General features: G+C 63.7%; 54 protein-coding genes, 1 tRNA gene, 2 pseudogenes and 1 riboswitch (1 of these 58 only partly in view). Of the genes and pseudogenes, 23 read left to right on the top strand and 34 right to left on the bottom strand.

Features of this window, described 5'->3' with window-relative positions; translation table 11 throughout:
* The 4 genes and pseudogenes from trmB to AUR04nite_RS03985 all read left to right on the top strand — a co-directional run.
* Positions 1–562, top strand: the 3' portion of a protein-coding gene (gene trmB, locus AUR04nite_RS04000; protein ID WP_141362187.1) for a tRNA (guanosine(46)-N7)-methyltransferase TrmB. The gene continues 296 nt to the left of window position 1, outside the view; the window shows 562 of its 858 coding nt (coding positions 297–858); the start codon falls outside the window, past its left edge; its stop codon occupies positions 560–562.
* Between the two features lie 28 nt (positions 563–590).
* Positions 591–1,001 carry a hypothetical protein gene (locus AUR04nite_RS03995; protein WP_141362185.1) on the top strand — a complete coding sequence of 137 codons (411 nt, stop codon included), beginning with the start codon at positions 591–593 and terminating at the stop codon, positions 999–1,001.
* A gap of 104 nt (positions 1,002–1,105) precedes the next feature.
* A pseudogene (locus AUR04nite_RS18520) lies at positions 1,106–1,195 on the top strand (tRNA (guanosine(46)-N7)-methyltransferase TrmB); the annotation flags it as partial.
* 51 nt (positions 1,196–1,246) lie between these two features.
* On the top strand, positions 1,247–1,876 hold the full coding sequence (locus tag AUR04nite_RS03985) for a GNAT family N-acetyltransferase (RefSeq protein WP_141362183.1): 630 nt from the start codon (positions 1,247–1,249) through the stop codon (positions 1,874–1,876).
* Between the two features lie 76 nt (positions 1,877–1,952).
* Here the strand turns inward: AUR04nite_RS03985 and AUR04nite_RS03980 are convergent, their stop codons facing one another.
* The 4 genes from AUR04nite_RS03980 to dnaK form a co-directional block, all read right to left on the bottom strand.
* Positions 1,953–2,387 carry a heat shock protein transcriptional repressor HspR gene (locus AUR04nite_RS03980; RefSeq protein WP_141362181.1) on the bottom strand — a complete coding sequence of 145 codons (435 nt, stop codon included), beginning with the start codon at positions 2,385–2,387 and terminating at the stop codon, positions 1,953–1,955.
* Between the two features lie 87 nt (positions 2,388–2,474).
* Positions 2,475–3,443: a DnaJ C-terminal domain-containing protein gene (locus AUR04nite_RS03975; RefSeq protein ID WP_141362179.1), complete on the bottom strand. Its 969-nt coding sequence runs from the start codon at positions 3,441–3,443 to the stop codon at positions 2,475–2,477.
* Positions 3,444–3,528: 85 nt separating this feature from the next.
* Positions 3,529–4,101, bottom strand: coding sequence for a nucleotide exchange factor GrpE (locus tag AUR04nite_RS03970; RefSeq protein ID WP_141362177.1), 573 nt, complete (start codon positions 4,099–4,101; stop codon positions 3,529–3,531).
* A gap of 13 nt (positions 4,102–4,114) precedes the next feature.
* Positions 4,115–5,965 carry a molecular chaperone DnaK gene (gene dnaK, locus AUR04nite_RS03965; RefSeq protein ID WP_141362175.1) on the bottom strand — a complete coding sequence of 617 codons (1,851 nt, stop codon included), beginning with the start codon at positions 5,963–5,965 and terminating at the stop codon, positions 4,115–4,117.
* A gap of 474 nt (positions 5,966–6,439) precedes the next feature.
* On the opposite strand from dnaK, the gene AUR04nite_RS03960 reads away from it, so the two are divergent.
* The gene (locus AUR04nite_RS03960; RefSeq protein ID WP_141362173.1) at positions 6,440–6,667 is read left to right on the top strand and encodes a PLDc N-terminal domain-containing protein; all 228 of its coding nucleotides are present in this window, start codon (positions 6,440–6,442) and stop codon (positions 6,665–6,667) included.
* Positions 6,668–6,729: 62 nt separating this feature from the next.
* Here AUR04nite_RS03960 and AUR04nite_RS03955 read toward each other — a convergent pair whose 3' ends face one another.
* The 3 genes from AUR04nite_RS03955 to AUR04nite_RS03945 all read right to left on the bottom strand — a co-directional run bounded on the left by AUR04nite_RS03955 (position 6,730) and on the right by AUR04nite_RS03945 (position 11,337).
* Entirely contained in the window at positions 6,730–7,203 is a 474-nt protein-coding gene (locus tag AUR04nite_RS03955; protein WP_141362171.1) for a small multi-drug export protein, read from the bottom strand.
* Positions 7,204–7,411: 208 nt separating this feature from the next.
* A complete protein-coding gene (locus AUR04nite_RS03950) occupies positions 7,412–8,956 on the bottom strand; it encodes a DEAD/DEAH box helicase (RefSeq protein ID WP_141362169.1) in 1,545 nt (514 codons plus the stop codon).
* 254 nt (positions 8,957–9,210) lie between these two features.
* Positions 9,211–11,337 (bottom strand): MMPL family transporter, encoded by a 2,127-nt coding sequence (locus AUR04nite_RS03945; RefSeq protein WP_141362167.1) that lies wholly within the window; start codon positions 11,335–11,337, stop codon positions 9,211–9,213.
* A 134-nt stretch (positions 11,338–11,471) separates the two neighbouring features.
* On the opposite strand from AUR04nite_RS03945, the gene AUR04nite_RS03940 reads away from it, so the two are divergent.
* The 5 genes and pseudogenes from AUR04nite_RS03940 to AUR04nite_RS18510 all read left to right on the top strand — a co-directional run bounded on the left by AUR04nite_RS03940 (position 11,472) and on the right by AUR04nite_RS18510 (position 15,263).
* The gene (locus AUR04nite_RS03940) at positions 11,472–11,936 is read left to right on the top strand and encodes a MarR family winged helix-turn-helix transcriptional regulator (protein WP_141362165.1); all 465 of its coding nucleotides are present in this window, start codon (positions 11,472–11,474) and stop codon (positions 11,934–11,936) included.
* Between the two features lie 76 nt (positions 11,937–12,012).
* Positions 12,013–12,636: a LysE family translocator gene (locus tag AUR04nite_RS03935; protein ID WP_141362163.1), complete on the top strand. Its 624-nt coding sequence runs from the start codon at positions 12,013–12,015 to the stop codon at positions 12,634–12,636.
* Positions 12,637–12,739: 103 nt separating this feature from the next.
* Positions 12,740–13,249 (top strand): low molecular weight protein-tyrosine-phosphatase, encoded by a 510-nt coding sequence (locus AUR04nite_RS03930; protein WP_141362160.1) that lies wholly within the window; start codon positions 12,740–12,742, stop codon positions 13,247–13,249.
* Positions 13,236–14,282: pseudogene (locus tag AUR04nite_RS18515) on the top strand (aminodeoxychorismate synthase component I); the annotation flags it as partial. The gene AUR04nite_RS03930 and the pseudogene AUR04nite_RS18515, both read left to right, overlap by 14 nt.
* The gene (locus AUR04nite_RS18510) at positions 14,259–15,263 is read left to right on the top strand and encodes an anthranilate synthase component I family protein (RefSeq protein WP_407646653.1); all 1,005 of its coding nucleotides are present in this window, start codon (positions 14,259–14,261) and stop codon (positions 15,261–15,263) included. The pseudogene AUR04nite_RS18515 and the gene AUR04nite_RS18510, both read left to right, overlap by 24 nt.
* A 69-nt stretch (positions 15,264–15,332) precedes the next feature.
* On the opposite strand, the gene AUR04nite_RS03920 is transcribed toward AUR04nite_RS18510, so the two are convergent.
* The 3 genes from AUR04nite_RS03920 to cls form a co-directional block, all read right to left on the bottom strand.
* Positions 15,333–16,511, bottom strand: coding sequence for a M14 family zinc carboxypeptidase (locus tag AUR04nite_RS03920; protein WP_170184081.1), 1,179 nt, complete (start codon positions 16,509–16,511; stop codon positions 15,333–15,335).
* 387 nt (positions 16,512–16,898) lie between these two features.
* Positions 16,899–18,356 carry a hypothetical protein gene (locus AUR04nite_RS17850; protein WP_170184080.1) on the bottom strand — a complete coding sequence of 486 codons (1,458 nt, stop codon included), beginning with the start codon at positions 18,354–18,356 and terminating at the stop codon, positions 16,899–16,901.
* A gap of 239 nt (positions 18,357–18,595) precedes the next feature.
* A complete protein-coding gene (gene cls, locus AUR04nite_RS03905; RefSeq protein WP_246055355.1) occupies positions 18,596–20,116 on the bottom strand; it encodes a cardiolipin synthase in 1,521 nt (506 codons plus the stop codon).
* A gap of 160 nt (positions 20,117–20,276) precedes the next feature.
* Between cls and AUR04nite_RS03900 the strand changes: the two genes are divergently transcribed.
* A complete protein-coding gene (locus AUR04nite_RS03900; protein ID WP_141362152.1) occupies positions 20,277–21,152 on the top strand; it encodes an aminodeoxychorismate lyase in 876 nt (291 codons plus the stop codon).
* Positions 21,153–21,155: 3 nt separating this feature from the next.
* On the opposite strand, the gene AUR04nite_RS03895 is transcribed toward AUR04nite_RS03900, so the two are convergent.
* Both AUR04nite_RS03895 and AUR04nite_RS03890 read right to left on the bottom strand, forming a co-directional pair.
* Positions 21,156–23,483, bottom strand: coding sequence for an ATP-binding cassette domain-containing protein (locus AUR04nite_RS03895; protein ID WP_141362150.1), 2,328 nt, complete (start codon positions 23,481–23,483; stop codon positions 21,156–21,158).
* Positions 23,480–24,100 (bottom strand): ECF transporter S component, encoded by a 621-nt coding sequence (locus AUR04nite_RS03890; protein WP_141362148.1) that lies wholly within the window; start codon positions 24,098–24,100, stop codon positions 23,480–23,482. The genes AUR04nite_RS03895 and AUR04nite_RS03890 overlap by 4 nt, the downstream gene beginning before the upstream one ends.
* Before the next feature lie 65 nt (positions 24,101–24,165).
* Positions 24,166–24,283, bottom strand: a riboswitch (TPP riboswitch).
* 75 nt (positions 24,284–24,358) lie between these two features.
* Here AUR04nite_RS03890 and AUR04nite_RS03885 point away from each other — a divergent pair.
* Positions 24,359–24,610 carry a DUF4235 domain-containing protein gene (locus AUR04nite_RS03885; protein ID WP_141362146.1) on the top strand — a complete coding sequence of 84 codons (252 nt, stop codon included), beginning with the start codon at positions 24,359–24,361 and terminating at the stop codon, positions 24,608–24,610.
* Between the two features lie 76 nt (positions 24,611–24,686).
* On the opposite strand, the gene AUR04nite_RS03880 is transcribed toward AUR04nite_RS03885, so the two are convergent.
* The 7 genes from AUR04nite_RS03880 to AUR04nite_RS03850 are packed head-to-tail and all read right to left on the bottom strand — an operon-like array spanning position 24,687 to position 31,532.
* Entirely contained in the window at positions 24,687–25,178 is a 492-nt protein-coding gene (locus AUR04nite_RS03880) for a GNAT family N-acetyltransferase (RefSeq protein ID WP_141362144.1), read from the bottom strand.
* Positions 25,179–25,181: 3 nt separating this feature from the next.
* Complete coding sequence (mnhG, locus tag AUR04nite_RS03875) at positions 25,182–25,607, bottom strand: monovalent cation/H(+) antiporter subunit G (protein ID WP_141362142.1); 426 nt, start codon at positions 25,605–25,607, stop codon at positions 25,182–25,184.
* Positions 25,607–25,873: a monovalent cation/H+ antiporter complex subunit F gene (locus AUR04nite_RS03870; protein WP_141362140.1), complete on the bottom strand. Its 267-nt coding sequence runs from the start codon at positions 25,871–25,873 to the stop codon at positions 25,607–25,609. The genes mnhG and AUR04nite_RS03870 overlap by 1 nt, the downstream gene beginning before the upstream one ends.
* Positions 25,870–26,499 (bottom strand): Na+/H+ antiporter subunit E, encoded by a 630-nt coding sequence (locus AUR04nite_RS03865; protein WP_141362138.1) that lies wholly within the window; start codon positions 26,497–26,499, stop codon positions 25,870–25,872. Before AUR04nite_RS03865 ends, AUR04nite_RS03870 begins: the two co-directional genes overlap by 4 nt.
* A 13-nt stretch (positions 26,500–26,512) precedes the next feature.
* Entirely contained in the window at positions 26,513–28,114 is a 1,602-nt protein-coding gene (locus AUR04nite_RS03860; RefSeq protein WP_141362136.1) for a Na+/H+ antiporter subunit D, read from the bottom strand.
* The gene (locus AUR04nite_RS03855; protein ID WP_141362134.1) at positions 28,111–28,560 is read right to left on the bottom strand and encodes a Na(+)/H(+) antiporter subunit C; all 450 of its coding nucleotides are present in this window, start codon (positions 28,558–28,560) and stop codon (positions 28,111–28,113) included. Before AUR04nite_RS03855 ends, AUR04nite_RS03860 begins: the two co-directional genes overlap by 4 nt.
* Entirely contained in the window at positions 28,557–31,532 is a 2,976-nt protein-coding gene (locus AUR04nite_RS03850) for a Na+/H+ antiporter subunit A (RefSeq protein ID WP_141362133.1), read from the bottom strand. Before AUR04nite_RS03850 ends, AUR04nite_RS03855 begins: the two co-directional genes overlap by 4 nt.
* A 201-nt stretch (positions 31,533–31,733) precedes the next feature.
* Here AUR04nite_RS03850 and AUR04nite_RS03845 point away from each other — a divergent pair, with 201 nt between their 5' ends.
* Both AUR04nite_RS03845 and AUR04nite_RS03840 read left to right on the top strand, forming a co-directional pair.
* On the top strand, positions 31,734–33,062 hold the full coding sequence (locus tag AUR04nite_RS03845; protein WP_141362131.1) for an MFS transporter: 1,329 nt from the start codon (positions 31,734–31,736) through the stop codon (positions 33,060–33,062).
* A gap of 72 nt (positions 33,063–33,134) precedes the next feature.
* The gene (locus AUR04nite_RS03840; protein WP_141362129.1) at positions 33,135–33,518 is read left to right on the top strand and encodes a DUF4282 domain-containing protein; all 384 of its coding nucleotides are present in this window, start codon (positions 33,135–33,137) and stop codon (positions 33,516–33,518) included.
* Between the two features lie 56 nt (positions 33,519–33,574).
* Here the strand turns inward: AUR04nite_RS03840 and dcd are convergent, their stop codons facing one another.
* Complete coding sequence (dcd, locus tag AUR04nite_RS03835) at positions 33,575–34,156, bottom strand: dCTP deaminase (protein ID WP_141362127.1); 582 nt, start codon at positions 34,154–34,156, stop codon at positions 33,575–33,577.
* Positions 34,157–34,335: 179 nt separating this feature from the next.
* On the opposite strand from dcd, the gene AUR04nite_RS03830 reads away from it, so the two are divergent.
* On the top strand, positions 34,336–35,196 hold the full coding sequence (locus AUR04nite_RS03830; protein WP_141362125.1) for a M15 family metallopeptidase: 861 nt from the start codon (positions 34,336–34,338) through the stop codon (positions 35,194–35,196).
* On the opposite strand, the gene AUR04nite_RS03825 is transcribed toward AUR04nite_RS03830, so the two are convergent.
* The 4 genes from AUR04nite_RS03825 to AUR04nite_RS03815 form a co-directional block, all read right to left on the bottom strand.
* Complete coding sequence (locus AUR04nite_RS03825) at positions 35,197–35,535, bottom strand: hypothetical protein (RefSeq protein WP_141362123.1); 339 nt, start codon at positions 35,533–35,535, stop codon at positions 35,197–35,199. It abuts the gene before it with no gap.
* Between the two features lie 282 nt (positions 35,536–35,817).
* Positions 35,818–36,120, bottom strand: a complete 303-nt coding sequence (locus AUR04nite_RS18410; protein ID WP_281285102.1) for a GNAT family N-acetyltransferase — start codon at positions 36,118–36,120, stop codon at positions 35,818–35,820.
* Positions 36,017–36,331, bottom strand: a complete 315-nt coding sequence (locus tag AUR04nite_RS18505; protein ID WP_407646652.1) for a GNAT family N-acetyltransferase — start codon at positions 36,329–36,331, stop codon at positions 36,017–36,019. Before AUR04nite_RS18505 ends, AUR04nite_RS18410 begins: the two co-directional genes overlap by 104 nt.
* A gap of 330 nt (positions 36,332–36,661) precedes the next feature.
* The gene (locus tag AUR04nite_RS03815; RefSeq protein WP_141362121.1) at positions 36,662–38,368 is read right to left on the bottom strand and encodes a fumarate hydratase; all 1,707 of its coding nucleotides are present in this window, start codon (positions 38,366–38,368) and stop codon (positions 36,662–36,664) included.
* A gap of 112 nt (positions 38,369–38,480) precedes the next feature.
* On the opposite strand from AUR04nite_RS03815, the gene AUR04nite_RS03810 reads away from it, so the two are divergent.
* From AUR04nite_RS03810 to AUR04nite_RS03775, 8 genes are all read left to right on the top strand, one after another.
* The gene (locus AUR04nite_RS03810) at positions 38,481–38,972 is read left to right on the top strand and encodes an SseB family protein (RefSeq protein ID WP_170184079.1); all 492 of its coding nucleotides are present in this window, start codon (positions 38,481–38,483) and stop codon (positions 38,970–38,972) included.
* Positions 38,973–39,045: 73 nt separating this feature from the next.
* Positions 39,046–39,116 (top strand) — tRNA-Gly (locus AUR04nite_RS03805).
* Between the two features lie 57 nt (positions 39,117–39,173).
* Positions 39,174–40,103, top strand: a complete 930-nt coding sequence (locus AUR04nite_RS03800) for an AEC family transporter (protein WP_141362117.1) — start codon at positions 39,174–39,176, stop codon at positions 40,101–40,103.
* A gap of 166 nt (positions 40,104–40,269) precedes the next feature.
* Positions 40,270–41,082 carry an amino acid ABC transporter substrate-binding protein gene (locus AUR04nite_RS18085; RefSeq protein WP_141362115.1) on the top strand — a complete coding sequence of 271 codons (813 nt, stop codon included), beginning with the start codon at positions 40,270–40,272 and terminating at the stop codon, positions 41,080–41,082.
* A 75-nt stretch (positions 41,083–41,157) separates the two neighbouring features.
* Complete coding sequence (locus tag AUR04nite_RS18080) at positions 41,158–41,823, top strand: amino acid ABC transporter permease (protein ID WP_141362113.1); 666 nt, start codon at positions 41,158–41,160, stop codon at positions 41,821–41,823.
* Positions 41,810–42,571, top strand: coding sequence for an amino acid ABC transporter ATP-binding protein (locus tag AUR04nite_RS03785; RefSeq protein WP_141362111.1), 762 nt, complete (start codon positions 41,810–41,812; stop codon positions 42,569–42,571). The genes AUR04nite_RS18080 and AUR04nite_RS03785 overlap by 14 nt, the downstream gene beginning before the upstream one ends.
* A gap of 41 nt (positions 42,572–42,612) precedes the next feature.
* Entirely contained in the window at positions 42,613–44,289 is a 1,677-nt protein-coding gene (locus AUR04nite_RS03780) for a helicase HerA-like domain-containing protein (protein ID WP_141362109.1), read from the top strand.
* A 48-nt stretch (positions 44,290–44,337) separates the two neighbouring features.
* Positions 44,338–45,354, top strand: coding sequence for a hypothetical protein (locus tag AUR04nite_RS03775; protein WP_141362107.1), 1,017 nt, complete (start codon positions 44,338–44,340; stop codon positions 45,352–45,354).
* On the opposite strand, the gene AUR04nite_RS03770 is transcribed toward AUR04nite_RS03775, so the two are convergent.
* The 10 genes from AUR04nite_RS03770 to AUR04nite_RS03725 all read right to left on the bottom strand — a co-directional run.
* Positions 45,351–46,604 carry an MFS transporter gene (locus AUR04nite_RS03770; RefSeq protein WP_246055353.1) on the bottom strand — a complete coding sequence of 418 codons (1,254 nt, stop codon included), beginning with the start codon at positions 46,602–46,604 and terminating at the stop codon, positions 45,351–45,353. The two genes, AUR04nite_RS03775 and AUR04nite_RS03770, sit on opposite strands and share 4 nt — an antisense overlap.
* A 177-nt stretch (positions 46,605–46,781) precedes the next feature.
* Complete coding sequence (locus tag AUR04nite_RS03765; RefSeq protein ID WP_141362105.1) at positions 46,782–48,689, bottom strand: NHL domain-containing thioredoxin family protein; 1,908 nt, start codon at positions 48,687–48,689, stop codon at positions 46,782–46,784.
* A 192-nt stretch (positions 48,690–48,881) separates the two neighbouring features.
* Positions 48,882–49,625, bottom strand: a complete 744-nt coding sequence (locus AUR04nite_RS03760) for a hypothetical protein (protein ID WP_141362103.1) — start codon at positions 49,623–49,625, stop codon at positions 48,882–48,884.
* On the bottom strand, positions 49,618–51,684 hold the full coding sequence (locus tag AUR04nite_RS03755; protein ID WP_141362101.1) for a cytochrome c oxidase assembly protein: 2,067 nt from the start codon (positions 51,682–51,684) through the stop codon (positions 49,618–49,620). Before AUR04nite_RS03755 ends, AUR04nite_RS03760 begins: the two co-directional genes overlap by 8 nt.
* 107 nt (positions 51,685–51,791) lie before the next feature.
* On the bottom strand, positions 51,792–52,958 hold the full coding sequence (locus AUR04nite_RS03750; protein ID WP_141362099.1) for a Dyp-type peroxidase: 1,167 nt from the start codon (positions 52,956–52,958) through the stop codon (positions 51,792–51,794).
* Positions 52,951–53,523, bottom strand: coding sequence for a copper chaperone PCu(A)C (locus AUR04nite_RS03745; protein WP_141362097.1), 573 nt, complete (start codon positions 53,521–53,523; stop codon positions 52,951–52,953). The genes AUR04nite_RS03750 and AUR04nite_RS03745 overlap by 8 nt, the downstream gene beginning before the upstream one ends.
* Before the next feature lie 85 nt (positions 53,524–53,608).
* Positions 53,609–54,220, bottom strand: coding sequence for a copper resistance CopC family protein (locus AUR04nite_RS03740; protein WP_141362095.1), 612 nt, complete (start codon positions 54,218–54,220; stop codon positions 53,609–53,611).
* Between the two features lie 47 nt (positions 54,221–54,267).
* Positions 54,268–54,876: a hypothetical protein gene (locus AUR04nite_RS03735; protein WP_141362093.1), complete on the bottom strand. Its 609-nt coding sequence runs from the start codon at positions 54,874–54,876 to the stop codon at positions 54,268–54,270.
* 129 nt (positions 54,877–55,005) lie between these two features.
* On the bottom strand, positions 55,006–55,290 hold the full coding sequence (locus tag AUR04nite_RS03730) for an HU family DNA-binding protein (protein WP_141362091.1): 285 nt from the start codon (positions 55,288–55,290) through the stop codon (positions 55,006–55,008).
* A gap of 227 nt (positions 55,291–55,517) precedes the next feature.
* A partial coding sequence (locus AUR04nite_RS03725) for an HU family DNA-binding protein (RefSeq protein WP_174787855.1) occupies positions 55,518–55,617 on the bottom strand: 100 nt, incomplete at its 5' end.

Below are 55,617 nucleotides of genomic sequence, written 5' to 3'. Positions count from 1 at the left end.
GGACGATCCCGAGCGCAACTATCTGGCTGTCGAGGTCTACCGTCCCGGCCTGGCCCAGCTGATGCTCAAGGTCGAGTCCTTCGGCATCGAAAACGTGCGTGCCGTCCAGGCGAACGCCCCCGAGGTGCTGGATGTCATGCTGCAGGAAAACAGTGCAGATGAAATCTGGATCTTCTTCTCTGATCCATGGCACAAGCCGCGCCACCACAAGCGCCGCCTGATCAAGGCCTCGTTCCTGGACAAGGTCTCGCGGGTCCTCAAGCCGGGTGGCACGCTGCGCTTGGCCACCGACTGGTCGAACTATGCAGAGCAGATGCGCGAAGTGCTCGATGCCCATCCTGATTTTAGCAACCAGTTCCCGGGCAATCTCGCTGGCGCCGAGTCGAATCTGACTAAGGTTCGCGTCAACGGTATGGAAGGCTTCGAACCGGAACCAGACTTCGTGGACGAGCAGGGCGGCTGGGCTCCGCGCTTCGAACGCCGCATCCTGACCAGCTTTGAGGGCAAGGCGTTGAAGGCTGGACGCTTGGTCTTCGATCTGGCCTACACCCGCGCCGGCTGAGGTCCCAAAGCATGTGAAAGGTCGATCAATGACGTGGAGATTCGTTGAAGGCACCAATCCGCCTCGATACCCGCAGGGGAATGTCATGCCGAGGGTAACCGAGGAGCAGGTGCACAACGTCTACACTTCGATTGATCCAGATGTATTGGGGCACGTGAAATACATAGGACTTCGAAGCTCACTCGATGATCGTCAGGTCATTATCTACAGAAATTTCTGTGATGACCTTAGTGCTCAGTTCCTAGACGTGCTGCTTACGGACAATTCTCCGGAAAACCTTCCCATCGAGAATTCCATCCGGGCGATATTCGTCCATGAGCTTAGCGAACCTTCAGACCCCGTAGAGTTCTTTTCGGCGAGTGTTGCCAACGTCGAAGCAGAATTTCCAGGCATCAAATGGTTCGGCGGAACCGACGAAGTTCTTATCGACGGCCAGTAGGCTTTGAGAATTCTGGTGAATATGTACCCCAGCCCATTGGCGGCAGGACACTCGATGACTCGCACCAGCGCTGGCTGCCGGCGATGGCGTCGCTGCGCGGTATCTTCGAGGGCCGCATCCTGACCAGCTTCGAAGGCAAGGCGTTGAAGGCTGGACGCCTGGTCTTCGATCTGGCTTACACCCGCGCCGGCTAGATTTTGCAATAAATACTGACGATGGCTCATGAGTTCCCTACAGTGGAACCCATGAGCCATTTTTCTGTTGTCCCGGACTCCGATTTCTCCGAGGCGCCCACCATGGAATTTGCCGGTGTCCGGCTAGAACAGCTGAGCATCGAGCACTGTGCAGACCTGGCTGAAGTCGTCGAACGCGACCACCTTGTCGAGGCCTGGTTCGCCTCGACTCCGTCTTCTGAACAGATGGAAGAAAATATCAAGCAGCGGCTCGCGAATCAGCAGGCGGGCACCATGGCTCCGTTTGCGATTATCGACCTGTCCACTGGCAAGGCGGTTGGGGCCACGACCTATTTGAATATCGACGCCGCCAATCGGCGCGTGGAGATTGGCTCCACCTTCCTGGGCATCCCCTCCCAGGGCACGGGGATCAACCCCGCCGCCAAATACCTGCTGCTGCAGCGCGCCTTCCAGGAGCTCGGCTGCTATTCGGTGGCGTTTTGCACGCACTGGCACAACGAGGCCTCTCGGGCCGCGATCCTGCACCTCGGTGCAAAACAGAACGGCGTGTTGCGCAACCACAAATACGATCCGAAGACCGGGACGCTGCGCGACACAGTGGTCTTCTCGATTCTGCCCCATGAGTGGCCTACGGTCCGCACCCAGCTGGAGGCCCGGCTGCGCAAGCACGGGCGCATCTAGGCTGGACGGTTAAAGAAATCCAGCCCACTCCAGTTCGAAAACTGTGCGGGCTGAACGATTGTCTAAAGCATAGCTTCTAGCGGCCGATGGCGCGGCGAACCGGGAACAGCGTCACCGGCGGTTCGGGGCGCGAGGGGCGCATGCCGCGGGCCAAGGTGACCACGTCGCCTGCCATGGTTCCGGCGGCGAAGATGCGCGATTGTCCTTGGCGCACGAAGCTCAGTTCCTGGCGCAGCTCATTGACCTCGGTCTGCAGGTTCGCTACCTGGTCCTGCAGATCGAGAATGCGCTTGATGCCTTCCAGCGACACCCCGTCCTTGCTCAGCGACTGCACCTGGCGCAGCAGCGACACATCGCGCTGCGAGTAGCGGCGCTGCTTGCCGGACTGCCGGCTGGGCGAAACCAGCCCGATGCGGTCGTACTGCCTCAGGGTCTGCGGATGCATGTCAGCCAACTGGGCGGCAACTGAAATAACGAAGACAGGCCGCAGGTACTCCCCATTCACGCGGATTCTCCACCTTTCTGCCTCGGATAATTCGAGTCTATCGCCACCGCCAGCTTAGTGGCGGCGGCGATAGACCGTGTGGATCAGATGATCCTAGAGTTTGGCCTTGGCGGCCAGATCCTCACGGGGATCCTCGCCGGCCGTGGCGGCTGCGAAGTCTTCCACTGCCTTCTTCGCTTCCTCGCTCAGGTTCTGCGGGATCACCACGTCCAAAACGATCAGCATGTCGCCGGTTGCCTTGGAGGTCTTCACGCCGCGGCCCTTCAAGCGCAGGGTGCGCCCGGAGTTGGAGCCTGCAGGAACCTTCATGGCCACCTGTTCCCCGTCGAGCGTCGGCACGTGGATCTTCGCACCCAGCGCAGCCTCGTCGAAGGTCACCGGGATGTGCACGCGGATGTTGTTGTCTTCGCGCTTGAAGAACGGGTGCTCTGCCACCTTGACCTTGACGATCAAGTCGCCGTTGCCTGCGGCTCCAGCTTGGCCGCGGCCGCGCACGCGCACCGATTGGCCGTCCTTGATGCCGGCCGGGATGCGCACGTCGATGACTTCCCCGCTGGGCTCGCGCAGCCCGATCTTGGTGCCGTTGATGGAGCCTGCGAAGGAGATCGAGGTGTTTGCGGTGCGGTCCGCGCCCTTGCGCGGCGGGGCCTGCTGGCCGAATCCGCCAAAGCCTCCGGCGCCTCCAAACAGGTCGGAGAAGTCGGGCTGGCCGCCGCGGCCGCGCCCCGCTCCCCCGCCGCCTCCGAAGAGGTTGGAGAAGATGTCCTCAAAGCCTGCACCGCCGCCGGGAGCACCGCCAGGTCCTCCCGCGGAGAAGCGGGCCCCGGAACCCATGGCGCGGATCGCGTCATACTGCTCGCGCTCTTCCTTGTCGGAGAGCACCGAGTTGGCCTCGGTGATGTCCTTGAACTTCTGTTCGGCCGCTGGGTCTCCGGCGTTGGTGTCAGGGTGGTACTTGCGGGCCAGCTTGCGGTACGCCTTCTTGATGTCCGCATCGCTGGCATCCTTGGAGACGCCCAAAATGGCGTAAAAGTCTTTGTCTATCCAGTCCTGACTTGCCATCAGGGCCTCATCCTTTCTATACCGATTCGAAACTGCCCACTGCCGAGGTTCGACAGTGGGCAGTTTCGCTGGTGTTCTCTAGCTGCTATTCGCCGGTGGCGACCAGCACCTGGGCTGCGCGCAGGATGTTGCTTCCCTTGCGGTAGCCGGTGCGCAGCACCTGTCCGACGTGGTCAGCCGGCACCTCTGGCACCGCCTGGCGCAGCAGCGCCTCATGCACGTTCGGGTCGAATTCGACGCCAGCCTCGTTGATGCGCTCCAGCCCGTGCTGGGCGAGGATCGTATCAAGCTTGTTGGCGATCGATGCGAACGGGCCGTCGACGAGGTCGCCGTGGGCGCGGGCTGCATCGATGTCGTCAAGCACCGGCAGCAGGGTGGCGAGCACCGACTGGACAGCGTTTTCACGCACTGCCACACGGTCGCGCTCCACGCGCTTTCGGTAGTTGACGTACTCGGCCTGAAGGCGGAGCAGGTCGTTGCGCAGCTCGGCTTCCACCGCGCCTGCTTCTTCCTGCTCGCCCTCGGCGTTGGCGCCGGCCTCGTTCAGGATCGCCTCGGCCTGACCCAGGGCGTCAGCGGTCGGCTGCTGGTCAGCTGCCTCTGGCTGGTTCTCCGGCTCCTGGCCGGAGTTTTCGTTCTGGTCCTGTGCCTCGGACATTACCTAAACTCCCTTACTTCTTGTCGGCTTCGTCTTCGTCGATAACTTCGGCGTCGACGATGTCTTCATCAGCGTTCGGCGCAGCCTGGTCGCCTGCATCGGCGCCCTCAGCCTGTGCGTTGGCGTAGATTGCCTCGCCCAGCTTGGTCTGCGAAGCCTGCAGCTTCTCAAACGCGGCCTTGACCTCGTCGTCGTTGTCCTGCTTCTCCAGGGCAGACTTCAGCGAGTCGACGTCGGCCTGAACCTCGGTCTTGACCTCTTCAGGCAGCTTGTCTTCGTTGTCCTTGATCAGCTTGTCCACCGAGTAGGCGGCCTGCTCAGCAGCGTTGCGAGTTTCAGCTGCCTCGCGGCGCTTCTTGTCCTCTTCTGCGTGGGCTTCAGCTTCCTGAACCATGCGCTCGATGTCTTCCTTGGACAGCGAGGAGCCGCCGGTGATGGTCATCGACTGCTCGGTGCCGGTGCCCTTGTCCTTAGCGGAGACGTGCACGATGCCGTTGGCGTCGATGTCGAAGGTGACCTCGACCTGCGGGATGCCGCGAGGAGCCGGAGCGATGCCGGTCAGCTCGAAGGTGCCCAGCGCCTTGTTGTCGCGGGTGAACTCGCGTTCGCCCTGGAAGACCTGGATGGACACCGAAGGCTGGTTGTCTTCAGCGGTGGTGAAGGTCTCCGAACGCTTGGTCGGGATGGCGGTGTTGCGCTCGATCAGCTTGGTCATCACGCCGCCCTTGGTTTCGATGCCCAGGGACAGTGGGGTGACGTCGATGAGCAGAACGTCCTTGCGCTCGCCCTTCAGCACGCCTGCCTGCAGGGCTGCGCCGACTGCAACAACCTCGTCAGGGTTGACGCCCTTGTTGGCGTCCTTGCCTGCAAGGTCCTTGACCAGTTCAGCAACTGCTGGCATACGGGTCGAACCGCCGACCAGGATCACGTGGGCGATGTCCGAAACCTTGACGCCTGCTTCTGCGATGACGTCATTGAATGGCTTGCGGGTGCGCTCCAGCAGATCAGCGGTCAGTTCCTGGAACTTTGCACGCGAAAGGTGCTCGTCCAGGTGCACTGGGCCCTCTGGGGTGACCGACAGGTACTGCAGGGAGATGTTGGTGCTGGTAGCCGAGGACAGTTCCTTCTTGGCCTGCTCAGCAGCTTCCTTCAGGCGCTGCAGCGCAATCTTATCCTTGGACAGGTCTGCGCCCTTGGCCTTGGCCTGTGCCAGCAGCCAGTCGACAACACGCTGGTCCCAGTCATCGCCGCCCAAGCGGTTGTCGCCTGCGGTAGCGCGGACCTGAATGGTCGAGAAGCCGTCGTCGTCCTTGCCAACTTCCAGCAGGGAGACGTCGAAGGTGCCGCCGCCGAGGTCGAAGACCAAGATGAGCTCGTCTTCGTTGCCCTTCTCCAGACCGTAGGCCAGAGCAGCAGCGGTTGGCTCGTTGACGATGCGCAGCACGTTCAGGCCTGCGATCTCGCCGGCCTCCTTGGTGGCCTGGCGCTCAGCGTCGTTGAAGTACGCAGGAACGGTGATCACTGCGTCGGTGACCTTTTCACCCAGGTAGGACTCTGCATCGTTCTTCAGCTTCATCAGGGTGCGAGCCGAGATTTCCTGAGCGGTGTACTTCTTGTCGTCGATGTTGACGGTCCAGTCGGTACCCATGTGGCGCTTGACCGAAGCGATAGTGCGGTCAATGTTGTTCACTGCCTGGCGCTTGGCGATGTCGCCGACCAGTACTTCGCCGCCCTTGGAGAAAGCAACGATGGACGGGGTGGTGCGGTTGCCTTCAGCGTTAGCGATAACGGTAGGCTCACCACCTTCGAGCACGGATACGACGGAGTTGGTGGTTCCGAGGTCGATACCTACGGCACGCGACATAATGGCTCTCCTTTGCCTTGGTTGAAAATGTCTAACGCTGAGGACTTTTTGCCCCCATTGAGCGTTCTGCACTCAAGTTTACTCAGCCGCTTTTAGCTGTCAAATTAACTTGAGTGAACCTGACTCAACTTTGCGTTCTGCCTTGTTCAACGGGTGGGGCGCGCAAATAATTCCCGCACTGCCCGAAACTTTTTCAACTGGGGTCGGACTTGGCACTTTGTATTCAGCGCAGCCTGACGTCAGGCGAGCATCAGCAGAAAAATATGACGCACAACATGTAGCTCAAAAGTTGCTGGGAACCACGATTTCGACGTTTTCTGCGGTCGAACTCCAAACTGGCGGCGGCCTATGAGTGATCCTCGGCGGCTTTTTGTCCAGATCCACTGCGCAGGTGGCAGAATGACACTAAGAAGGAAATTGCCGGCAAGCTGGCTTCGCCGTCACCTGTAAGCCCCACAGCACAAAGGAAGAATTATGGCCCGCGCTAAGAAGAAGAAGTTTTCCGAGCTCCCACTTTTGGCCAAGGTCGGCATCATCACCGCTGCCACCGCGCAGATCACGCTGTTCCTGACCGCACAGGTTGACCTGCTCAAGCGCAGCTCGGACCAGGTCCGGGGACGCAAGGCAGTATGGGCCGGCATCAACTTCATCAATACCTTTGGACCGCTGAGCTACCTGATCTTCGGCCGCAAGAAGGGCTAGCATCGAGCGGAAAAGCGGCGAGGGACCGGTTCATTGAACTGGTCCCTCGCCGCTTTTCTGCCCTAGCGCGTCAGCAAAGGGATGCCGGCTGATGCCAGCAAGCCGAAGATTGTTCCCCAGAGAATGATCGAAATAATCTGCCAGAAAATAACCTTCTGCTTGTTGGCTCCAAAGGACACCAGCGCGGCCGAGGTGATCTGAGAGGGAAGCATGGTCTGCCCGATCAGGCTGACGCCGGCGATGCCGAACTTGTCGAATGCCCTATGCAGCTTTTCATGTTTGCGCTGCTCAGGTTCTTCTTTCCCTGCGCGCACCTTGCTTCGAACAGCATGCGCGCTATTGACGAAGAGCAGCATCGAGACCACGTTGCCGAGCACTGCCACAGCAATGCCCACCGCAACCGGCAGCCCCAGGACCACCCCGATCACTGCACCGAAATAGGACTCAACCAGTGGAATCGCCGAAACCAGCGCCACTGCCAGCCACTGCAGCGGCTCGGGGAAGGAAGCGGCGAATGCTTGCAGGGATTCAATCATGATCTGGTGCTCCACGTTCTGCGAAAAAGTTGGCCCTCAATGACCACTAGCCTATAAAGCACCTAGTCATTTGCGACTCAACCGGCAGGACTAAACTTTCGGACCATGGGGGGCGCACCGCCAGCCAGGAGCCTGCGCCGTGCGCCTTAAAGCTGAGATCCCCCGCCTGCACCACATGGTGAGACGAGGGATCTGCTGGGACTTAATTTTAGCGCGAGCGTGTTGCCGGGCTGGTGGCACGGCGTGGGCCGCGGCTGCGGCCGCCTGCTGCTGGTGCGGCTGCTCCGGAGTTCCGCGAACCCTGGCGTGCAGGACGTTCCGAACTTCCCGAACGTGAACCGCGGGCCGGACGCTCGGTGGCGCCACCGCGGGCCGGGCGCGAAGCGCGCTGTCCGGACTCGGACTGGCTGCGCTCCGAGCGGCCACGGGAGCCCTGGCGGCTGTTGGACTCGGTGCTCTGCTGCCCGCCGCGCGAGCCACGGCCGCCGCGGCCGCCGCGCGAAGAACCTGAACCCTGGCCTTCGCCGCTCGGGCGCTTCTTTGCAGGGTTGCGCTGCTGCTGCTTCACCGGGGCAACGTAGGCCACCGGCTCGGCAACTTCGCCCACAACATCCATCACGGCCTGCGAATCAACGCCGACCTTCTCGAAAGGAACCTTGATGCCAGCCTGCTTGAGCAGCGAGGCGACGTCGCCCTGCTGGTCCGGGGTGCAGATGGTCACGACCACGCCGCTGGAACCTGCACGCGCGGTGCGGCCCGAACGGTGCAGGTAGGCCTTGTGCTCTGCCGGCGGATCGATGTGCACTACCAATTCGACGCCGTCCACGTGGACGCCGCGGGCAGCCACGTCGGTGGCCACCAGAACCTTCGCCTCACCCGAAGAGAAGGCCGCAAGGTTGCGGTCGCGGGCATTCTGCGACAGGTTGCCGTGAAGGTCCACCGCGGGAACGCCGGCCTTCGAGAGCAGCACCGCCATCTTCTTGGCGTGGTGCTTGGTGCGCATGAACATGATGCGGCGCGAAGTGCCCTGGGCCAGCACGCGGACCAGTTCCTTCTTGTCGTCATTCGGGATCACGAAGACATGGTGCTCCATGGTGTTCACCGCGGCCTTCGGCGCATCCACCGAGTGGATGGTCGGGTTGTTCAGATAGCGCTTGACCACCTTGTCCACGCCGTTGTCCAAGGTGGCGGAGAAGAGCATGTGCTGGATGCCGGTGGGCATGCGGTCCATGATGCGGCGCACGACCGGCAGGAAGCCCATATCAGCCATGTGGTCGGCCTCGTCCAGCACAGAGATTTCCAGCTGGGACAAGTCGACGATCTTCTGGGAGATCAGGTCATCCAGGCGGCCTGGGCAGGCAATGACAATGTCGACGCCCTCGTTCATCGCCTTTTCCTGGCGGCTCTGTGCCACGCCGCCGTAGATCACGGTGGTGCGCAGGTTGTTCACCGCGGCCAGCGGATCAACGGTCTTAGCGATCTGGGTGGCAAGCTCGCGAGTCGGAGCCATGATCAGGGCACGCGGGAAACGGGCCTTGCGGCGCTGCGGGCGGGCTGCCAATCGGGCCACCAGCGGCATCGAGAAGGCCAAGGTCTTGCCGGAGCCGGTCTGGCCGCGGCCCAGAACGTCGCCGCCGGTCAAAGTCGACGGAAGGGTTGCTTCCTGGATCGGGAAGGGGCTGTCGATGCCTTTGGCAGACAGTACCTGCACCAGGTTTTCGGGCACGCCAAGGGCGCTAAAAGTAGAGGTCATGCTCAAACTTTCTCTCTGAATTCGCACGTCTCATTCAAGACGCTGGTTTTCGCCGATCCAGGAGGAAGTCCGCTGGCGCATGGTGAAAACGCCGCTAGTCCGGGGTAATCGCACAGGGAAATCAAACTCTGTCGACGAGTGCATGCCAAGGCTTCCGAAGCTCAATCCATCGGCCTTGCGCAAACATGCACGAGTATCCACTCTACCGTGGATCCCCCGCCAGCAGTTGGGCAAAGGGCGGTTGACGCCACGGATCACAGGAGATCTGCGCCACGTCGCGCAGCCCGGTGCCTGTGCTCGTGCATCAGCTTCGACGGCCACCAAACCATCGGGCCGATGTCTTCTACCAGCGCCGGCACCAGCAGGCTGCGCACCACGAAGGTATCGAGCAGGACGCCGAAGGCGACGATGAATCCCAGCTGCCCAAGGAACATGATCGGGATGACTCCCAGGGCGGCGAAGGTCGCCGCCAAAACGATGCCTGCCGAGGTAATCACCCCGCCTGTCACGCTCAGCCCCCGCCGCATGCCTTCGCGCGTCCCGTGCACCAGCGATTCTTCTCGGACCCGGGTCATCAAGAAGATGTTGTAGTCCACGCCCAAGGCCACGAGGAAAACGAACCCGAACAGCGGAACCGCCGGATCAGCGCCCACATAATCAAAGACATGATTGAAGACCAGCGCGCTGACACCCATGGCGGCGCCATAGGAAAGAACTGTCGAGGCAATGAGCAGCAGCGGCGCGAGGATCGATCGCAGCAGCAGCATCAAGATCAACGAAATGGACACCAGGATCAGCGGAATAATCTTCCACAGATCCGACGTGGCGGTGGCATTCTTGTCCATTTGGGTAGCGGTCGTCCCGCCGACCAGCGACCCAGGATCGATCTGGTGGGCTGCGCTGCGCAGATCCGCCACGGTGGAGGCGGCCTGGTCAGAATCGGCGGCGTCTTCCAGCGTCACCGACAGCAGCACCTTGCCGTCGACGACATAGGGCTCGATGCCGCGCTGTTCAATCGCCGGCCCGCCGTCTTCTGCCTGGGCATAGGCCGAGGCCACTCCGTCGAGGCCGGCGAGCGCTTCCAGCATCTGATCTGCATCAGCCTGCGCGGTGATCACGGTGGCAGGCGAGCCGCTGCCTCCCGGGAAATGCCGGCCTAGGACTTCCTGCCCGCTGCGGGCTTCCGATGCGCCGATCACCAGTGCGCTTTGAGGCACGCCGCTGGCTTTGAGCTGCAGGGTTCCGGCAGCGGCCGCGGCAAGCACGATGGCGGTGACCACCCAGATGGGGCGTGGATGTTTTGCCACCCATGCCGCGATGCGGAACCAGAGCCCGCGGTGTGGAACTTCGTGCTGGTGCTGCTGCCGGTGCCTGGGCATAAACGGCCAATATGCCGCCCTTCCCAGCAGCCCCAGAACCGCCGGGAGAAAGCTCAGGGCGGCGATGACGGAAAAGACGATGCCCGTCGCGGCGATCGGACCCAGCGCCTTGTTCGAATTCAGGTCGGAGAACAGCAGGCACAGCAGGCCCACCGCCACGGTTCCTCCCGAGGCGATGATCGGCTCCAGCGAACGTTTCCACGCTGTGCCCACGGCAGAGAAGCGGTTCTGGCCCGAGGTCAAGGCCTCCTTATGCCGCGCGACGAAGAGCAGCGAGTAGTCGGTGGCTGCGCCAATCACCAGAATCGACAAGATGCCCTGGGCTTGCCCGTCCAAGCGGATCACGTCGTTTTTGGCGAGCAGGAACACCACCAGCACTGCCGCGCACAGAGCCACCATGGATGTGCTGAGCACTGCGATCGGCAGCAGCGCCGAGCGGTAGACAATCAGCAAAATCACCAGCACGGCGCCCAGTGCCACAGACAGCAGGACTCCATCGATGCCGGAGAATGCCTCGACCAGGTCTGCGCTGAACCCAGCAGGGCCGGTGACATAGACGTCGATGCCCGGTGCAAGGCTGCTGGCGAGCTCGCCGCGCAGCGCCTCGACGCTGACATCTGCTTTGGCATCGCCCTTCAGCGGGACGATCAGTTCAGCCGCATGGCCGTCCTCGGACATGAATGGCCCGGTCACTGCCCCGTCCAGATACTCAAAACCCTTCAGATCCCTGGCAAGCTGGGCCGCAGCTTCAGGATCCAGCGGGCCGGGGTCGGCAATGACGACTACCGCAGGTATCGCATCGCTCGTGCGGAATTTCTGCTGCCATTCCAGCGCCTGGGTCGCTTCCGCGCTGGTTGGAAGGAAGGCCGTTTGGTCATTGGTCTGCACCGTGGACAACTTCCCAAAGGTTGGTCCGCCGATCGCAGCTGCCCCCAGCCAGCCCAGGATCAATATCGCGTAGATGAGAATTCGCAGTCCTGTACCCACACGATGTCTTGCCATCAGAAAATCCCCATTCCCCTTGTGCCTTGTAGATCAGCCAATCCGATTTTTCGGCGTCTGAGGCGAAACACTACAGAAAATGGCGTCAAGGTAATTCCATTATGGAAATATCCTGTGAGTATTAGGATGATCAAATGACGTCGAGCGCTCGCTACACTTTGGTCCAACTTCTGCAGGACTTCACGCAGGCATCCGATCGATATGTTGAATCCACCGCTTCTGAGAATGGGATGCACCGCCGCGACCTCAGCGCACTGAGCGCACTGATGAAAAACGAACGCAGCGGCCGCAAGCTCTCCCCGTCGCAGCTCAGTGCCCTGCTGCAGCTCAGCGCGCCAGCCACCACGGCAATGCTGGACAGGTTGGAGCGCCTTGGCTACATCCAGCGCCAACGCCGGCCGGAGGATCGCCGGGGAACAATCATCAATCTCACCGAAAAGGCCTTCATTGAAGGGCGCAGAATGTTCCTGCCGCTGAGCCAAAGCCTCTCGCGCGTGATAGAAGCCTATGACGACCAGCTCATCGGCCAGATCAATGAATTTTTGCACGAGGCAGTCGCAGCGGTCGATACCGCCCGAGGCCAAGGCGACCGGCCATAAACCCTGCGAAATGGGGCTGCGCGTAACGAGGCTGCTCAATTGTCGAAAGACCCCTTGCAGCTACTAGCCTAGGTGGGTGGAACTTTCACTCTGGCTCTCCCTTCTGGGCGCATGCGTCGTCATCAGCTTCACCCCGGGCGCCGGGGCAATCAACACCATGAGCAATTCGATGCGCCAAGGGTGGCGCACGTCGATTTGGGGCGTGATCGGCCAGCAGATTGCGCTGCTGATCCATGTAATCATCGTTGCCGCCGGCGTGGGAATCCTCGTGGCAAGCTCCCCGCTGCTCTTTGCAATCATCCGCTATGCTGGCGCCGCCTATCTGGTGTACCTGGGCATCAGAATGATCCTGTCCAAGCCAAATGTCGCCTCCGACGGCAAGAGCACCGGAAAGATCATGACCCCGTGGGCCATGATGCGCCAGGGAATTCTCGTCAACCTGCTCAACCCGAAGGCGATCGTCTTTTTCCTTGCCTTCACTCCGCAGTTCATCCGCACCGACCAGCCGCTGCTTCTCCAATACCTGATCTACATCGGCACCGTCGTGGTGGTTGATGTGCTGGTCATGTTCTTTTTCTTCGCCGGCACCGCGCGCAGCTTCCAGCGCTTCACCGCCACAACCCGCGGGGCAAAGATCCTCAACATCGTTTTCGGCGTGCTGTTCATCTTGGTAGCCGGCATGCTCCTGCTAATCCACTGATCACCCGCGGTTTTCTGAGCCGATCCAGATAGTTGCCGATTCGTTGCAGATAATCTGGCGCGTGCCTCTCGATCTGCACGGTGATCTGTGTTTAGACTGATGCATGTTCCGGATAATGATCGTATGCACGGGGAATATCTGCCGTTCCCCCATGGCGGAGTACATGCTGAAAAATGCATTGGCCGACGCCGAAGTCACTGCCGTTGAAGTGCGTTCCAGGGCTGTCACCGACGGCGAGGTCGGCAACGGCATCGACCCGCGTGCCGCAAGTACGCTGCGCGCCCATGGGCTGGATGCTTCGGCGCACGTTGCCACGCAGCTGACCGCCGACGAGCTGGCCGACATGGATCTGGTGCTGGCCATGGACACCGACCATTTTGAGGACCTGGTTCCGGTGTTGGCTGACATCGACCCCAGCGAGCGCCCCATGCTGCGCATGTTCAGGTCTTTCGACCAAGTGGCGGCCAGTGAACCCCATGAAAACCAGGGCGTCTACGACCCCTGGTACGGCGATGCGGGCGACTTTCGGGAAACCTGGAAGCTGGTCGCGGCATCCCTGCCTGCACTAGTTGACTATGTGCGGAGTAATATAGCCTCTCGTGGAAACCGCTAGACCCTTCATCATCGCTCTTGACGGACGCTCCGGCTCGGGCAAGAGCAATTTCGCCTCGGCGCTGGCCCAAAACCTGGCGGACAATGCCAGCGTTGCGGTACTTCACCTGGAAGATGCCTATCATGGCTGGGACGGGCTGCTTGATGCCTGCCAGCGCTACAGCCAGCTGCTGCCGCAGCTTGCTGGGGGCGATACCGTGGTGCTTCCGACCTGGAACTGGGATGAGCACCGGATCGATTCAAGCATCAGCTTCACCCCCGCCCAGGTGGTGATCGTCGAAGGCGTCGGTGCTGCAAACAGCGCTGCCTCGGCCTGGCTGGATTTCAGCATCTGGCTCGAAGCCCCCGAAGAGCTGCGCAAACAACGCGCGCTGGCCAGGGACGGGGAAACCTACGCCCCGCACTGGCAGCGCTGGGCGGCCCAGGAAGAGTCCTATCTGGGCAGCGATGCGCCGGACCAGCATGCGGATCTGGTGCTGTCTACCGCGGCTGGAACCTCCGCATTGGAACAGCTCATCGACTTTGCCCCCTATCTGCCGCAGAAGCTGCGCGAGCTGCTCGGCTCTGGCCATCAGGCGGCGCCTCAGCTGGTTCCTTCGGGAGTCTACCCGGCTCCTGCAGATGCGGCCGCGCTGTTCGAGCAGCTGGCCCAGGGCCTGGAACATGCAGCCCTGCTGGAATCCACCAGCCATCAGCTCGTCGACCCCCTGGACCGCAACCAGTACACCGTAATTGCCCTGGCCTTGGGGGAACACTATCCACTGCTGCGCACCGGCAACGCCGAAACCTGCCTGCAGATCCGGGACAGCACACTGCGCATGGGCTCAAGCTTTTTCAGCGCCCTGGGCCATATCTGGCCTGCGGCCCAGAGCGAGCCGTCTGCGCATCCGCTGCCGGCCTGGGTGGGATATCTGGGCTACGAGCTCAAGCGGGAAGTCGGCGCCGGGGACATTCGCGCGGTGCTCGAGCCCGGAGTGCAGCGCGATGATGCGCTCTTCTTCGCGCCGAACGTGGTGCTGGTCATCGACCACCGGGCCGGAAACCTGAGCGTGCACGCACAGGCTGAGTATGCCCACTGGGTCGGCCAGGCGTTGCGTGCGCCGCTGACTGGACGGCGCCAAGCAGCGCAGCTGGTGCCGCCGGTCTTCACCTGCACAGATACCGAGGAAGGCTATAAGCGCAAGATCGCCAGGGCGCAGCACGAAATCTACGAAGGCAACACCTATGAGGTCTGCCTGACCACAGTGCTTGAGGCCCGCACCCAGACCTTCGACCCGTTCCAGGCCTATTGCCTCATGCGCGTGGCAAGCCCCGCGCCCTTTGCCCACTATCTCAAGCTGGGGTCCACGGAAGTTGCAAGCATCTCCCCCGAACGCTTCGTGAGCCTGTCCGCCTCCGGGCTGCTGCGGGCCGAGCCAATCAAGGGCACCCGTCCGCGCGGCGCCACTGCCTCCGCAGACCAGGCGTTGAAGGACGACTTGGCGACCAGCGCCAAGGACCGCGCGGAGAACATCATGATCGTGGATTTGCTGCGCAACGACCTCTCGCACCATGCGCATCCGGGTTCGGTGCGGGTGACCAGGCTGTGCGCCATTGAAAGCTACGCGACGGTGCACCAGATGGTCTCCACCATCGATGCGCAGCTGCGCGACAGGGCGCTCTCCGCCCAGGCGCTGCACGAAGCCTTCCCTCCCGGTTCAATGACCGGGGCTCCAAAGCTGTCCACCATGAACATCCTCGACGAGCTTGAAGACTCGCGCGCCCGCGGGCTGTACTCCGGCGCTGTGGGCTACCTCGGCGTCGACGGCTCCGCTGACTTTTCCGTGGTGATCCGCACCCTGGTCTGCGACCGGCTAGTGGATGGCAGCTGGGCGCTGAGCCTGGGGCTGGGCGGCGCGATCACCGCAGATTCCAACCCACAGGATGAATGGGACGAAGTCATCACCAAGTCGGTGGGTGTGCTCAGCGCGATCGGCTCCAGCTTCCCCGTCCACACCGGGGTCAACGCTAAATAGCCCGCAAAACACAGACTGCTAGGTGCGCTCCCGGAGCGGGAGCACACCTAGCAGTTGTTGTTTCTGCGGCTACTTCTGGATGATGCCTGCGTAGTCGGTCTGGTATCCGGTCACCGGCTGGTGGGGAATCTCTTCCCAGCGGTCGGCATCGACCTTCTGCACCGAACCGTCGGCCATGCCGAGCAGCAGCTCCTTCAGGGCCAGAACGTTCTGGCGGACCAGTGCGCCGCGGGACTTCTGCCCCAGGCTGCCTTCACTGGTGTTGCCGCTGGTCTCGAAGAAGACCACCGGGTTGCTGTGCCCCTCGGGGTTCATGCCCTGGTAGTTCAGGCCCAGCATCATTGCAGAGACGACGCCGCCCTTAATGTCGATCTCCTGGCCATTGCCCACCTGGTAGCGGTCGATGTTGATGTTGCCGTACTTCGAGAGCTGATCGTAGACGTGGACCTGCATCTGGCGGGTCAGCACGTCGTACTCGCCGTTCTTGATGCCCGGCAGGGTCGGGCCGCCCGGGGCCAGCGAGATGCCCAGAGACAGGGTCACATCGTTGTCGGTGCCCCACTGCTTCTTGAGTCCCTGGTGGTGGACGTCGACGCCGAAGTCGGGGTCGACCATGGTCCAGTACTCGTAGTAGGCCAGCGATTCGTTGGCCACGAATCCGGTTTCGGTCCAGTCGCGGTTCAGGTCGACGCGCTGTTCCTTGTTGTTGGCGCCGAGTTCAGGCTCCCCGGTGACCGGGTCGCGCAGAATGGTGTGGCGGATGTTCGCCTCGGAACCGTCCGGGTTGTACATCGGGATGATGTGGAAGGTGAACTTCTCGCGCAGCAGCTGGTACTCGGGTGAACCGTTCGTGCCAAGGTCCTTGAGCAGGGTGAGCAGCGAATCCGAGCCATAGGGTTCGTTGCCATGGATGCGGCCCTGAAGCCAGACGTCCTCCGGCCCATCGCCTACGGTTGCAACATACAGATCGCGTCCTTGTTCGGACTTGTTGACCTTGGTGCCGGCTTCTTCCAGCGTGAAGGCATCAACCCCGAAGCGGGACGTCTTCTCCAGCTTTTTCAGTTCCTTCACTACATCGTCGTAGCTGAGGATACTGGAAATATTGGTCTGGCCATTCGTGGATGGCGAGTTTGCATCCGCCGCGGCTGGAGCTGCAACTGCCAGCGGAGCTGACAGCGCCAGGGCTGCGGTAGCTGCAAGTGCCAGGCTGCGCTGGGTCAGTGATGATTTTCGAGTCTGAAGGGACAAAATGTGCTCCTTGAATTGGGGTACACGGCTCGGAAATGTCTAGTCAGACACCGTTCTATGGGGAAACGGTGTCATTGCCACCACAGTATGTGGCATGGCTCACGAAGCAAACATTGTTACGGCCTCTCTGGATTCTTCTTTGCACCAAGTCGCCGCCTCTGAACAAAGATCCATGGATCATCCACTTACTTGCCAGTACGTCCATGCCATCGAAAGAGTGTTGCCTTCTCAGGATTTCGAGGCTAGCCCTCAGGAGTAATCGAACCAAGCTACATGTGGCGGAACACGAAAAGCTCCCCGAAATCCACACTGAACTATCAAGTCGGATTTCGAGGAGCAATTCATCCTCACCAGCTGATCATTGACCTGCTGATACTCAAGGTCAGGTTAGCTGTGCTTTCCGCGGCGCAAACGAAGTAAGATGCCACCTGCGATGAAGGCAACTCCGACCAGGCCTGCGAGCATCAAGGCGTTGCTTGCTCCGGTATCAGCCAATTTGTCCTCAGGTTTCTGGCTCTGCTGCGTGGTCGCTGAGCTATGAGGCTGGGTAGGCGTCTGCGATTCATCTGCCGACGGTTCTACATCCGAGGATTCGGTAGGCAGCTGCGAATCCGATTCAGACGGTTCGACGCTGGGATCTTCTGATTCATCGGTGCTGGACGTCGGTGATGCCGATTCGGTCTCGGGTGGAGAAGCCGACTCCGTTGCCGTTGGCGAGGCCGACTCAGTCTCGGTCGCTGTCGGTGTCGCGGACTCAGTTTCTGACGCGGTAGGCGACGCGGATTCGGTCGCTGTCGGAGAAGCAGTCTCAGTCGCAGTCGGAGATGCCGTTTCAGTCGCAGTCGCCGTTGGAGAAGCCGTCTCGGTCGCTGTCGGAGAAGCCGTCTCAGTCGCAGTCGCCGTTGGCGAAGCGGTTTCGGTCGCTGTTGGCGATGCGGTTGGAGTCTGCGTCGGCTTCTCCGCGTCATACACGCCAAAGAAAATCGAACCCCGGTCCTTGAGGACTGGTTCCGCATCATCACTGTAGTCGAAAAGATGAATCAGATAATTGTCGCCTACAGTCAGCTCCGGGAAAGCAGGATGCTTCAAGGTCAATGTGTTTCCGGAGATCGAATAATCTGTGATCTGAAGTTCCACAAATGGCGACCCTACTGGATTTTCGTCAGCGTACTCTTCCGAATAGTACTCAAGTACGATTTTGTCGATCGGGTGGTAGCCGTCAGGCAGAGTAATTTTCATGTTGGTGAATCCGGATTCGATCATGTCCGCACCGATTTCCCCGCTCGTTGCGTTTGCCTTCAAACGCGCAGCATCCTCACCGAAATTGATAAAGGTTCCAATATCTGTACCGGTGGAATTCTGCGGATCGCTTGGATCATCAAGGATCCAGAAAGAGAACATCCATTGATTGTCGGTGAGGAAGTTGGCGTAAGTCATTCCTTCCGGAAGGACAAGTGAAATCTGCCCTTTCGCATATGTAGCTTCAGCAGTTGTGCCAGCGTTGTACCTGTTGCTGAACGCTACGCCAAGAACGTCCCCATCCTTGAGCTTGTACTTTGCGACTGTCTCTTCCGGGACATCGAAAATCACCGAACCAGGAGTATTTGCCGTGTCCTCCGCGTTGACAGAGAAATTCTGCTGACCATACGGCACGACAACAGGAACTTCGTCGGTGATCGGGTAAACCTTAGCTGGGGTTTCGGACGCCGCAGGGCTTGAAGTCGCTGCGATGGCCGGTGCTATGACTGCAGCAGAGGTGGCTCCGCCAAATACCAGCGCGCCCACTGCCACCACCGCAAACGGCAAACGCTTCTTACGACCTAAATTATTTGAAGGCTCGCTCATAATGCCTACTTTTCCCCGGATCTGAAAGACGAAGTGATGATTGGGCTCGAATTGGAGCTTAAACGCCCTCTTTTTAGTAGATCACAACTACTTATTGCCGACAAGGAAAATGAGAAAGTTTGCTTCGAAGCATTAATCTGACATGGGAATCTATGCTGAAGCTAGTTGAATTTTCAACAGTAGATTGTTCTATCTTATGGAAATTAAGCCCAGAAGATTTTTGTGATCGATCAAGTCGGCTACTGAAGAGTGGCGGTCAGACGCGCAACATTGTCAATCCACCGCTGCATGCGAGGGCGGCGGCGCCACTGCGCCGAGGTGATTTCACTGGAAATAGCGCGGTAGTCGTTCTGCACCTTGTTCACCGCATCGACCATGTCCTGCCCCAGAAGCATCACTGAAATTTCCATGTTCAGGCTAAAGGAACGCATGTCCATGTTGGATGAACCAACCACAGCAACCTCGTTGTCCACGGTGAAGCACTTGGTATGCAGCACCATGGGCGCCGGATAGCAGTAGATCCGCACGCCTGCGTCCAGCAGGGCCTGATAGTAGGACTGCTGTGCGTGATGGACCAAAAACTGGTCGCCCTCTTCGCAGACAAAAAGATCTACCTCAACGCCGCGCTGCGCAGCGGTGGTAATCGCGTAGAGCAGCGAGTCGTCCGGTACGAAATAGGGGCTGGTGATCATCAGCCGTTCAGAGGCCGAATAGATCAGCGTATTGAACAGGCGCAGATTATTTTCCACGCCGAACCCGGGACCGCTGGGCAGCACCTGGGCCATTGTCGTACCCGGCCGCTCATCCTGGGGCAGCGGGTGCCGTGCCTCGGTAATGTCCAGGAGCACTTCCTGGTTGTCATCCTCCTGCCACCAGTCGGTGGCGAAAGTGACGTCCAAACTGCGCACCAGCGGGCCTTCAACGCGCAGCATCATCTCCACCCACTCGCGTCCCACCTTGTGGGCGGCCTTGCGCTTGTAGCCTGGCTCGATCAGGTTCTGGCTGCCGGTAAACGCAACGGCACCGTCCACCACCAGAATCTTGCGGTGGTTGCGGAGGTCCGGCCTGCGCCAACGGCGTCCGACAAGATCGATGGGCAGCATTGGACGCCAGTTGATTCCGGAACGCTTCAACCTCTTTTTGAAATCCCGATAGCCGCTAACGCGCAGGGTGCCTAGATGGTCGAAGAGCAAGCGGACATTGACGCCGCGCTTGACCGCGGCTTCCAAGGAATCCAGCACCGGATCGACATAATCCGGATCGTCGCCCATGATGTAGAACTGGATGTGCACATAGCGCTTGGCCTTGTCGATTTCCTTGACCATGGCCTGCATCGAACCGCGGTAGTCGGAAATCACCTCAATGGTGTTCCCACCTTCCAACGGCATGGCGCCCAGGTTGCGGTTGAGAATGACTGCCGATTCGACCCATTCCTCCTTCGAATGGAACTCGTCGGGCAGGCGCATATGGGCTGTGCCGCGCATGATTTCATCGTGGGCGCGCTTCTGCTTTTCCAGCCGGCGGCGGGACAGCCGCGGGTTGGCAAAAAGCCAGTAGGCCACAAGTCCAACCACCGGGATGAAGAAGATCGCCAGCAGCCACGCCATCGCGGTCGTGGGGCGACGGTTGCCCGGGACGATGCCGATCATGAAATAGCGGATGACCAGCTCGGCGGTGACCAGTGTGCTCCAAACGATGCCGCCGATCTGCAGCAGAATGTCATTGCTCGGCCACATGGCGACACCCCCTCGATAGCTCATCCCAGGCCACTTGCGGTCCAGACACAGACCAGCCGCACGGCAGCCGGGCAGATGATCTGTGCTTAGCCTATCGAATCCTGCAGGACATCTGCGGCAACAAGAGTCGGGTTTCAACCGGCTTTGGACACGTCAGGGGCGCCGGATTCGATAATCTTGTGTCATGAGCTCACTAGTTTTCCTTGATCCCGCCTACCCCGCAGGCCGGGTCGCCGACATCGCCGCAGCCCACCTGCCAGTCACCCTGCAGGGCGTCAACCGCGGCGACGGCGTTTTCGAATCCATGCTGTACACCCAGCAGACCGTGCGCAAGATCGATGCGCACCTAGCCCGCCTGGCAGTCTCTGCGCAGGCCTGCGACCTGGTGATCCCGGAGGAAATCAGCTGGCGTTCGGCCATCGATACCGCAGTGGCGGACTTCGACGCCACCGGCGGCGCGGAAGAAGCAGTGGTCAAGCTCGTTGCCATGCGCGGCGAACACGATGAAGATCCGGCAGTCTGCTGGGTCACCGTCACCCCGGCGCCAAGCCTGGGACGCCAGCAGCGCGACAGCGGCGTGGATGTGCTGCTGCTCGACCGCGGCTACGATTCAAAGCTTGCCGAACGCGCTCCGTGGCTGTTGATGGGCGCCAAGACCCTGTCCTATGCGGTGAATATGGCGGCCCTGCGCTACGCCCGCAAGCACGGCGCCCAGGAAGTCATCTTCACCTCGGCAGACGGCGTGCTGCTTGAGGCGCCGACCGCCACCGTGCTGCTGGCCCAGCGGGACGGCGACACCAAGCGCCTGCTCACCCCGATGCTTGAAACCGGAATCCTGCCCGGCACCACCCAGGGCGCCATTTTCGACGCCGCCAAGCAGGCCGGCTGGGAACTGGGCTACGGCCCGCTGCGCCCCGAGGACCTCTACCAGGCCGACGGCGTCTGGCTGGTCTCCTCCATCCGGCTGCTCACTCCGGTGCGCACCCTGGATGCCAAGCCGATACGGATGGACGCCGAGCTGCATGCACAGCTCAGCGCCCTGACCGATTCAATCCGGTAGCTGCTACCAGACCAGGTTGTAGGTTCCCGCCCACATCGCGATGCCCAAAGCTGCGACGCCGAGCAGGATCCCTGCAGCCAGGACCGCGCCGTCGCGGAAGGTGAAGCTGACGGTGCGGATCCAGGTCCGCTCCCCGGTGCCGAAGCCCTTGGCCTCCATGGTGGTGGCCAAGCGCCCGGCCCGGCGGATGCCTTGCACCAGCAGCGCCAGCAGCTGGCCCGCCTTGGCCTTGACCCGCTGCCGCATGGTGCCCAGGTTGCCCACGCCGCGCGCTCTGCGGGCCAGGGTCAAGGTGGTGAACTCCTCCACCATCAGTCCCAGCAGGCGCATGCCCGCCAGTGCGCCAAGCACGAAGCGGTGCGGAACCTTCAGCTGCTGGGACAGCGCACCGCCCAGGTCGCTCGGGTTGGTGGTGGACAGCAGGAGCACCATCGGGACAGCCATCGCCAAGGCGCGCAGGCCGGTGGCCACGCCTCCTGCTACCGAGCCTTCGGTGATCTGGAAAATCCCGATGTTCAGCAGCACGGCGCCGGAGTCCTCGCCGACCAGCGCGATGCCCCAGGCAGCCATCAAGCCCGCTGCCAGAAGCGGCCAGCCGCGCTTGAAGAACGCGCCGATGCCCAGCCCTGCCAACGGCAGCGCACACAGCGCGGCGGCAATGACCACCGTGGCCGACACCCAATCCATGGTGCTGATCAAGGGCAGCGTAGCCCCTGCGATGGCGCCCAGCTTGGCCAGCGGATTGATCTTCGCCAGCCAGCTGTCGGCCACCGGGGCGTCGAGCATCGGCCCGGCGGAGCCGCGCACGCCCGAGATGCCTGTGGCCGGAGCCAACTCAATCTGTTGCGCACCCAGCGCCTTGGCGAAATCCTCGTCATGGGTCACTGCCACCACGGCGGTGGATGACTCCAGCTCCTCAATGAGCAGCTGGGCCAGCTCCCGCCAGGTATTCGCATCCTGGCCGAAGGTCGGCTCGTCCAAGATCACCACATCCGGCGAGGCCGCCAACACCGTGGCCACCGACAACCGGCGCTTCTCGCCACCGGAGAGCGTGAACGGATTGGCTTCGGCCAGATCCTGCAGCCGCAGGCGTGTGAGCAGCTCATCCACCCGGGCATCGACCTGGGCCGGATCGTATTTCAGTTCATCGCCGGAACCGCGCTTGGCGCGCAGCGGCGCAAAGGCAAGCTCCTCACGCACGGACTGGGTGACGAACTGGTGCTCGGGTTCCTGGAACACCGAACCGATGCGCGCCACTAGGGCGCCGGCCTTCCAGCTGAACGGTCCCGCGGCAAGCCCGTCGGCCAGCTCGGAGCTGGCCTGCAGCTCTCCTGCCACCGGTTCAAGCAGGCCGCCCAGGGTCAGCGCGAGCGTGGATTTTCCCGCCCCGTTCTCTCCGCGGATCACCACTGCCGCTCCTGAGGCCACTGTCAGGCTGGCCGGCGCGGTGCGCACAGCATGTTCGCCGCGCGCGCAGACCAAATCCTTGGCAGTAAGCTTGGCGGCCCCCGGCGTGCGCAGTTGCGACCTGGTGCGCGGAACATAGCCCGGCACCCAGACACCGGCCTGAGCCAGCTCGGCGCGGATCTGCTCGTCGTCGAACAATGCCTGCGGCGTGAGGTCGTGGGCCAGGCCGCCGCCAGGTTCAAGCACCAGCACCCGGTCCACATGCTTGGCCCAGGCTTCCAGCCGGTGCTCAACCACGATCAGCGTCGCCCCGCTGCTCTGCGCGGCGTTGATGACAGCATCGCGCAGCGGCGGAATGCTCTGCGGGTCGATGTTGGCTGTGGGCTCGTCAAGTAGCATCAGCCCCGGGCCCATGGCCATGATGCCGGCCAGGGCCAGGCGCTGCTTCTGCCCGCCGGACAGCTCCTGGGTGCGGTGCTCGTAGTCCAGCGCCCCCAGCCCGACAGCTTCCAGCGCCCGCGGGATGCGTTCGCGGATCAGCTGCGGGTCGACGCCCAGGTTCTCTGCGCCGAAGGCCACGTCGTCTCCCACGCGGCTCTGCACGATCTGCGTTTCAGGGTCCTGCTGCATCAGCCCGACGGGGAATGACCTGTCGAAGGCGTTCTTTCCGCCCACCAGCAGCTCGCCGCTGGGCGCCGCCTCTTCATCGATTTCCAGCACGCCGGCCAGCGCGTAGAGCAGCGTGGACTTCCCGGCTCCCGAAGGGCCCAGAACCAGCACCTTTTGCCCCGCCGGAATCTCGACGTTCAGCCCGCTGATGGCGGGAACTGCGCGTTCGGCATGCTGCCAGCCGAAGTTCTTCGCGCTGATGCTCAGGCCCTGGCGGGTCCTCGCCTCGGTGCGCGGTTCAAGCGCCGAACTCATTTGGTCCCCGCAACCGCCGGCTCCAGGTGCGCCCGGCGGCTGGCCAGCTTGCCCAGCGCACCGGTCTTGGCCAGGCCTCGAACCGCCCACCAGGACAGCAGGCCGGCAACGACCAGGCCGGAGAACGCGGTGGCTGCCACGTGGAAGACCTTCATGGCCTCGGTGTATTCGGTGAGGTTGGCGACGATGTAGGCTTCGCTGATGCCTGCGAACAATCCGGAGCCCAGGCCTGCCAGCAGCGCCACCGGCAGGTTCCACTTCCGGTAGAGGAACATCGCGAAGACCACCTCAGCGCCCAGGCCCTGGACCAGGCCGGAAATCAGCACGCCCATGCCCCAGTGCGAGCCGAGCAGCGCTTCGATGACCGCAGCCAGGATTTCGCAGAACAGCGCGGCTCCGGGCTTGCGGATGATCAGCGCGCCGAGCACGGCCGGGAACAGCCAGCCGCCGGTGAGCAGCGCGGTGGCTGGCGGGAAGGCGACGAAGGCCAGGGAGAACAGGCCGTAGCCTGCGGACCAGGCCCAGAAGAAAACGCCCGAAGCCACTGCGACGACCGATGCGATCACAATGTCGACGACACGCCAGCTCGATTGCTTCTTGGCAAGTTGTTCAGTCATGAGTTGTCCTCCTTAACAAGGAGGGGGGATGCACACTTTCAACGGCGCTGACAATCGCCTGGTGGCATCCGAGATGCTCGACTTCCTTCGCCGGTACTAGCCGGAGCAGGTTCGAGGGTCTGCGATTTATCGCACTCTCAGCGCTTTCACCGCGGACGGTACAGCGCTCCCCTGTCGGAATATTTTCTGCCCACCCACCATACCGCAGGTAAGCTGGCCTTCTAAACGTTAAGTCTTAACCATGAACGTGAGGTCCACATGAACGCAGTGCAGAAACTCGTCGCAACGGGAATTTCCATTGGCGCCGGCTTCGTCGGCAGCAAGCTGGTGGATCAGGTATGGAAGGGCTTTACCGGCAGCGCCGCCCCGCGCAAGGGCAGCGAAGAAGCGGCGGAAGCCACCTTGCGCCAGGCGCTGGGCTTCGCGATCTTCTCTGCGGTGGTCGCCGCGGTGATCCAGGTGCTGGCAGACCGCGGCACCAACAAGGCGCTGTCTAAATTCAGCAAGTAGCAACAGGACGAAAAACCCGGCGCAGCTCCCAAGAGCTGCGCCGGGTTTCTGCTTTGACCTGCGCTTATAGCGGCTGTCAGGCGGTCGGGGCCGCATAGATGCGCATCATCGGATGGCGCCCCGAGCGGTCAATCCAGTCGGCTTGCTGCAGCCGCAGATACTGCCATCCTTCGCGCTCATAGAGGTTCACCGCGGGCGTCGAGGTCTGCACGACGTCCAGCTGCAGTTCCAGGTGCTGCTCCTTGGCCCAGCGCTGTGTTGCGCGCAGTAGCTCCGCGCCCAGGCCAAGACCCTGCCCGCGCACCTGCGGGTCGACAAAAAGTCTTGTCACCATCGCAATTTTTGGATCTTCCCGGTGTTCATACACCGCAATATGACCGAGTATTTCGCCATTTTGCCCGCCCGCGACCCAGGCGGCGCGGATGCCGTCGGGGTTCAGCCACGCCACGGGGTCCTGCGGCCACCGGCTTGGATAGTCGCTGGTGGCGAACACCGCGCGCAGCACCCTTGTGCATCCGTCGTAGTCTTCCGCCGCGCGCCGCCTGATGGTCGCCTGCACCTGCTCCACGCCCTAGTCCGCTTCCCCAGGCGCGCCCTGGCGGCGTTCGGCACGGGACGGCTTGGCCACGGGAATCGGCCCGGTGGCCGGCGCCGCCGAGACCTCGTCGAGCACCTGGTGCAGCTCGTCGGAAAACAGCGTCTCCTTCTTGGCGTGCTTGGTGCGGTAGCCGGAGCGGCCGATCATATGCGCTGAGACCGGCGCGGTGAGCAGCTGCATGGCCCAGGCGACAATCAGCGCCGGCACGATCAGCCAAGAGCGCAGGTGGATTGCCAGCCCGGCGAAGATCAGCAGGAAGCCGAGCACCTGCGGCTTGGTGGCCGCGTGCATGCGGGTGAGCAGGTCAGGGAAGGTCAGCAGGCCGATGCCTGCAATCAGCGACATCAGGCATCCCAGGACCAGCAGCACCGCGACGAGGATGTCCAAAAACATGTCCATCAGGCGTTCCTCTTATCCGAGACATAGCGCGAGACGGTCACCGAGCCGACGAAGCCGATGGTGCAGGCCGCCACCACGAACAACAGGTAGTCGGTGTGCCGGTTCACGGCCATGTCCACGCACAGCCCGGCGGAGATGATCAGCAGCAGGACATCCAGCCCCAGCACCCGGTCGAGGATGGACGGGCCCTTGATCACGCGGATGACGCAGGCAATCGCCCCGAGGGACAGCATGATGCCGCAGATCCAGGCAACAATCTCAATCATTTGACCGCCTTCTTTCCTTTAAGCGGTAGGCATTCGCTCTTGATGGCCTCGTACTCGTCGTGGCTGCCGATGGCCATGATCAGCCGGCGCTCGATCTGCCGGATGCCCTCGCGGGCCTTCTCCATCTGCTGCACATTCTCGATGTCGATGTAGTGCAGGTACAAGGTGGAGGAGCTGCGGTCCACGTCCAGCACGAAGGAGCCGGGGATCAGGGTGAGCACATGGCCCACGGTCATCACGATCAAGTCCGAGTTGGTGCGCAGCGGCACCGCGATCACTGCGCTGTGAGTGTTCTTGCCCCGGGCGATGGCCAGCCAGGCCACGTGCACGCTGGCGGCGATCACCTGGCCCAGGAACCAGATGAACAGCTTGATGCAGTACCAGATGTTGATGCGCCCGGAGAGCACCACCGGCGGCAGCGGGAACAGCGTCACCACGAACAGCGCGATGATGGCCCCGAAGAGCAGGTTCCCGGCGGAGAAGTCCTGCCACATGGCGGCCCAGACGAAGACCAGCAGCAGCAACAGCGGCCATTCCTGTTTGAGCGTGGCGCGGTGGCGGACGCCGGAGGTGTCCAGCGCGTCGTCAATGCGCTGGTCGCGCGGGCTCAGGTCCTTGGTAGGCATCGTTCTCCCCCGTTCAGTAGTTCAGGATCGCTGTGATGTATGGTTCGCAGGCAATGAGCTCCACGGCCACGCGCTGGCAGAAGTCGAAGATCGGCCCGGCGAAAACCGTCAGCGCGATGCCGGCTGCCACCAGGGAGCCGGTGGCGTAGCGCATGCCCCAGGGCAGCGCCTCGGCTTCCATTTCCCTGGCCAGCTTCAGCCCCAGGTGCGGGTTCTTGGCGCCGCCGGCGGTGGTCTGCTCGGTGACCTTGGTCCACTGGTCCACCAGCATCGGGTTGGGGATCTCGGCATCCGCCGCGCGGCGCCAGAACATGCGGGCCCACACGCGGATGATCGCCAGCAGGGTCAGCAGGCTGGTGAGCAGGCCGGCGCCGATGACCACCCAGGTCAGCGCGTCGGCTTCCTGGGCCGCGGCGTGCAGCAGGCCGAATTTGCCCAGGAATCCGGAGAACGGCGGAATGCCGCCCAGGTTGATCGCCGGGATGAAGAACAGCAGCGCCAGCGCCGGGGAGAGCTTGGCCAGCGAGCCGAGCCTTGTCACGTTCGCGCTGCCGGCCCTGCGTTCGATCAGGCCGGCCACCATGAACAGCGAGGTCTGCACGATGATGTGGTGGCCTACATAGTAGATGGTCGCGGCGATGGCCAGCGGCCCGCCCACCGCCACGCCGAAGATCAGGTAGCCGATGTGGCTGGTCAGTGTGAAGGAGAGCATGCGCTTGAAGTCGGTCTGCGCCAGCGCGCCGAGGATACCGATGACCATGGTCAGGGCCGCGACCACCAGCAGCCCGGCGTTGACCGAACCGCCGGGGAAGAGCAGGGTTTCGGTGCGCACGATCGCATACACGCCCACCTTGGTCAGCAGGCCCGCGAACACCGCGGTGACCGGGGCCGGGGCCGTCGGGTAGGAGTCGGGCAGCCACAGCGAGAGCGGGAAAACCGCCGCCTTGATGCCGAACCCGATCAGCAGCAGCACGTGCAGGATCAGCTGCGGGCCCTGGTCCAGCTGCGGCAGCTTCACCGCAAGGTCTGCCATGTTCACCGTGCCGGTGGCGGCGTAGGTCATGGCGATGCCCATCAGGAAGATCACCGAGGAGACCACTGAGACCACCACGTAGGTGGTGCCGGCGCGGATGCGTTCGGCGGTGGCGCCCAGGGTCAACAGCACGTAGCTGGCGGTGAGCAGGATCTCGAAGCCCACATAGAGGTTGAACAGGTCGGCTGCCAGGAAGGCGTTGGACACGCCCGCGAGCAGAATCAGGTAGGCGGGGTGGAACACGGAGACCGGCCCCGGCTCGTCCCCGTCGGCCAGGCCCTGGCTGGTGGCGTAGAAGAGCACCGCCAGGGAGACCAGGGTGGAGATCAGCAGCATGAAGGAGCTGAAGCCGTCCACCATCAGGGCGATGCCCCAGGGCGACTGCCAGCCGCCAATGTGGATCGCATAGGACTGCCCGCCCCATACGGCGGCGACCATGCCTGCCTCCAGCAGCAGGGTCAGGCACAGGATGCCGATGGTGATCAGGCGCTGCAGCCGGATGTTGCGCCGGGCCAGGAAGGCGGCGCCGGCGCCGAAGATCGGCAGCACGACTGCCAGCGGAGCCAGGTCTAGAAAATTCACTCTTCCCCCTCGCGCACCGGGCGGCCTTCTTCGTCGACGAATTCTGTGGTGTCTTCCGCCACCGGCGAGTCCTCTTCCTCGTCGTAGGCGGAGGACAGTGAAACCTTGACGTCTTCGGTGTCATCAGCCAGCACATCGGCGCTGGTCAGCGTCCAGGAGCGGTAGATCATGGCGAGCAGGAACGCGGTGACGGCGAAGGTGATCACGATCGCTGTCAGGATCAGCGCCTGCGGCAGCGGGTCGGAGTATTCCTCCGCCGGCAGCTGCGCCTGGAACAGCGGGGCCGCGCCGCGGCGCCCGCCGGTGGTCAGAATCAGCAGGTTGATGCCGTTGCCGATCAGCATGATGCCCAGCAGCACCCGGGTCAGCGTGCGCTCGAGCACTAGGTAGAACCCGGTGGCCAGCAGCACCCCGGTGATGACCAGGAAGGTGATGTTGACGCTCATCGGCCGACTCCCGTCGTTGAGGCGTGGATTGGGTCGTGTTGTTCGATCGGGCTGCGGCCCTCGGAGAGCAGGTCGATCTCGCTGCCCAGCGAGCGCAGCACGTCCTGCACCAGCCCCAGCACCACCAGGTACACGCCGATGTCGAAGATCGTGGAGGTGACGAACTTGTGCTCGCCGAAGACCGGCAGCCAGAACTCCCAGGCGTACATGGTGAAGATTTCATCCCCCACGAACAATGGGACGATGCCTGCCACGCCCGCCAGCGCGATGCCGCCGCCGATCAGCATGCCCGGGGCGATGCGCATCGACTCGGACAGCTCGATGCGCCCGCCGGCCAGGTAGCGGATCGTCAGCGCCAGGCCTGCGATCAGGCCGCCGGCAAAGCCGCCGCCGGGGGTGTTGTGCCCGGCCAGCAGCGTGTAGACCGAAAGGATCAGCACCGAGTGGAACATCAGGCGGGTGACCACCTCGAAGATGATGGAGCGGCGCTCTGCCACCAGGGTGTTGCCGGCCATCAGCCAGTCTTGGTTGGAGCTGGCGGCGAAGCGGCGCGCCATGCGCAGCTCCACCTCCTTCTCCTCCTTGGTGCCCATGGCCTCCGAGCCGGAGTCGATGCTGCCCGGTGCCACGTCGGTGGCGCGCACCCGGGCTCCGAAGCCGCGCCCGGCGAAGATCAGCGAGGCCACGCCGGTGGCCGCCGCGGCCAGCACGGTGATTTCGCCGAAGGTGTCCCAGACGCGCAAGTCCACCAGCGCCACGTTAACGATGTTCTTGCCATAGCCCTCGTAGTAGGCCAAATCCGGCCACTGCAGCGAGATGCTCGCCTGGCCACGCGCCGCCAGCATCGCGATGGCGATGTAGATGACCATCACCGCCAGCGCGATGGCAAGCAGGGCCCTGCCCCACTTGATCGTGGTCAGGCCCACCCACAGCCGCTTGGGCAGCGCGCGCAGCGCCAGCACGAAGGACACCAGCACGATGGTTTCCACGAGCAGCTGGGTCAGCGCCAGGTCCGGGGCGCCCTGCAGCGCAAAGATCGCCACCATGCCGTAGCCGGTGACCGAGACCATCAGCACCGCCATGAAGCGCTTGGGCGCGATGATGGAGATCACCGCCCCGGCGATGATGATCACGCCGATCACGATCTGCGCCGGATGGTCGGCGAGCACCCAGTTGCTCGGCCACGGGGTCTGCACCGACAGGGCGATGCCCAGCGGCACCACCAGCACCACGGCCAGGATCACGCCCAGGTAGAAGGAGAGCGAACCGCGCTGGGTGCGGCCGGTGATCCAGATGGCGGCGATGTCCAGCGCGTTCACGCTCATGCGGTAGAGCTCTTCGGCGGAGATGACCATGCGGCGCAGCGGGGCGCCGGTGTCGGTGGCGCGGCGGATCAGGTAGAAGACGACGCCCAGCGTGATGGAGGCCGCGCTCAGGCCCAGCGCCGCATTGAAGCCCGCGAAGGCCGCCAGATGCATGCCCGCGGGCCCGCCCTGGGCTGCGGACCAGTGCTTGGCCAGCAGCTCCACCGGGTGCGGGTAGATGCCCAACAGCAGCGTCAGCGCGCTGAGCACCAGCAGCGGGGCCAGGAAGATCAGCGTCGGCGGCTTGCAGCTGCGCGGCTCCACCTTGTACTTCTTCACGCCGAACGCGCCGAAGAAGAAGCGCAGCGAATAGGCAAGGGTCAGGCCGGCGCCGAGCACAATGCCTGCCAGCGCGGCAGTCCCCCACCAGGAATCCAGGTGCAGGGCCGACTCGTACACGCCCTCCTTGGCTACGAAGCCCAGGGTCAGCGGGATGCCGGCCATCGAGGCCGCGGCAATGCCGGTGGTGGTGGCCAGGATCGGCATGGCCCGGCGCAGCCCGGTGAGCTTGCGGATATCGCGCGTTCCGGTGTTGTGGTCGATGATGCCTACCGAGAGGAACAACGTCGCCTTGAACAGGCCGTGGGCCAGGGTCATGGCCAGCGCGGCGAAGGACGCCTCGGGGGTGCCGAAGCCGAAGACCGCGATGATGAAGCCCAGCTGGGAGACGGTGCCGAAGGCGAGGATCAGCTTCAGGTCATACTGCTTCAGCGCCCTGAACCCGCCGATCAACATGGTGGTGATGCCGATGCCCACGGTCATCGGCACCCAGAACGCGGTGTCGGCAAAACCGGGTGCCAGCCGGGCGATCAGGTACACGCCGGCCTTCACCATCGCCGCGGCGTGCAGGTAGGCGGAGACCGGAGTCGGGGCGGCCATGGCGCCGGGCAGCCAGAAGTGGAAGGGAACCAGCGCCGACTTGGACAGGGCGCCGACGATGACCAGCGCGATCGCCACATCCGTGTACGTCCCCATCGCCTTCAGCTGCTCGGCAGACGCGAGGATTTCGGAGAGCTGGTAGCTGCCGGAGGCGGCGCCAAGCATCAGGATGCCCGCCAGCATCACCAGGCCGCCCAGGGTGGTGACGATCAGCGCGTTCATCGCCGAGCGGCGCGCGGTGATCAGCGCCTGACTGAAGCCGATGAGCAGGTAGGAAAGCACGCTGGTGATTTCCCAGAAGATGAACATGATGATGATGTCGTCCGCGGTGACCAGTCCGGTCATCGCGCCGGCGAAGGCGACCATCTTGGCCGCGAAGCTGCCGATCTGCGGGTCGTCGTTCTTGAAATACCTGGCGCAGTAGAAGAGCACCAGCGCGCCGACGCCCAGGATCAGCAGCAGGATCGTCGCCGACAGGGTGTCCATGCGGAAGTTCAGCCCGATGTTCAGCCCGCTGATCCAGTCGATCTGCAGCGAGGGCGGTGCGTTCGGGGCGCCGGAGGCCAGGGTCTGGTCGGAGGAGAGCACTGTCGGCAGCTGGAACAGCAGCCAGATGAATCCCACCGCTGGAACCACGGCGACAATGTAGAAGGCATTGCGCTTGAAGGCCCTGAACAAGATCGGGCACAGCGCAGCCGTGGCAAAGAGTGCACTGAGAATAGTTAGCACGCGTCTCCTCTGTCGACTGAAAATGGGGCAGAGTCCGACGACCAAAAATAGCCGGCACCTGTAATTTTATCAGCCGGGGTGCTCAATCTGTTCATGTCAGAGCGCCTGTCGTGTAATATTCCCCCGCCCTCCACGGCGCAGTATTCCCCAAGCTGTTGGGCAATTCATCTCTTGATTACCGCAAACGGGTACTATGCCAGCATGGGAATCAATCAGCTGCCGGCGACCGAGCCGACACGTGAGAAATGGCTCAACAAATACACTTGGGCGTGGGCCAGCTGGGACTGGGGGCAGGCGGCGATCAACGCCGTGATGATCACCTTCGTGTTCACCGTCTACCTGACCAGCGAGCTGTTCGGCGACAAGGACCATGCATCCCTGGTACTGTCCCAGGCGCTGGCCATTGCCGGGGTGTGCATCGCCCTGCTGGTTCCCGTGACCGGCCTGCGCTCGGATGCCGCCGGGCGGCGCAAGCTGTGGATCATGGTCAACACGCTGCTGCTGGTGCTCATCTGCGCCGCTTGCTTCTTCGTCTTCCCCGATCCCTCGTACCTGTGGTTCGGCGCGCTGCTGATCGCCGCCATGAGCGTTGCCAGCGAATTCGCCGGGGTCAACTACAACGCGGTGCTCAACCAGATCTCCACCCCCGCCACCGTGGGCAAGGTGTCGGGATTCGGCTGGGGCATGGGCTATGTGGGCGGGATCCTGGCGCTGGCGCTGGTGCTGTTCGGATTTGTCCAGCCGATCGTCGACTGGCCCGGCGCCTCGACCGAGAACGGGCTGAACATCCGGCTTGTCGCGCTCTTCTCCGCCGCCTGGTGCCTGATCTTTGCGCTGCCTCTGTTCTTCGTCATCCCCGAAACTCCTGCCGCGAGCTCCGAGAAGATTCCACTGAAGAGCTCCTATGTTGTGCTGTTCAGGCGCATCCGGGATCTGTGGAACGAAGACCGCAACCTAATCTTCTTCCTGCTCTCCTCGGCGGTCTTCCGCGACGGTCTGGCAGCGATCTTCACCTTCGGCGGGGTGATCGCGGCCGGCACCTTCGGATTCAAGCTGAGCGAAGTGATCATCTTTGCCATTGTCGGCAATGTGGTCGCGGCCCTGGGCGCCGTCGTCGGCGGAAGGATCGACGACTGGCTCGGGCCCAAGGCGGTCATCCTCGGCTCGCTGGTGGGCCTGTTGATCGCGGGGGCCGGGGTGTTCTTCTCCCCCGAAGCCTCCGGATTCTGGATCTTCGGTCTGCTGCTGTGCTTGTTCGTCGGACCTGCCCAGGCCGCTGCCCGCTCCTACCTCTCGCGGCTGATTCCCGCCGGGCGCGAAGGCGAGCTCTTCGGGCTCTATGCGACCACCGGCCGCGCGGTGTCGTTCCTGGCGCCCGCGCTCTTCTCCCTGGCCATTGCCATTGCCACCCCGCTGGTCGCCAGCGGCCAGGCGCAGCGCTACGGCATCCTGGGAATCCTGCTGGTGCTGCTCATGGGCCTGCTGCTGCTCTTGCCGATCCGCACGCCGAAACAGGTTAATGCATCCTAGACTCGGCTTTAAACAAGCTATTAGGGTAATGTCGAAGAAATCATCACCGCATCAACAGAAAGCGAACCTGCCATGAAGGCACTTTTCGACATTAGCTTTACCAAGTTCGTCACGCCCTCGATCCTCAAGGTCCTCTATATCCTGTTCATGATCGGCCTGGGCATCATGTACATCGTCATCGTCGTTGCTGCGTTCTACGAGAGCACCGGCATGGGACTTGCCACCATGTTCATCTTCGGCCCGCTGGTCGTGCTGGTGTACCTGGCGCTGATCCGCGCAAGTCTCGAATCGCTGATTGCACAGATCCGCACCGCAGAGAACACCGCCGAATTGGTCCGCCTCTCCGGCGGCTCCGCCTCCGGTTTTGACCAGCCGGGTCCCGGCTCATACCCTGGCCCTCAGGCCGGCCCGAACCCAGGCCCGAATTCCGGTCCACAGAATCCTTACCAGCACTAATACCTGGCATAAAAAATGACGGCACCGAGGTGCCGTCATTTTTTATGCCCGCTGCATCAGCTCTCGATGATGGTGCGGTGGAAGTTGAGGTGGCTGCGCGAGGCGGTCGGCCCTCGCTGACCCTGGTAGCGGTTCCCGTAGGGTCCCGAACCATAGGGGTGCTCTGTTTCGCTGGTCAGCTTGAAGAAGCACAGCTGGCCGATCTTCGAGCCCGGCCACAGCTTGATCGGCAAGGTGGCCATATTCGACAGTTCCAAGGTCACGTGGCCGGAGAAGCCCGGGTCAATGAAGCCTGCTGTGGAGTGTGTGAGCAGGCCAAGGCGGCCCAGCGAGCTCTTGCCTTCAAGCCTGGCGGCTACGCCGTTGCCCAGGGTAACCACTTCATAGGTTGAGCCCAGCACGAACTCGCCCGGGTGCAGGATGAACGGCTCATCGGGATCCACCTCGACCAGACGGGTCAGCTCGTCCTGCTCCAGAGAGGGGTCGATATGTGCGTACTTGTGGTTGTCGAACAACCGGAAGAAGCGGTCGATTCTTACGTCCACCGAAGCGGGCTGGACCATCTCTGGATCAAAGGGGCTCAGCCCGATCTGACCGGAGGCAATTTCACGACGAATGTCACCATCTGAATACAACACGCCTTTCAATTTAGCGCGGATGGCGGCCAATCCGCTAACCCGCGCGCGGCACAACGGATTGGACAATGGCATAAAACCGCCGACATGTGACCAAAATTCCCCTCCTGCGCGCAGCAGATCCAGATATCCTTGAAGCGGGGACAGTTCAGCACACACCGCACCATCAAGGACTTTCATTCATGCGTTTGGCCCATGCCATCACCAGCAGCGTCATTGCAGGCCTGCTGGTCTTCTCAACCGCAGCGCCAGGCACTGCGGCGCCCAATGATCTGCCGACGGTGCAAGCCGATGAACTGGGCAAGGCATCAAGCATGCTCGCACTGATCAACCCCAGCACCAAGCTCTCTCCAGAGGACTACACTCCAAAAGACCTGGTGAACGTCGCCGGAACCTCCGTCACGCTGCGCCCAGAGGCCGCCGAAGCCGTCGAGGCGCTGGTCGCCGACGCCCGCAAGGCGGGCCACAGCATCAAGGTGCTCAGCGCCTTCCGCTCCTACCAACGCCAGAGCGCCCTGTTCAACCAGTACCAGTCCAAGTACGGCACCGCCTACGCCGAACGCATCTCCGCCCGTCCCGGAACCAGCGAACACCAGCTGGGCCTGGCTGCTGACCTCGGCTACACCAACAGCTATGCAGAGCTCAAGGAAGCCTTCGGCCAAACCCCTGCGGGCCAGTGGATCGCCAAGCATGCGGTGGACTACGGCCTGATCATTCGCTATCCGGTCGGTATGGAAAGCATTACCGGCTACAAATACGAGCCGTGGCATGTGCGCTATATCGGCGAAGATCAGGCCAAGGCGATGGCCGCCAGCGGCGCCAAGACCTACGAAGAGTACTACTCGATGCTCAAGAAGCAGGCCCAGAAGGAAGCCAAGGCAACGGACAAGGCCAAAGTTCCCGAGGTCGAGCAGAAGAAGCCCGAGTCGAAATCCACCGAGGGAACTGCCAAGCCTGGTTCAGGGGTCCTGCAGAAGGATGATCTGATTGTGCTTCGATTCCTGCCGCCTTACCGCGACTGGTCCTTCGGCTTCATCCCCTAGTTAGACGAGGGCCGCGGCGCTGAACAGCACGGCGGGCAGCAGCGTCGAGGCGAATGCGGTGACCCAGTGCGCGGTCTTGCCGCTGGCGTTCTGGCAGTCGCCGTTGCGCTTGCGGCGGTTGACCAGATAGACGTTTACGAGAACCCAGATGATTGCACCGATGGCCAGAGGCGGGCCCAGCACCTGGTTTGAGGAGAAGTAGGATTCCATCCGCTGTCCCAGGCCGGCCGAACTGAGGCCGGAGAACAGCACACCTCCGGTGAAGTAGGTGTAAAGCAGCCAGTAGTAGATGATTCCTGGAATTCCCAGCAGGACGTTAACGACAAACAGTCGTGTCATTCCTTAGCCTCCTGGCAGTACGGCACCTTGGCGGCGCATCGGGCGCCAACACGGATTTTTTCAAAAGTCTACTCCCCCGCCCACCGCGGGACGGCCACCGGCGCAGTTGAACACGCGGGGTGCTGAAGGAAAACTTCCGTCCAACCAAGCGCAAACCATCGTTGTCGATGTCCTGTCGGGAGACCTGTTCATGGAGCATTTCCACGATGCAAGTTTTTCCGCGTGCCTTGCTGCCATCTCGTTTTCAGGGCGCGACTTCAGAACAGCGTCCGTGCCGCAAGATTACTGCGCGCTTCTCAACTTCTCCCACTCTTGCCGGGTGATGATGTAATCGACGTTCCCCTGATCCGACCCAGGGATTGAACTAATTTGCCCAACATCGCGCGTCCGCAGATGGCTCATGCCCAAGCGGCTCATCACGGCTCTAGAACCTTCATTGACGGTCATCGTCTCGGCAAAGATTTGTGCAAGACCCAATTCGTCAAAACCATAAGAAAGCAGCGCTTTGGCCCCCCTCAGAGGCAAGGCCTTGACGCCAGAAATCGGGAGACAGACGGTATCCGATCTCGGCTTGCCCGCGTTCATCTTCGCTCGCTGGCGCTAGGAGCCACCATCCAACGAATTGAGTTCCAACGAATCCCGTCCAGTATCCGAGGCCGTCGCGTGCAGAACTAAGCCGCCCGCAGTGGTGCTTTTCCACTTCAGCACGTTCTCTTGCGACTCCGTTTCCGAGATAACGCATAACTTCGGGCCTGGCGTCCAGTGCAATTTCGTGTTCAAGGTGGTCATCGTTCATCGGCACGAGAGTTAGCCTCGGTGTCCGAATTGTCCGCTGCTTCATGCCCTGACTATTTCAAAAGGTGCCCTCGATGCCAAATACTGTCCGGACGCATGCATCTAATTTCAGCCGTGGAGTGCCAGATGCCAGCGAGCGACTCTGATTCTTCGCGGTTGCCCCACAGAAGTTTCCCCTATGCCGAGGGTGCAGTGTCGATGACTATGGCCGCCAAAACGATGGCAACACCTAGCAGGCAGATGAAAACACGCTAAATCAAAACTGAACTAATTGAACTTAAATGAAAACTCGCCGCTGTGGCCCACAGCGGCGAGTTTTATGGCGCGAATGCTACTTGGCGCGGACCGGGATGCCGGTGAAGGTCGGCTTCATGGTCGATGCGAAGAAGTCGTTGCCCTTGTCGTCCACGACGATGAAGGCTGGGAAGTCCTCAACCTCGATACGCCAGATGGCTTCCATGCCGAGCTCTTCGTATTCGATGACCTCGACCTTCTTGATGCAGTCCTGGGCCAGGCGGGCGGCAGGGCCGCCGATCGAGCCCAGGTAGAAGCCGCCGTGCGAGTTGCAGGCGTCCGTGACCTGCTGGGAGCGGTTGCCCTTGGCCAACATGACCATCGAGCCGCCGGCTGCCTGGAACTGGTCCACATAGGAGTCCATGCGTCCTGCAGTGGTCGGGCCGAAGGAACCCGAAGGCATGCCCTCAGGGGTCTTGGCAGGACCTGCGTAGTAGACCGGGTGATCCTTGAGGTACTTCGGCATCTCTTCGCCGGCGTCGAGGCGTTCCTTGATCTTGGCGTGGGCGATGTCGCGGGCCACCACCAGCGGGCCGGTCAGCGACAGGCGGGTCTTGACCGGGAACTTGCTCAGTTCGGCCAAGATCTCATCCATCGGCTTGTTCAGGTCGATCTTCACCACGGAGGAGCCTCCGGTGCCGGTGACGCCGTCGGTCTCATCGTCGTGGGCTGCGATGGCCGGGTGGTTCTCATCCGGCATGAAGCGGGCTGGATCGGTTTCCAGCTGCTCGACGAACAGGCCTTCTTCGGTGATCTTTGCCAGCATCTGGCGGTCGGCCGAGCAGGAGACGGCGATGGCTACCGGCAGCGAGGCGCCGTGGCGCGGCAGGCGGACTACGCGCACGTCGTGGCAGAAGTACTTGCCGCCGAACTGTGCGCCGATGCCGAAGTGGCGGGTCAGCTCCAGGACCTTCTCTTCAAGTTCGGTGTCGCGGAAGCCGCGGCCGGTCATTGCGCCCTCGGTAGGCAGCGAATCCAGGTACTTGGCCGAACCGTACTTGGCGGTCTTCAGCGCCATCTCCGCGGAGGTGCCGCCGATGACGATGGACAGGTGGTACGGAGGGCAGGCTGCGGTGCCCAGCGAGCGCAGCTTCTCGTCCAGGAACTTCAGCATGGCGTTCTCGTTGAGGATCGCCTTGGTCTCCTGGTACAGGAATGACTTGTTGGCAGATCCGCCGCCCTTGGCCATAAACAGGAACTTGTAGCTGGTGTCGGCCCCGTCCTTGGTGTTCGCGTAGATGTCGATCTGCGCTGGCAGGTTGTTGCCGGTGGCCTTCTCCTCCCAGGTGGTGATCGGAGCCAGCTGCGAGTAGCGCAGGTTCAGCGTGGTGTAGGCGTTGTAGATGCCGCGCGACAGCGAAATCTCGTCCTGTACCTCGGTCAGCACGCGCTGGCCGCGCTTGCCCATCACGATCGCGGTGCCGGTGTCCTGGCACATCGGCAGGATGCCGCCGGCGGCGATGTTGGCGTTCTTCAGCAGGTCCAGCGCCACGAACTTGTCGTTCGGGCTGGCTTCCTCGTCGTCGAGGATGTTGCGCAGCTGCTGCAGGTGCGCTGGGCGCAGGTAGTGCGAGATGTCGTGCAGCGCGGTCTCAGCCAGCTGCTCGAGTGCTTCCGGGGCTACCTTGAGGAAGTTCTTGCCGTCCGGGCCGGCGACAACTTCGACGCCTTCGGAGGAAATCTTGCGATAAGGGGTGGTGTCTTCGCCAATGGGAAGAATGTCCTCATAACGGAATTCAGGCATGCTCGTTCCTTGATTCTCTTTGTGGTTGCTCAAAGCCAGTTTAGGCCTTGTAACCGAATTTGGCTTCTTCGGGCGTTTGCGCGCAGGGCTGGATCACGACATGCTTGGGTGTATGAGCACCGAAAACAACGACGCTTCCCGCGAAGGCCAGGAGCAGGCCGACGCACCGGACATGATCGTCGAAACCCCGATGGATCAAGAGCGCGCAAAGCCCAAAACCCACTTTGAATTGATGCTTCAGGCGGCCATGAACAAGCCGGAGCTGGCAGGTTCGCTGATGGGAGCGTTCATGAGCGCCGAGGTCTTCTTCCTCTCCCGCGAAGAGGTGACCGGCGCGAACAAGAACGCGCAGCCGCTGCTGCTGACAAATCCCGCCGGCGCGCCAATGGTTGCGGTGTTCACCTCCCTGGAGCGCATCCCCTCCAGCTACATCGACCAGGCTGGCTACGGCGTAAAGGTGCAGGGCGCTTCGATCGTGCGCGCGCTGGAAGGCACCGGCTTTGTGGTGAACCCGGGCGATGACCTGAGCTTCGAGATCCCGGCCGACGGCGTGGCGATCCTCAAGGAGCAGCTGCTGAACCAGAAGCCGACCTCCGAAGCGTAGCCGCGGCAATTTGGCGTATGCGCCGCTGCTGGTCTACTGTTTCATTCGTGGCTTGATGAAAATCCGGCCAACTGCGGGCGTAGCTCAATGGTAGAGCGCTAGCTTCCCAAGCTCGATACGCGGGTTCGATTCCCGTCGCCCGCTCGCACCAAGCCGGGGCACCACAAGGTGCCCCGGCTTTTTTCATCGGCAAGGAGGACTATGGGCGGGGTGTTGGAAGGCTTCTCCATCATCTGGGTAGTCATCACCGTGGGCTATTTCGTCGGGCGCACCGGCGTGCTGGGCGACCAGGCCCGCCACGTGCTCAACCGCACCACCTTCTTCGTCGCCAGCCCGGCGCTGCTGTTCACCACCCTGGCTGAATCCGACCCGGTCTCCGTGCTCGGCCCGCTGCTGTGGGTGGCGGCGATCTCCGCTTTCCTCACCGCCGGCGCCTACAACCTGGCCACCGCCCGCTGGCTCAAGCGGGAGCCGGCCGAGCGGATCATGGCCGCCATGGCCGCCTCCACGGTGAACTCCGCCAACCTGGGCCTGCCGATCGCCCTCTACGTGCTGGGCGACATGTCCTATGCCGCGCCGATCATCCTGTTCCAGCTGGCCCTCTACCAGCCGGTGAACCTGGCGATGCTTGACGCCACCACCTCCAAGCACCGCACCACCTTCTTCGCGATGGTCCTTGCCACGCTGAAGAACCCGATGATCATCGGCTCGCTGCTGGGCCTTGTCGTCGCGCTGACCGGGTTCGAGGTGCCCAAGCTGGCGATGGAGCCGATCAACCTGATAGCCGGGGCCTCGATCCCGGCCATGCTGCTGGCCTTCGGCATCTCGCTGGTCGGCTCCAAGCCGCTGGACTCTGCCTCCGGGCGGCGCGCCGATGTGCTGATCGGCACCGCCGCCAAGCTGGTGCTCCATCCGCTGCTCGCTTGGGTGCTCGGCTATTTCGCCTTTGGCCTGGGCGGGCAGATGCTCGCCGCCTGCGTGATCATGGCCGGGCTGCCCACCGCGCAGAACATCTTCGTCACCGCCTCGCGCTATGAGCGCGGCGTCGTCGTCGCCAAGGACACGGTGCTGATGACGACGATCTGCGCCATCCCGCTGATGATGGGCATCGCGTTCCTGCTGGGCATCTAAGCGGTGGCATGCGACACAAGTGTTTCCTTGGATGACATGAAGAGCCCTCCCTGTGGGGCCGCGGACTAAAATTGGGGCAATCCGCTGGAATACCTGGGGCGCCCTGCCGGTTGCACCTTGTACATCCGCGAAGTACAACCATCGAAGTTCATCAAAAGAGGTCACCGTGAAGCGCACCATCTCCCTGCTGGCAACCACCGCCGTCCTAGCCCTGAGCCTCAGCGCCTGCGGCGGCTCGGGCAGCGGCACCGACGCCTCCGCCAAGAGCTCCGAGGGAACCTCGGCGCTGGCCAAGGTCAAGGACTCCGGCGTGCTGACCGTAGGCACCGAGGGCACCTACCGCCCGTTCTCCTACCACGAGGGCTCCGAGCTGACCGGCTACGACGTCGACGTCGTCAAGGCAGTGGGCCAGAAGATGGGCGTGGAGGTCAAGTTCCAGGAAACCCAGTGGGATGCCATCTTTGCGGGCCTGGACGCGGGCCGCTTCGACGTGATCGCCAACGAGGTGGGCATCAACCCGCAGCGCGAAGAGAAGTACCTGTTCTCCGAGCCCTACTCCGTGTCCACCGGCGTGGTGGTGACCAAGAGCGACAACACCGACATCACCTCCTTCGATTCGCTCAAGGGCAAGACCACCGCGCAGTCGCAGACCAGCAACTACTACGAGGAAGCCAAGAAGGCCGGAGCGAACGTCGAGCCTGTCGAGGGCTGGGCCCAGGCTGTCACGCTGCTCAAGCAGGGCCGCGTGGATGCCACCATCAACGACAAGCTGACCTTCCTGGACTCGCAGAAGACCAACCCTGATGACAGCATCAAGATCGCCGCAGAGGCCTCCGAGAAGAGCGAATCGGGCATCGCGATGCGCAAGGACGCCACCGACCTGCAGAAGGCGATCAACGACGCACTTGAGCAGCTGCGCGCCGACGGCGAACTGGCGAAGATCTCCGAGAAGTACTTCGGCGACGACATTTCCAAGTAGCGCACCGCTACTGCGTAGACTGGCACCACACGTGAAACGCGTGGTGCCAGTTTCATTTTGTGCACGAAGGTAGTTATGGATTCGAATTGGCAGTTATTTCTTGATTCGCTCTGGCCGCTGGCCAAGGGCGCAATCACCGCGACCATCCCGCTCTCGCTGATCAGCTTCGCCATCGGCCTGGCGATCGCCTTGCTCATGGCGCTGATGCGCATGAGCGGGAACAAGCTGGTCTCTTCGATCGCGCGGGTCTACATCTCGATCATCCGCGGCACGCCCCTGCTGGTGCAGCTGTTCGTGATCTTCTACGGCATGCCCTCGATCGGCATCACCATCGACCCCTGGCCCAGCGCGATCATCGCCTTCAGCCTGAACATCGGCGGCTACGCGGCGGAGATCATCCGCGCCGCGATCCTCTCGGTGCCCGCCGGGCAGTGGGAGGCCGGCTACACCGTGGGCATGTCGCGAACCCGCACGCTGTTCCGCATCATCCTGCCGCAGGCGGCCCGGGTGTCGGTGCCGCCGCTGTCCAACTCCTTCATCTCCCTGGTGAAGGACACCTCGCTGGCATCGCTGATCCTGGTCACCGAAATGTTCCGCAAGGCCCAGGAGATCACCGCGAGTACCTACGAATTCATGCTGCTCTACCTCACCGCCGCCGGCCTGTACTGGATCATCTGCCTGGTCCTCTCCGGCCTGCAGAACCTCCTTGAAGGAAGGCTTGAAAAATATGTCGCCAAGTAACCTGCTATCGGTCACCGGGCTGCACAAATCCTTCGGCGAGAACCAGGTGCTCAAGGGCATCGACTTCACCGTGCATGCAGGCGAAGTGGTGGCGCTGATCGGGCCTTCGGGCTCCGGCAAGACCACGGCGCTGCGCTGCCTGAACGGGCTGGAAGTCCCGCAGGCAGGCACCGTGGCCTTCAACGGCGGGCCGGAAGTCTCTTTCTCCGCGAAGACCACCGCCAAGCAGGCCCAGGTGCTGCGCCGGCGCTCTGCCATGGTGTTCCAGGGCCACCACCTGTTCCCGCATTTGACAGTGCTGCAGAACGTGACCGTTGGGCCGTTGGAAGTCCAGAAGCGCGAACGCGGCGAGGTCATGGAGCAGGCGGCGAAGCTGCTGGAGCGGGTGGGCCTTTCCGCCAAGGCGGACGCCTACCCCAATTCCCTGTCCGGCGGTCAGCAGCAGCGCGTGGGTATCGTGCGCGCCCTGATGCTCAAGCCCGATCTGCTGCTCTTCGACGAGCCGACCAGCGCTCTGGACCCGGAACTGGTGGGCGAAGTGCTGGTGGTCATCAAGGAACTGGCCCAGGAGGGCTGGTCCATGGTGCTGGTGACCCACGAGCTAGCCTTCGCCCGCGACGTGGCGGACACCGTGGTGTTCATGGACGGCGGCGTGGTGGTGGAGACCGGACCGGCGGCCAAGGTGCTCGGCGCCCCGAGCAACCCACGCACCCAGGGATTTGTGCAGCGGCTGCTGCATCCCTTCTAGACCCCTACCGCGAACCCGGGTGCCGAGCTTAGGCTAGTGCCATGGAATCTGCCCTGCTCACCAGCCTGATTGCTGGATACTCCTTTTCCACGCCCTGCCTTGAGATGGGCGCGGGCATCGTCGACGGGCAGGTCTGCCCCGAAGCGCAGATCCGCGTGCCGCTGGCGATGCTCAACCGCCACGGGCTGGTCGCTGGCGCCACCGGCACCGGCAAGACCGTGACCCTGCAGGTGATGGCCGAACAGCTGGCAGCCGCCGGGGTGCCGGTGTTCCTTGCAGACATCAAGGGCGATTTGTCCGGCCTGGCCCAGCCGGCGGAGCCCAGCGCGAAGCTGGACGAGCGGCTGGCGGCGATCGGGCACACCTTCGCCCCGCGCAGCAACACCGTCGAATTCCTCACCCTGGGCGATGGCAAGGACGGGATCCCGGTGCGCGCCACCGTCGACTCCTTCGGCCCGATCCTGCTCTCCAGGGTCCTTGAGCTGAACGACACCCAGGAGCAGGTGCTGCAGCTGGTCTTCCACTACGCCAACACCCGCAAGCTGCCGCTGGATGACCTGGGCGACCTGAAAGCCGTCTTCGAATTCCTGCTGGACGATGCGGGCAAGGAGGACCTGAAGAACCTGGGCGGGGTGTCCTCCGCCAGCGCCTCGGTGATCCTGCGCGGCATCACGGTGCTGCAGTCCCAGGGCATGGACCCGTTCTTCGGGGTGCCCGAGTTCGACACCGCCGACCTGCTGCGCACCGGGAACGGCGGGGTCATTTCCATCCTGGAGCTGCCGAGCCTGAACCGCCAGCCGCTGCTGTTCTCCACCTTCCTGATGTGGCTGCTGGCCGACCTGTTTGAGGAGCTACCCGAGGCCGGCGACCTAGACAAGCCCAAGCTGGTGTTCTTCCTGGACGAGGCGCACCTGCTGTTCAAGGGCGCTTCCAAGGCCTTCACCGAGGCCATCATCTCCACCGTGCGGCTGATCCGATCCAAGGGCGTGGGCCTGTTCTTCATCTCCCAGTCCCCCGCCGACCTGCCCAACGAGGTGCTGGCCCAGCTGGGCACCCGCATCCAGCATGCGGTGCGCGTGTTCACCCCCAAGGACGCGGCGGCGCTGAAGGACGTGATCGGCACCTTCCCTGCCGGCGAGCTGGACCTGAAAGCGGCGCTGACCGGGGCCGGGGTGGGAGAGGCGGTCATCACCGTGCTCGGCGAAAAGGGCGTGCCCACCCCCGCGGCCTGGACCAGGCTGACCTCGCCGGGGTCGCGGATCGGGCCTGCCGACGCGGAAGTGAGCGCCGGCATCATCGCCGCCTCGCCGCTGGCGGCGCGCTACGGCACCGCGGCGGACAGGGAATCGGCCCGCGAGCTGCTCGCAGCCGCTGACCTGCCCCAAGAGCAAACGGCGGTCTCAGCGCCGGGCGGTGCCGGTGAGACTGCCGGTTCTGCTGGTCCCGCCAGCTCTACTGGTTCAGCGGCCGATGTCGACGAGGAGGCGCGGCGCATCGCCGAGTCGATCCTGGGCAAGCCCACCACGGTGCCCGCCAGCGACTTCCCCACCAACCCGGCTCCCGCCGAGACCCGGGAGGCGCCGCGCCAGGACCCCGCCCCGGCGCCGTCCTCCGCCGGCGGAAATGAGCTGATGGACATGGCGCTGCAGGCGGCGAACATGCTCGGGCGGGAAATGCTGCGCGGCATGTTCGGAACCAGGCGCCGCCGGCGCCGCTAAGCGCCCCGGTTTCAAACTCGGCGCCGAAAACCGCTAGCCTAGAGGGTAATGAACACTGATCGCCACACTCCCGTTCCGCGCCTTGCCCTGCGCTGGGGCCTTGCCGCCGTTCTGCTCATCGCGCTGCTCATCGGCGGCGCCCTAGCCGCGAACCGCGTCCTGTTCTCCCCTGCGCACCTGGTCGTCGACCTGCAGAAGCAGCTGGCCGCGGGCCATGGCGGGCAGGCGCTGGGCCTGCTGCAGGCGCAGGTCCCCAAGGGCGACGCGGTGGCGCTGGACGGCGAGGTGCTGGCCCGCACTCAGGAGGGCATCACCGACTTCACCGCCGATGACACCCAGGTGGACCCGAACGATCCGGACCTGCGTGTGGTGACCGCCCGCTACAAGGCCGGCGGGGTGGACAAGCAGTCGCAGTACACGCTGCGCCACACCGGCAAAACCTGGCTGTTCTTCGACACCTGGGCCTTCGAACCGAGCACCCTGCCCACCGTGCGGATCAAGGCGAACACCGTCAACGAGGTCAGCGTAAACGGCCAGCAGATCCCGCTCAAGGCCGGCGTGAGCACCCTTCCGGTGTTCTACCCCTCGGTGCTCGACGCCAGCTTCAGCACCAAGAACTTCGCCGCCGACACCCGCGGCGTGGTCGTCACCGGCCCCTCTGCGGACCCGGTGCGCATCGCGCTGAAGACCCAGCCCACCAAGGCCTTCATCGCGGCGATCAATTCCAAGGTGAAGAAGTACCTGGACGGCTGTGCCAAACAGCAGGTGCTGATGCCTTCGGGCTGCCCCTTCGCCTACAACACCACCGCGCGCGTTGACTCCTCCAGCATCAGCTGGTCCATCGACAAGTACCCCACCATCGACGTCAGCTACTACAACGGCGCCTGGGTGCTGGCCCCGCTGCAGGTCACCGCGAGCGTGGACCTGGTGGAGCAGGACCTGCGCACCGGCGCCAAGGAAGCCAAGAAGGTCACCGACGAGTTCTCCTTCACCGCGCAGCTGACCACCAGCACCACCGAGGTCTCAGTGGTTCCGGTCTCCGGCGGCGAACAGGTGGCCCACTAGCGCAGGTGCAGCATTTCGCGCATCTGCTCGCGCAGCGGCACCGCGTCATGCCTGAATTTCTGCCAGGCCACCAGCGCGGCGATGCTCGCGCCGAGCGAAAGCAGCGCGCCGATGGACACCGCCACCCGCACCCCCAGCACCTCGGCCAGCCAGCCGATCAGCGGAGAGCCGATCGGGGTGCCGCCCATGACCACCATCAGGTAGAGCGCCAGCACGCGCGCCCGGTACTGCGGCGGCACAGAGGTCTGCACCATGGTGTTGCAGCTGTTCAGGAAGGTCAGCGAGGCCAGGCCCACCGGGATCAGCATGAAGCCGAAGGCCACATAGTTCGGCATCCAGGCGCTGGCCAGCGCTGCAATGCCAAACGCGATGCCGCCGCCGATCACATAGCGCCAGCGCGGGCTTGAGCGCCGCGCGGCCAGCAGCGCGCCGCCAAAGGTGCCCACCGCCATGATGCTGCCCAGGATGCCGAATTCGCCGGGCCCCACCCCGAAGGCCTCGGTGGCCATGATCGCGTTGGTCATCTGGAAGTTCAGCCCGAAGGTGCCGATCACGAAGGCCAGGAAGAAGATCAGCAGCAGATCCCGCCGGTTCTTCACATATCTGATGCCTTCGCGCACCTGGCCGCGTTCGCGCTGGACCGGCTTGGCCGGCTGCAGCTGGTCCTTATGCATGAACACCAGCGAGGAGATCACCGCGATGAATGAGGCGCCGTTGATCAAGAACGCCGGGCCGGTGCCGAAGGCGGCGATCACCGCGCCTGCCACGCCCGGGCCTGCAAGCCGCGCCAGGTTGAAGTTCGCGCTGTTCAGCGCCACCGCATTGGTCAGGTGGGTTCCGGGGACCACCTCGGAGACGAAGGCCTGGCGCGCGGGGGCGTCGAAGGCCGCGCCGCAGCCCAGCAGGGCCGCCAGCACGTACACGTGCCAGAGTTCTGCGGTGCCGGTCACCACCAGCACGCCGAGCAGGATCGCGCACAGCCCCATGAAGCCCTGGGTGAAGATCAGCAGCCGGCGCTTGTTGAAGCGGTCGGCGATCAGCCCCGCATAGGGCCCGAGCAGCAGGATCGGCAGGAACTGCAGGCCGGTGGTGATGCCGGTGGCGGTGCCGTCGTTGTCGGTCAGCACGGTGAGCACCAGCCAGTCCTGGGCCACGCGCTGCATCCAGGTTCCGATATTGGAAACCAGCGCCCCCACCAGCCAGAGTCGGTAGTTTGGTATTTCCAGTGCCCGGAACATTTTCGATGCCATCACTCATTTGCCGGATCCCTCCGGCGCCTCCCGCAACCCAGTCTAGCCCGATGGCTGCAGATTTTGCTGAGGTTTCCTCATATTTCGGCGCACGATGCGGTGCGGGAAGGCGGAGAGGGCGGCGGCGGGGACGGCAAAGGCGCGCCGGAATCATCCGGCGCGCCTTGCTGGCTAGCGCTAGTTCACGCCGCGCAAATCGAGCTGCAGCTCGTCCTCGCCCTCGGCGTCCAGCAGCACCGGGATGCCCCAGTCCTGCTGGTACAGGTGGCAGGCCGCGTGGTCCGGGATCTCGCCGCCCGGCTCCCCGTCGCAGGCAGCGGCGCGCGCGGTAATATGCAGCACGCCCTCGGCGATCTGAGGGTTCAGCTCAAGGGTGCGGGCCAGGCCCGTGGAGGTGCCGCCGCCGGAGAGGATCAGCTCCTCGGGGCTCGCGGAGATCTTCAGCTGGGTCGGATCTCCCCAGCGGTCATCGAGCTTCTGCCCCTTGGGAGCGGCGAAGCGCACCAGGATCTGGTGGCCGCCGGCCTTCACGCGGGTCTTGGGGCGCTGGGTCTGGCTGGCGCCCTCGTCCACCACGAGCGCCTCGGCGGGGATCGGGATGCGCACCAACTGGTGGGTGTTGGTCTCCACCACCAGCAGCACCGGGTCCCCCTCGCCGCTGGCGTCGATGAGCACGTCGGCCGGCTCCTTCAGGCCCTTGGCCAGGGTGGAGACGGTGTTGCTCGACGGATCGAAGCGGCGCACGGCCCCGTTGTAGGAGTCAGCAATTGCGATGGAGCCGTCGGGCAGCACCGCAACGCCCAGCGGGTGCTGCAGGCGCGCCTGGGCGGCATCGCCGTCGCGGAAGCCGAAGTCGAACAAGCCCTCGCCCACCGCGGTGTGCACGGCGACTGCCTGGCCGTCGGCGATCTCGATCCGGCGCAGCGCGCTGGTCTCCGAGTCCGCCACCCACACGTCGTCGCCATCCAGCGCCAGGCCGGAGGGCTGGGCGAACCAGGCGTCCTGCGGCTTGCCGTCGGCCAGGCCCTCCAAGCCGGAGCCTGCGAAGATTTCTACCTCGGTGCTCGCCGGGTCGAACGCGAAGATCTGGTGGGTGCCGGCCATCGCGATGATGACCTTGCCCGAAGGGTGGTAGAGCACATCCCACGGGGAGGAGAGCGAAATGTTCAGCGCGTCGTTCCCCAGCTGGGTCGGCGCGTCGGAGCTGCGGGCGGTGTCGGCATCCAGCAGGCGCTGCACGCCGTTGCCGGCGACGGTGCCGACCTGCCCGGTGGACAGGTTCACCGAGCGCAGGCGGTGGTTCACGGTGTCGGCGACGATCACGTCGTACCCCACCTTGGCCACCAGTTCTTCGGGCAGCAGCGCCAGGCCCTGCAGCTCGTTGAACTGTGCGGTGTCCGCGTCCCCGTCGGCATAGCCCTTCACGCCGGCGCCGATGGTGCGCACCAGTGTGAGATCGGCGGCGAGCTCCACCAGGCGGTGGTGGCCGGAATCGCCGACCAGGAAGTTGCCGTTGGCCAGCGCGATCGCCTTGCCCGGGAAGCGCAGGTCTCCCTCGCGCGGCTCGGGGGCCACATAGGGGCCGTCGCCGCGGTGCAGGGTGCCCTTGGCCTCGTGCTCTGCGACCAGTTCCTCGATCAGCGAGCCCAGGCCCTGGGCGTGGCCCTCGCCGGAGAGGTGGGCGACGATGTAGCCCTCGGGATCCAGCACCACCAAGGTCGGCCAGGCGCGCGCGCCATAGGCTTGCCAGGTCACCAGCTCCGGGTCGTCCAGCACCGGGTGGTGGATTTCGTAGCGCTCCACCGCCGCGGCCAGCGCCTCCGGGTCCGCCTCGTGCTCGAACTTCGGCGAATGCACGCCCACGGTGACCAGCACATCGGAGTACTGCTGCTCCAGCGGGCGCAGCTCGTCGAGCACGTGCAGGCAGTTGATGCAGCAGAAGGTCCAAAAATCGAGGATGACAATCTTGCCGCGCAGCGCTTCAAGATCCAGCTGCTGCCCGCCGGTATTCAGCCAGTTGCGGCCCAGCAGCTCGCTGGCGCGCACCTTGTAGTTGGCTCGCAGGGAATCGGACGTGGCGCTCATGGGCATCCTTTCGCAGGTGGTTCACGTTAATTATCCGCCACCGCGGCGGCAGGGGTTCAAGCGTGTTAAGCAAGGTTGAGCCGTTGCGGGCGAGATCCTTCTCACCTGTGCAACCAGCCGCGGCGCCGGGCTATTCCGCCGGGCTCGCCTACCGGGCTGGTCCACCGCACTGAACGCCGACTACATAGCCCGCTACTTCACCTGCGTCAAGGCCGCATCAAGGATGCTGGTGGCCACCTGATTGAACTTGGCGTCGTTGATCGGCGCGGCGGAGACGAAGGAGACCATGGCCGCGTAGTCCTTGGTGGAGCTGATCAGCACCAGCGAATCCTGCGGGTACTGCCCGTTGCGGGTGTAGTAGAGCGAGGAGTCAGCCTTCTCCACCGCGGGGTCGGAGAACTTCAGGTCCTCGGAGTAGTCCAGCCCGTTGATCTTCACGCCGGAGCAGTCGGACAGGATCTTTGCCACGTTCTTGTTGTGCGCGGCCACCGCGGCGCGGTCGGCGTCGCTATCCAGTTTGGCCACCTCGATGGAGCCGGTGATGTTCTGCGCCTCATTGGTGAAGTCGGTGCGGGCCGCCTGCGTGCCAAGCTGCACCGGCGACCAGTTCAGGTCGTCGATCGTCCCCTGGCAGGCGCCGGGCAGAACCACGATGTCCTTCAGCGCGTCGGGCTTTTTGGCCAGGTCCTTCAGGTCCTGCCCGGTGATCCGCGCGGAGTTCGGGAAGCCGAGCTTGGCGGCCATCACTGCCCCGGCGGTGGTAGCCACCTCGGCAGGGCTCATGTCCGCCGGGTCGGTTTCCTGCGCGCTGGGCGAGGCGCTGGCGGCCTTCTGGTGGGTGGAGTCCTGCGGCATCTGCCCGGAATCCCCGGCGGCGGAGCAGGAGGCCAGGGCGAGGACCGAAAGCAGGGCGAAGGCTGCGATTTTCTTAGGCACGGTCGTCCATTTTCTTGTAGCGGGCGAACATTTCGTTGTAGGCGGCCAGTTCGGCGTCGTTGTCGCGCTCGGCCTGGCGGTCGTAGCGCTTGGTGTCCTTCTTGTCCTGGCGCAGCCAGGAGACGGCCACGCCGATGGCCAGCGCCAGGGTCGGCACCTCGCCGATGGCCCACATGATGCCGGCGCCCACCTCCTGGTCTTCGATGGCCGAACCGCCCCAGGTGCGGCCCATGTTGCCGAAGTAGTCCGGGGCCAGCAGCACCGTGGTGCTCATCAGCGCCACGCCGAAGAAGGCGTGGAAGGCGACGGTGGCCAGCAGCACCAGCAGCCGCATCGGGTACGGGTAGCGCTTGGGGACCGGGTCCGCGTCGATCAGCGAGAGCGCGAAGAGGTAGCCGGTGAGCAGGAAGTGCAGGTTCATCAGCTCGTGGCCCGCGTGGTAGAGCATCGCCGGTTCAAGCACCGGGGTGAAGTAGAAGATGACGATGGAGCCGGCGAAGTTCAGCGCGGCGAAGATCGGGTGCGTGATGACCTTCGAGTAGCGCGAATGCACCAGGTAGAGGATCCATTCGCGCGGGCCGCGAGTGCCGTCGGCGCGCGATGGCAGCACCTGCAGCAGCAGCGTCACCGGGGTGCCGAGCACCAGGAACAGCGGCACGATCATGGTCAGCGACATGTGGTCGACCATGTGCGTGGAGAACTGCACCTTGCCGTAGACCGCCACCGCGCCGCTGGTCACGTAGAACAGCGCAATGAGGCCGATGATCCAGCTGGCCAGGCGCAGCCCGCTGGGCTTGTCCCCGCGGCGGCGCAGCGTGATGAACGCCCACAGGTAGAAGGCCAGGCCCAGCAGGCACACCGCCACCCAGATCCAGTCCATCCGCCACACGGTGAACCAGCTGGAGGCAGTGGGGGCTTCAGGCAGCTCGTAGCCGGTGAGCAGGCGGGCCGGGGTGGCGGTGGCAGGGGCCTCGTCGGAGGTCGGCGGCGCGGTGCGGGCCAGCACCACCGCCAGGGACATCACCGCGCCCATCAGCATGATTTCGCCGACGACCACGCGCCAGGCGGCCTTCAGCGCGGAGTACTGCCCCGCCAGCAGCTTCGGGATCACCCAGCGGCGGTGCGCCAGGCCCAGGGCGCCAAGGCCCAGTGTCAGCACCGCCTTGGCGATCACCAGCGCGCCGTAGGGCGAGAGCAGCTGGCCCCATTCGGTCACGCGGATCACCGCGCTGGCCACGCCGGAGCCGATCATCAGGAACACCGCCACGGTGGCCAGGGCGGAGAAGCGCTTGAGCACCACGCCGGCCAGCACCTGGCCGCGTTGCCGCCCCGGCGCCTCGACGCCCAGCTTCGGCGCCAGCAGGGCGAGCATCAGGATGCCGCCGAACCAGATCACCACCGCCAGCAGGTGCAGGGCGATGGAGTTCACCGCGGCGAAGTGGTCATCGCCCCCCGAAGCGTGGCCGATGAATGCCAGCGGCACAATGCCGAAGAAGGAGAAGAACGCGGTCAGGCCCACCGCGGTCTTCCCGCGCACCGCCAGCGCCAGCGAAGCGGTGATCGCGGCGATGGCCACCATCCAGGCCCAGGCCCGTCCGGTGGTGATCCCGATGATGTAGTCCAGGATCGCCACGGAGTATTCGGGCTTGAGGTTGATCGGGGTGCCTGCCAGGTCCCAGAAGGTCAGCAGCAGCACCGCGGCGGCGGCCAACGTCCACACCACGCCGGCGGCCGCGGCGATGTTCATGCTCCGGGTGAACACCGGGTGGTCGGCGGCCTCGTTGTCCCCGGCGTGCCGCGTCACCTTGGAGGCGCGCGGCACGATCACCGCGGCGAAGAGCAGCGCGGCGATGGTCAGCGACATCGCTGTGTGGTGGATGGCCCGGGAGATCGGCAGCGCCCAGCGCACGAACGCGCCGGGATCGGCCAACAGGGTCGGCGCGGTGATCCCGGTGAACAGGACCGCGCCGAGGAATGCAAGCACCATGGTGAAGATTCCGGGCAGGATGAATCGGGTGACTGGGGGCGCTAGCTCGCGCGGTGCAGTTTCTGTGGCCATAGCCCTTCCATCTTCTCACTTGCCTGCCCGGCGGTTCCTGCCGGCGCGTGGTTGGTGTGCGGTTTTAGGCAGGTTCGGCGGTGCATCTCACACCGCCGAACCCGCTTCTAGTCCAGCAGCTGCTGGCCCAGGTACATGCCCGGCTCGATCCCCGGCAGCACCGCGTAGAGCGCGGAGCCGACGGGCGTCAGCCACTGGTTCAGCGCATCGGCCGCCGCCAGCCGCCGCTGCACCGGGATGAAGCTGGTGCGCGCATCGCGCTGGTAGCTGGCGAACAGCAGTCCGGATCGCTCCCCGTCGACGAAGTTGTAGCCGCGCCGGTGGATCACCTCGTCCCCGCTGCCCGGCCGGGCCAGCGCCACATGGGCGTTCGCACCGATCTTCGGCAGCCCCAGCTCGTTGGCCGCGTCCAGGTCCACCGGGTCTGCGACGCTGGTCCCGGACAGCGGCGAGCCGTCCTTCTGCCGGCGGCCCAGGGCGAAGTCGCGCCCGGAGACCGCCAGCTCGTCCCAGGCGTCCAGGTCCATCTCGAAGCGGCGCAGCGCCAGGGTGGTGCCGTTGCTGATCCAGCTCGGGTTCTCCTGCGTGCCGAACACCGCCAGCTCACGGGTATCGCCGGCAGGGTTGTTGATCCCGTCCAGCTGGCCGAACAGGTTGCGGAAGGCCCCCGACGCCGGCTGGATGAACCCGCGCTGGGTGAACACGTGCTTGGCCAGCCCGCGCAGGTTCTTGCCCACCGCGCGCACCGCGTGGGCCAGCACCGTGGGGTCGTTCGAGCAGAACTGCACCAGCAGGTCGCTCTGCCCGTAGCGCTCATCCAGCTTGTCGCCGGCGAACTCGGGCATGCTCCCCACAGCATTCTTGCCCGCCCCGACCTGGTCGAGCAGGCGCTGGCCCAGCCCCACCGTCAGCGTCAGCTGCGCCGGGTCCGCGGCCATTTCAGCTTCGGTGTCAGCCAGCACGCCGCGCCCGGAGGCCAGGCGCTGCGCGTCGTCGGTGAGCATCCGCAGCAGCGCGCGCAGCTGCTCCTTCTTGCCGCCCTCGCCCCAGATGACATCCCAGCCGACGAACTGCGCGTGCAGCTGCGCCTCGTCCAGGATGCCTGCCTGGTAGCGGCCGTAGAACTGCCGGGTTCCGCCCTGCTGTCCCTCCGGCTGCCCGGTCTGGCCCGCATCTGCTGCAGCGGGAGCCGCACCGAAGCCGGCGAGCATCCCGCCCAGGGCCGCCATGGCCGAACCGCCGATGACGCTGCGCCGGCTCGGTGCGCTACCCATCGTGCTTCATCTTCGAGTGGTCCATTTTCGAGTGGTCCATCGTGTGCTCCGGCTTCTGCCCGCCATGCTCGTAATTCTCGTTGGCGCCGCTGAAGTTGCGGATCTCGAAGTCCGCCGCGGCGCTGGAGCCGTCGGCGAAGGTGAAGGTCAGGCTCGTGCGCTGGGCCGCGGCCAAGGGCTGCTTCAGGTCCATGAACATCAGGTGCGATCCCCCGGGTTCAAGCACCGCGTCCTGCCCTGGCTCGATCGTCAGCCCGCCGTCCATCTGTTTCATGCTCGCCTGCGCGCCGGTGCCGACGGTTTCGTGCAGCTGGATCTCGTTGCCTGCGGCGTCGCTGACGCCGGTGATCTCGATGGCCTGGCTTCCGGCGTTGTGCAGCGTGCCGAAGCCCGCGCTCATCCCGTCCTTGGCCGCCTTGGCCCAGGTGTCGCTGGCCTGCAGGGCCTGTGCCTGGGTTTCATGCTGCGCGGCAGGCGTTTGGGCCGCCGGATCCGGTGTGGCGGAGCAGCCGGCCAGCAGCAGTCCCAGTCCCAGCAGCGCGGCAGTGGTTTTCGTGGTTTTCATTGGTTACTCAAGCTTTCACGTGGCATGTGCCGATGCCAGTTTTTGGGCGCGCGGATGCACCCAAGGCATCGGCGGGAAGGGGAATCTACTTCTTGTTGTTGCGGGCGAAGTTCACCAGCACGGCCACCAGGCCGCCGGCTACCACCACGGCGATGATGATCCACACGATCGGGTTCACGCCGGCGCCCAGATTCTGCACTGGTGCCTGCGCGGGCGCCTCGGAAGGCGCATCTGACGGCGTTTCGGACGCGGCATCGCTTGCTGCCGGGCTTGAGACCGGCGTTTGGCTGGCCTCGGCGCTCGGCGAGGCGGCCGGGGCGTCCACGGTGAAGGCGATGGAGTCCTCCACCGGGTGCCCGTCGGAGGAGATCACGCGCACGGCCAGGGTGTAGTCGCCGTTGGCGAGTTTTTCCTCCGGCACGACGGTGACGGTGTTGCCCTTGGTGGTGGCGGTGGCGTCCAGCTTCTTGCCCTCGCTGCTCAGCGCCGCCACGGTGGAATCGGCGCCTGGCAGCTTCTGCAGCTCGGCGGAGAAGGTCATCGTCAGCTCCTTCGGCGAGGTGGCGACGGTGGCCCCGTTCTTCGGCGAGGAGCCGGTGAGCACGTCGTGGGCGTTGGCGGCCACGGCGCCGAAGCTTGCCAGCAGTGCGATGCTTGCCCCGGCGGCCAGGCGCTGGGTCATGGTGCGGATGTTCATGGTGTTTCCTTGTCTACGCCGGTCCCGGCGTCGTTCTTCAAATATTTCTAGGCGGGAAGAACGAAAGAGGGCGGCCCGCGCAGCACCGGGAGGCGTTCAAGCTGCGCCAGCTTGAGTTGAAAACGCAGCGGGAAGTACCCGGGAAGCTCGCGCACCGCCGGAGCGGGAACACGCAGGAACAGGAGAATGGCGCGGGCCGCGCCCACGGTGATGATCGACCGTAGCAGCGCCAGAAGCCTTTCGGCCCCGTAGAGGACGACGACGCTGGCGGCTGCCGCCACCACGTGCGCCCAGAGCATGGATTCGCTTTGCACATTCGCGTACTGCGAGTTGATCTGCCCCGACAGGTCCACCGGAGGGTTGTGCCCGGCGTGCTCCATCGAGCTGATCGCCCCGCTGCCGCCGTGGCCCATGACTGACATCGACAGGTGGTACAGCCCCTGGCTGATCAGCACCACCACGCTGGTGGCCCACAGCGAAAACTTGCGGCCCAGCATCGCCATGGCAATCACCGCAGAAACACAGGTGATCAGCGCCATGACAACAAGGGACATCGTCGTCGGCGCCGCATGCGCGTGCGCGGCGAAGGCCGTCCAGGTGCACACCAAGGCCGCGAGCCAACCGCGCATGACGCGGATTGCCGGGTTCTTATGCACGAAAGTTCCTTTGCCGATGACGACGGGCGTGCAAGCGCACGGCCACGCCTGATTCTACGCGAAGTAGAAGAAACGCTCAAAAAACAAGGGCCCGGTCCACAATGGACCAGGCCCCTGAATCAAGCAAGCTTACTTCTTGGCGACAGCGGCCTTCAGCTTCGAACCAGCGGTCAGCTTCACCGAGTGGCCAGCAGGAATCTGGATAGCTTCGCCGGTCTGCGGGTTGCGGCCGGTGCGGGCAGCACGATCGGTGCGCTCAACAGCCAACCAGCCTGGGATCGAAACCTTCTCGCCCTGCGAGATGTTCTCGACGAACACGTCGAACAGCGCATCCAGAACACCGTTGACGGCAACCTGGGAGTTTTCGGTCTTCGCTGCAACGGCAGCAACAAGTTCGCTACGGTTCATAGCCAATGTTTGTCCTCCTGGACTAGAGATCCAAGGCCCACAACAGACCCCGAACGCCGCACGGTCGCGCGGACTTATCAGTGACGAACATATCAAACCTTGAGACGCTAAAAGCCCAAAAACAGCGGAATCTCCGGGAATTTTTCAACAATTCTCAAATTTCTGCGCCCAAAGGTAGTGATTTTGGGGTTAAAACAGCCCGCCGCCCGTTCCCAGGCGGCGGGCTGGAAAGCCTACTTCTTGGCGACAGCGGCCTTCAGCTTCGAACCAGCGGTCAGCTTCACCGAGTGGCCAGCAGGAATCTGGATAGCTTCGCCGGTCTGCGGGTTGCGG

The organism is Glutamicibacter uratoxydans (assembly GCF_006539925.1).
Classification (GTDB): domain Bacteria; phylum Actinomycetota; class Actinomycetes; order Actinomycetales; family Micrococcaceae; genus Glutamicibacter; species Glutamicibacter uratoxydans.
Note: the sequence above shows the minus strand (reverse complement) of the source record. Positions and strands in the feature narration are given on the sequence as shown.

Coding starts and splice junctions, on each gene's coding strand:
- AUR04nite_RS03995 (WP_141362185.1), top strand. CDS start 591: ATGACGTGGAGATTCGTTGAAGGCACCAATCCGCCTCGATACCCGCAG.
- AUR04nite_RS03985 (WP_141362183.1), top strand. CDS start 1,247: ATGAGCCATTTTTCTGTTGTCCCGGACTCCGATTTCTCCGAGGCGCCC.
- AUR04nite_RS03975 (WP_141362179.1), bottom strand. CDS start 3,443: ATGGCAAGTCAGGACTGGATAGACAAAGACTTTTACGCCATTTTGGGC.
- AUR04nite_RS03970 (WP_141362177.1), bottom strand. CDS start 4,101: ATGTCCGAGGCACAGGACCAGAACGAAAACTCCGGCCAGGAGCCGGAG.
- dnaK (WP_141362175.1), bottom strand. CDS start 5,965: ATGTCGCGTGCCGTAGGTATCGACCTCGGAACCACCAACTCCGTCGTA.
- AUR04nite_RS03960 (WP_141362173.1), top strand. CDS start 6,440: ATGGCCCGCGCTAAGAAGAAGAAGTTTTCCGAGCTCCCACTTTTGGCC.
- AUR04nite_RS03955 (WP_141362171.1), bottom strand. CDS start 7,203: ATGATTGAATCCCTGCAAGCATTCGCCGCTTCCTTCCCCGAGCCGCTG.
- AUR04nite_RS03950 (WP_141362169.1), bottom strand. CDS start 8,956: ATGACCTCTACTTTTAGCGCCCTTGGCGTGCCCGAAAACCTGGTGCAG.
- AUR04nite_RS03945 (WP_141362167.1), bottom strand. CDS start 11,337: ATGGCAAGACATCGTGTGGGTACAGGACTGCGAATTCTCATCTACGCG.
- AUR04nite_RS03940 (WP_141362165.1), top strand. CDS start 11,472: ATGACGTCGAGCGCTCGCTACACTTTGGTCCAACTTCTGCAGGACTTC.
- AUR04nite_RS03930 (WP_141362160.1), top strand. CDS start 12,740: ATGTTCCGGATAATGATCGTATGCACGGGGAATATCTGCCGTTCCCCC.
- AUR04nite_RS17850 (WP_170184080.1), bottom strand. CDS start 18,356: ATGAGCGAGCCTTCAAATAATTTAGGTCGTAAGAAGCGTTTGCCGTTT.
- cls (WP_246055355.1), bottom strand. CDS start 20,116: ATGAGCTATCGAGGGGGTGTCGCCATGTGGCCGAGCAATGACATTCTG.
- AUR04nite_RS03900 (WP_141362152.1), top strand. CDS start 20,277: ATGAGCTCACTAGTTTTCCTTGATCCCGCCTACCCCGCAGGCCGGGTC.
- AUR04nite_RS03895 (WP_141362150.1), bottom strand. CDS start 23,483: ATGAGTTCGGCGCTTGAACCGCGCACCGAGGCGAGGACCCGCCAGGGC.
- AUR04nite_RS03890 (WP_141362148.1), bottom strand. CDS start 24,100: ATGACTGAACAACTTGCCAAGAAGCAATCGAGCTGGCGTGTCGTCGAC.
- AUR04nite_RS03885 (WP_141362146.1), top strand. CDS start 24,359: ATGAACGCAGTGCAGAAACTCGTCGCAACGGGAATTTCCATTGGCGCC.
- mnhG (WP_141362142.1), bottom strand. CDS start 25,607: ATGGACATGTTTTTGGACATCCTCGTCGCGGTGCTGCTGGTCCTGGGA.
- AUR04nite_RS03870 (WP_141362140.1), bottom strand. CDS start 25,873: ATGATTGAGATTGTTGCCTGGATCTGCGGCATCATGCTGTCCCTCGGG.
- AUR04nite_RS03865 (WP_141362138.1), bottom strand. CDS start 26,499: ATGCCTACCAAGGACCTGAGCCCGCGCGACCAGCGCATTGACGACGCG.
- AUR04nite_RS03855 (WP_141362134.1), bottom strand. CDS start 28,560: ATGAGCGTCAACATCACCTTCCTGGTCATCACCGGGGTGCTGCTGGCC.
- AUR04nite_RS03845 (WP_141362131.1), top strand. CDS start 31,734: ATGGGAATCAATCAGCTGCCGGCGACCGAGCCGACACGTGAGAAATGG.
- AUR04nite_RS03840 (WP_141362129.1), top strand. CDS start 33,135: ATGAAGGCACTTTTCGACATTAGCTTTACCAAGTTCGTCACGCCCTCG.
- AUR04nite_RS03830 (WP_141362125.1), top strand. CDS start 34,336: ATGCGTTTGGCCCATGCCATCACCAGCAGCGTCATTGCAGGCCTGCTG.
- AUR04nite_RS03825 (WP_141362123.1), bottom strand. CDS start 35,535: ATGACACGACTGTTTGTCGTTAACGTCCTGCTGGGAATTCCAGGAATC.
- AUR04nite_RS18410 (WP_281285102.1), bottom strand. CDS start 36,120: ATGAACGCGGGCAAGCCGAGATCGGATACCGTCTGTCTCCCGATTTCT.
- AUR04nite_RS18505 (WP_407646652.1), bottom strand. CDS start 36,331: ATGAACGATGACCACCTTGAACACGAAATTGCACTGGACGCCAGGCCC.
- AUR04nite_RS03815 (WP_141362121.1), bottom strand. CDS start 38,368: ATGCCTGAATTCCGTTATGAGGACATTCTTCCCATTGGCGAAGACACC.
- AUR04nite_RS03810 (WP_170184079.1), top strand. CDS start 38,481: ATGAGCACCGAAAACAACGACGCTTCCCGCGAAGGCCAGGAGCAGGCC.
- AUR04nite_RS03800 (WP_141362117.1), top strand. CDS start 39,174: ATGGGCGGGGTGTTGGAAGGCTTCTCCATCATCTGGGTAGTCATCACC.
- AUR04nite_RS18080 (WP_141362113.1), top strand. CDS start 41,158: ATGGATTCGAATTGGCAGTTATTTCTTGATTCGCTCTGGCCGCTGGCC.
- AUR04nite_RS03785 (WP_141362111.1), top strand. CDS start 41,810: ATGTCGCCAAGTAACCTGCTATCGGTCACCGGGCTGCACAAATCCTTC.
- AUR04nite_RS03780 (WP_141362109.1), top strand. CDS start 42,613: ATGGAATCTGCCCTGCTCACCAGCCTGATTGCTGGATACTCCTTTTCC.
- AUR04nite_RS03775 (WP_141362107.1), top strand. CDS start 44,338: ATGAACACTGATCGCCACACTCCCGTTCCGCGCCTTGCCCTGCGCTGG.
- AUR04nite_RS03770 (WP_246055353.1), bottom strand. CDS start 46,604: ATGGCATCGAAAATGTTCCGGGCACTGGAAATACCAAACTACCGACTC.
- AUR04nite_RS03765 (WP_141362105.1), bottom strand. CDS start 48,689: ATGAGCGCCACGTCCGATTCCCTGCGAGCCAACTACAAGGTGCGCGCC.
- AUR04nite_RS03755 (WP_141362101.1), bottom strand. CDS start 51,684: ATGGCCACAGAAACTGCACCGCGCGAGCTAGCGCCCCCAGTCACCCGA.
- AUR04nite_RS03750 (WP_141362099.1), bottom strand. CDS start 52,958: ATGGGTAGCGCACCGAGCCGGCGCAGCGTCATCGGCGGTTCGGCCATG.
- AUR04nite_RS03745 (WP_141362097.1), bottom strand. CDS start 53,523: ATGAAAACCACGAAAACCACTGCCGCGCTGCTGGGACTGGGACTGCTG.
- AUR04nite_RS03740 (WP_141362095.1), bottom strand. CDS start 54,220: ATGAACATCCGCACCATGACCCAGCGCCTGGCCGCCGGGGCAAGCATC.